A 45,317-nucleotide genomic window follows, 5' to 3' on the forward strand; every position below is an offset into this window, starting at 1 on the left:
TCTCGACAGTTGCGCCTTGGGTGAACATTGGTTTAGCGTAATTAGTGCCGCACTTCTTGGTGCAATGGGCTGGAATTTGCTCACTTGGTATTGGGGGCTGCCCAGTAGTTCTTCCCACGCCCTGATTGGTGGCTTAGTAGGTGCCGCCCTCTTTCAAGCGTCACCGCAAATCATTGATTGGCAGGGGATTGCTCAGTCAGTCCTGATTCCCATGATAGTGTCCCCCTTGGTGGCGATCGCCATTGGTTTGGGCTTCATGGCTCTTGTTGAGCAATGGTTGCAATGGCAGGGGGAGATTCCTGCGGAACGTTGGCAACGACTGCAGATTCTTTCCGCAACGCTGATGGCCGTTGCCCACGGTGCCAATGATGCCCAGAAAACCATGGGCGTGATTACCCTTGCCCTTGTGAGTTGGGGACAACTGTCGCCAGAGGCGGATGTGCCCTTCTGGGTCATCGCTGCCTGTGCCCTCGCAATCGCGATCGGTACCTACGGCGGCGGTGAGCGCATTATCCATACCACAGGTGAGAAAATTTCGCCCTTAGATCCCGTGAGTGGTTGCTTGGCCAACCTCAGTGCTGCTTTGACAGTCGGTGCCGCCAGTCTGGTGGGGTTTCCCGTCAGTACCACACAGGTGGTAGTGGGGGCGATTACGGGTGCGGGGTATCGCCATCAAGGAAAAGTGAACTGGCAAGTGTGGGCACAAATTTTCATGGCGTGGATATTCACATTTCCGGGAGCAACCCTGCTGGCAATCGCTATCTCTTTTTGCCTCACCCAACTTTAAGAGATCTGTGTGGGCTGCATCTTTTGGGCATACTCACGAAAGCGCTCGAGATCCGCTTGCAAGGTACTTTCCACCACACGACCCAAGAAAAGACGATCCATAATTTGTCCCAGCACTCCGGGAATGGCATAGGAAACTGAGAGCTTGACAATGGTGTTGCCGTGGCGATCGTAAAAGCGAATAGCACCGCGATTCGGCAGTCCATCCACTGCTTCCCACTGAATAATTTGGTGCTTCACTTGGCGGCAAATGCGCGATCGCCAGCTAAAGTGCCAGTTTCCCGTGGCCAATGTCCAGCGTGATAGCGTGGGGTCTTCTTCAGTGATGACCACAGATTCAATCCACTTCATCCACAGGGGCATTTTCTCCAAATCTGACCACAGTGCCCAGACGTGATCAATATCCGCTGCCACTTCAATCTGAACTGTATGCTCTAACCAACTCATGGGTGACCTCCTGCCAAAATCGCTTGGGCGGCTTGTCGTCCGGACATCGTGGCACCCTCCATGCTGTCAATGTAGTCCTGCTGCGTATAGCTGCCTGCCAAGTAAAAGTTAGGAACGGGTGTTTTTTGGGGTGGACGGTAAGGATCCATGCCGGGGGCTTCGCGATAGAGGGACTGCGCCAATTTGACGACACTGTACCATGTCATGTTCAGATGGCGCGATGAAGGAAAGAGTTCATGGACTTGGCGCAGCACGTGTTGGGCAATTTCTTCATTGCTGGCTTTGATGAAGGGATCGCCGGGGGTGAGCACCACTTGCAGTAGGGAGCCTTGACCTTCGCGATAGTAGTCCGCTGGGCTAGTGAGAGCCAAATCAGCAAAGCAGGAAAAATCGGCATCAGCGGTATAAAGCAGGTTATCAATGCCCGTTGCTGTCACCTGTTTTTGTTTACTGGGGTCTTGCAGTTCCGTGACCCAACCATCAAACCGCAGTTGCACCGTGGCCACAGGCACTGCCTCAAGCTTAAAGATGTTGTCGAAGGTGGGGTGCGATCGCCATGCCGGGGGAATCAGGCGTTGAATTCCCGGCACATCACAGGCACAGAGATAGGCATCCGCCGTTACTGTTTCTAGTTCTTCGCCAAGGGGAATGACCAACCCTTCCACCTGCCAAGTTCTAGGATCCTCGCCGCGAAAGAGAATTTCCTTTACCCTTCGCCGCAGATGAATCTTAGCTCCCCGCGCTTCAATATAGTTCACCAAGGGCTTCAGCAGATATTCCGCCGGTGATCCCTTGAGCATATTCAAGCGGGAGGCGGTGGTTTTGGCGGCAAACATCATAAAGATCGTCAGCATACAGCGCGCCGACATATGCTCGGTATCAATGAAGCCTAGGGCATAGGAGATAGGGTTCCAGAGGCGCTTGAGGCTATTTTCTGACCCCCCATGGCGGCGAAACCACTCGGCAAAGCTGACCTGATCCAAAGCGCGAATTTGGCGCATTGCCCCCTCATAATCCACAAGACCGCGCACCACAGGACTGGTGCCAAGGGCAATGGTATTGAAGAATTTATCAGTAGCGGAGAGTTGATTGGTGGTGAAGAAGGCCTTCAGACCGTTGAAGGGAGCACCTAAGGGAAAGCGGAAGTCCAATTCCCCCACTTGGCCACCGCGATTAATAAATGTGTGGGTATGTTCCTTGGGCAACAGGTTCGCGATCGCCCCCACCTTTGTCATCAGTGCAAAGAGATTGGTGTAGTTACAGAAGAAAACATGGAGTCCCATCTCAATGTGGTTGCCGTCGGCATCCTGCCAACTGCTGACTTTGCCTCCGACAAAAGGACGGGATTCATAGATTTCAACGTTGTAACCGGCATCCACCAAATCCACTGCGGCGGCTAAGCCGGCTAATCCTGCACCAACAATGACAACCCGCATCGGTGATCCCAGAAAACTTTACAGATTTTAACATTATTTTGCCCCGCGGACGGTCTCCCTCGCGTTAAGAAACTTGGCAGAGACCCTTGCTCTCTAGAACCCTCATCTATGATCAAAGTAACTTGAAGTTGTTGAATCGCTCACGCTCACGGTGTGCTTATGGCTACGCGTCGTGTCCTTCCCTTTCCTCTCTGGCAGTATTTGAATCAACACCTCTTTAGTCCGGGCTTTACCCTCAATCCCAAACGGTTTTGGCGGCAATACTACAATGCCTATCTCGAGCGCTGCTGGCAGAAGGATTGTGCCTCAAAGGAAGAACCCTCCTGTTAATCGTTCCACAGGTTCGCTAAAATAAGATAGCTCACTTTCCCGATCAAGATTAGGGACTTTTGGCTGTCGTTATTTTGGTTACTCTCGCCTGTTGGAAGACAGAACACTATGGTTGCTTCGCCCCCGTCTGCTGATGCTGCACTCAAACGCTCAAAAATTGAAGCTCTCAAAGAACGGAGCCAACATCTACGAGAACCTATTGCCACGGAGCTGCGAGAACCCACAAACTGTTTTAGCGAAGAGGGGGCGCAGATCCTCAAGTTCCACGGCTCCTATCAGCAGGACAATCGCGATAACCGCGTCAAAGGACAGGAAAAAGATTACCAGTTTATGCTGCGTACCCGCAGTCCAGCTGGTTATATTCCACCGCAGCTCTATTTGACGTTGGATCGCTTGGCGGATGAGTACGGCAACCACACACTGCGGGCAACAACACGGCAGGGATTTCAGTTACATGGCATTCTCAAGAAGAACCTGAAGGCTGCCATTGCTGCCATTGTCCGCAGCATGGGATCCACATTAGGTGCCTGCGGCGATTTGAACCGCAATGTTATGGCACCACCCGCCCCCTTTCGCGATCGCCCGGAATATACCCTTGCCTATGAGTATGCCCACCGCATTGCCGATCTGCTGACCCCCCAAACCGGGGCCTACTACGAGATTTGGCTAGATGGTGAAAAGGTCATTTCTGCCGAAGAGCACCCCGATGTCAAGGCGGCACGGCAGCGCAATGGCAATGGCACGATTTTTGCCAACAACGAAGAGCCAATCTACGGCGATCACTATATGCCGCGCAAGTTTAAGTGCTGTGTCACAGTGCCGGGGGATAATTCTGTCGATCTGTTTTCCCAAGATTTGACGCTGGTGGTGATCACCGATGAGCAAGGGAATCTTGAGGGCTTTAATATCTATGCTGGCGGCGGCTTGGGGCGTACCCACAATAAGGAAGAAACCTTTGCCCGCATGGCGGATGAAATTGGCTTTGTCGCAGCGGTAGATGTCTATGATGCGGTGAAGGCAATTGTTGCGACCCAGCGAGACTATGGCGATCGCTATAATCGGCGCCATGCCCGTTTGAAATACCTAATCCACGACTGGGGCGTCGAAAAATTCAAAGCCAAGGTGGAAGAATACTTCGGCAAGCCCCTTCAACCTTTTCGTCCACTGCCGCCGTGGCGATATGAGGACTTTTTGGGCTGGCACCCCCAAGGGGATGGCAAATTCTTTTATGGTCTTGCGATTGCCAATGGCCGCATCCTTGACAAGGGAAATTTTAGGCTCAAGTCCGCTCTCAGGAAAATTGTTGCAGACTTTAACATCCCGCTGCGAGTGACTCCTCACCAAAATCTGCTCCTGTGCGATGTCTCTGTCGATCAACAGGATGCAATCCAGTACATCCTTGCGCAGCACGGGGTTCGTGATGTCAGTGCCATTGATCCCCTTGAACGCTACAGCATGGCCTGCCCAGCATTACCTACCTGTGGCCTAGCGATTACGGAGTCGGAACGGGCAATGCCGGGCGTACTGGAGCGGATCCGTTGCCTGATGGATCGGCTGGGACTGCAGAATGAGCATTTTGTGATTCGAATGACGGGGTGTCCTAATGGCTGTGCTCGCCCCTACTTAGCTGAGCTGGGCTTTGTCGGCATTGTCCCTGGCGCTTATCAGATTTGGCTGGGGGGGAGTCCCGATCAAACGCGCTTGGCGGAGGTCTATATTGAGCGGTTGCCCATTGCCGAACTGGAAACTGCCCTAGAGCCATTGTTGGTTTTTTATCGCAATCGGCGGCAGAGCGGCGAATCCTTTGGGGATTTTTGTCATCGGGTTGGCTTTGCGGCTCTGCGGGAGTTTGCTGCAAATTACGTTCCCACTGCCCCAACAAAGCGCTACCGTGTGGATGTGCGGGCAGATCAATATCAACAACTCAAGGCATTGGCAGCAGCCAAGGGCATGTCTCTGGCGGCGCTGACCCGTGAAGCCATTCAGCGTTACCTTGAGCAATCGCGCTAAAACAAGCAAGGATAGGCTGCCTATCGGCTATAATGAGAAGTTGGCAAAGGGGGCGGCATAGCCAAGTGGTAAGGCAGAGGTCTGCAAAACCTTTATCCCCCGGTTCGAATCCGGGTGCCGCCTTCGTTAAATTGACCCTAGGGTTTCAGTCTGCTGCTCTAGCCAATCCAAGAGCCGATGGATACCCCAGCAGTAGTCAGGATCGCCCCAGAGGCGTTGGCACTGGCGATCGCTGGTAAAGCCCACATGTCCCCCCTGTTCGGTCATCAGCAGGGTGAGGTTAGCGTTGCTCTGGGCAATAGTGAGCAGTTCGGGCACAAGGCTGGGAGCAAAGAGGGGATCATCCGCAGCATAGAGAATCCACAGGGGTACGGTCAGCTGCGGCAGCAGTGGCAGAGGACTACTGGCAGCGTAATAGTCGGCCACACTGGCAAAACCAAGCCGCTCAATGACTAGGGCGGCATCAAAACCTGCAATGGTGTCAATCTTGGCAATGGTTTTGAGATCAAACATTTGAGGATGAAGGCGATGAAGGTGGCAAGCCAAGTGTTGTAGTTGACGGCTGATGGCGCGTTCAAATTGGCGTCCCCAAAAGGTGGTGCTAAGATGGGCAAGGGAACGGTTAGAGTCAAGGTTAGGGCAAATCACAGCCGCACCCCCAATGGCTTTTGCCCCTTGCTGCTGGGCATACCATGCCCCCCAAAGGGCTAACTGCCCCCCCAAGGAATAGCCAACCAACCAATAGGGAGGAGTATAGCCGAGGGCTTGACACTGTTGCGCGATCGCCACAAAGTCTTGTCCTTCGTAAAGGCCATCACTGGTCAAGACCGGAGAAAGTTCAGCACTGCGACCATGGGCACGCCAATCAAAGAGCACCACCTCAAAGCCGCGGGCGATCGCCCAATGGGCAAGGGTATGCAGGTACCATTGATTCTGGAGAGCACCGGTAATTCCATAGGTGGCAATGACCGTTCCGCGGGCTTGGGCAACTCGATACCCCTCGCCGTAGAGGGGCACGCCTGCTGCCCCATGGAAAATATGGCTAGTTTGCGGTTGCCAGGGGTAGAAGCACCCCCAGCGTTGGAGATAGGCGGTAAAGACCGTGTGGATCACACCGGAGTGCAGCGGCGGTGGTGGCCAGTAGGAGAGGGAGTGCATAGACTTGAATGACCCAACGTAGAGAACAGGGTAGGTAAGTTTGGGCGGTTGTGGTGATCATTGTGAGGCATTGGCGATGACACAGAGCGATGATCCGAAGAGGACAGACCCCTACATCCTGGAAACCTGTCTGACGGATGCCCAAGCTAATCGCGTGCTAGATGAAGTTTTTGCGGCAATGGAGGCTGAGCTGAATGAGTCAGAACCCCTGTCAGCAGTTTTAGAAAACCTGTCTCCCCTCCTTGTCCCCTTTGAAGCAACGACTCCGCCGCCGCCAACAACAGAGGAACGTTCCCGCTGGCTACACTGTCCAGAGCCGCGACAGGCGTTTTCTTGGGGCGATCGCTTTCTCATGGGAGTAGGCATTGCTTCTTTTGTTCTAGGGGTTGGCCTCTGGATCAACCTGAATCGCCAACCAGTTGCAGTTACCCCTGAGGCTGTGGTCGCAACAGCCCCCAGCCCAGCTGATGTTGCCTTTGCTGAGTATCTGCAAAACTCCCTGCAACTCCTAAGCCAACAGGCTGCCACGCCAACCCCTGCACCACCCGCCATTGCCGGCAATTCTGTCTCCACCCCCACCGCCTCTACCCCAACAGTTGAGCGCATCTACGTTCCCGTTTACCAAGCTCCCGCAGCACCAACTGTGACCCTGCCCAATTTACCCACGGTTACAGCCCCTACGCCGGCAGCAACACCGGCGCCGCCGCCACCTCCCCCTCCAGCCGCGCCTCCCCAACATACCTTGGTGGGCATACTCGAACTGGGCGATCGCTCGGTGGCTCTCTTTCAAAGCAATGGTCAAACCCTGCGTTTAGGCATCGGCGATACAATTGGCAGCGAGGGCTGGCAACTGGTGCAAATTCAAAACCAGCGAGCCGTGCTGCGCCGTCAAGGGGAAGTGCGCTCTCTCACCGTTGGCCAAAGCTTTTAGAAAAGGGGCAAGCATGAACTTTTTTCGAGATTTGAATGCATTCCTAGAGCAGAAGCTGGAGGACTTTATTCGTGCCAATCCGCAGTTGGAACTCAATCTGTTACTCCTTGAGCTTGAGGATCAAGAACGGGAAACCCAAGAGCGACTCCTGCGCTTACAACAGGAAGTCAATACCTGTGAGCAGCAAATTCTCAGTCTGGTTTCTGAAATTCGTCGTTGGCGCGATCGCATCCAAACGGCAATGGCGGCGCAACGCCCTGACCTTGTGGAATTAGCACGGCAACGGGAGGCCGAATTACGCCGACGCGGCGAGCAATTGTGGACTCAGCGCCTCAATGCCCTCAATCAAATTCCTCTTACCCAGCAACTTCTGCAAAAGATTCGCGATCGCCGTCAGGAAGTGATGAACCGCATTCCTACCGCCAGTGCGCCTCCCCCGCCGCCGCCGCCACCCCCGGGCATGGGCAGTGATCTCAATGATCCCGTTGAAGCCGAGTTTCGCCGCCTGGAATTGCAAACTGCCCTAGAAGAACTCAAACGCTCAATGGCGTTATAGCAGACAAAAGACGTGGGACAATCGAGAGCGCGGTTTCATTCTCTCCTTTAGTCTTCCATGGCAGTTATTCAGATCACCTCCGACGACACTTGGCAAATTCAGGCCGATGGCCATCCCTTGCGGGGCAGCCTGCAAGTACCGGGCGATAAATCTATTTCTCACCGTGCCCTCATGTTAGGAGCCATAGCGGAGGGCACAACCCATATCGAAGGCCTGCTCGTGGGTGAAGATACCTGCAGTACCGCTGCTTGTTTCCGTGCTCTGGGCGCTGAGATTTCGCATCTGAATCCGACAGCAGTAACGGTTCAAGGTTTGGGAATTGGCCACCTGCAAGAGCCGGGGGATGTGCTGAATGCCGGCAATTCTGGTACGACGATGCGACTACTGCTGGGGGTATTGGCAGCACAAACAGGTCGCTTTTTTGCAATCACTGGGGATGCCTCATTGCGATCGCGCCCCATGGCACGGGTCGTTACCCCCCTGTTGCAGATGGGTGCTCAGATTTGGGGGCGTCAACACCATAGCCGTGCCCCCTTAGCGGTTTTGGGGCAGCCCCTAGAGCCAATCACCTACTACAGTCCCATTGCCTCGGCTCAGGTGAAATCAGCGCTGTTGCTTGCCGCTCTCCACACCGAGGGCACCACCATTATTCGCGAACCCCATCGCTCACGGGATCACAGTGAACGTATGCTTCAGGCCTTTGGTGCCTGTTTGAGTGTGGATGAAGCCACCTGTACGGTGAGTCTTGAAGGGCCTGCAGTCTTAAAGGGTCAGAAGGTCATTGTCCCCGGTGACATTAGTTCAGCCGCCTTTTGGTTGGTCGCAGCCTCCATTATCCCTAATTCAGAATTGGTGTTGACCAATGTGGGCGTCAACCCCACCCGCACAGGCATTCTCGATGTGCTTGGGGCAATGGGAGCCGAGATTACCCTTGAAAATGAGCGGCTAGTCACAGGAGAGCCGGTAGCAGATCTGCGGGTGCGATCGGCGACGCTCAAGGGCATCCGTATTGGCGGTGAATTAATTCCTCGTTTGATTGATGAGATTCCAATTTTGGCCGTGGCTGCTGCCTTTGCCGAAGGCGTCACCGAAATTCGAGACGCAGCAGAACTACGGGTCAAGGAGAGCGATCGCCTCAAGGCTGTGGCCACAGAATTGCAAAAAATGGGCGCTAAGGTCACTGAACTCAAAGATGGCCTTGATATTCAGGGGGGCGTGCCCCTCCAAGGAACCCACTTAGAAACCTACGGCGATCATCGCATGGCCATGAGCCTGGCGATCGCCGCCCTCAATGCTCAAGGAACAAGTCACATTCACAACGCTAGGGCAGCAGCCGTTTCCTATCCAGAATTCGTAACAACCCTGCAACAAATAGCTTGACAATGGAAAAATCCCAGTAATTTTTGGGAGCACCTTACTCAATACCAAACGCTGTATGGTAGCATCAAATAAATTGTTTTGGCGTAACAATGCAATACAAAGTTGCGTTGAATTCTTGATACTGTTGTACCAGGTACGTTTTCACCTTTCTTGACAACTACAGGAGAAAATTAGACCCCAGATGATACAGAACAAAAAAATACGGTAGTATAGTTTCACCGCTGTTCTAGGTGCGCCCTTAGGTTTAACCTAGCACAGAAAACTTTCTCTCTGCTCTACCCCTTTGTTATTCGTTCAAAAAAGGTTGTGTTTATTCATTATGGCAACAATTCAAGATTTTATCCACGTTCAGGATCAATGGTCATTAGATGAGTTGGTGGAAATTGCCAACGAACTCTTGCCTCAGCACCTCCCCCAAGAAGACTCAAAAAATCGCGTGTTGGAGGAAGTGAACCCGCGTCTAGTCCGCCATTACACCTCCTGCAAACTAATTGATCGCCCCACCCGCATTGGCCGTGAAGGGCGCTATGGCTATCGCCACCTTGTGCAATTGCTCGTGGTACGGCGACTGTTGATGGAGGGCTATACCGCAGGTGCCATTTACAAGCTGGTGTATCGCATGAGTACCCCAGAACTGCGGGCACTCCTTGAGCAGGGGGTACATCTTCAGTTAAACCCACCGCCCATCAACCCAGCCTTGGCCTTTTTGCAGCAGGTACAAGACCGCTCCGAGCATCGCTATGGGGAACCCATGCGCATCAGTACCAGTGTCAGCCGCCGCGAAGTACCACCTCCGAGCCATTCAACGCAACCAGAGTCTTGGAAACGTATTGAGGTCGTGCCCGGCTTTGAGGTACACATCCGCGATGACTTTAACTTTCCCCAGATTAATCGAGATCAAGAAGCCCTTGTCAAGCAACTGGTGCAATTGCTCTCCACCTATACTCAGCGCTAGCTTAGGCCAGATTTCCCGTGTCGTGCTCAGTCGGCTGGCGATCGCTATAATAGCGCCATGGAAGGATGCCTCAACGATACGGATATTTACACGCTGTGCCAAACCCTTGCTCTTGGTCAGCGCACCGGAGAACTCTACTTCGAAGATGATGCCGGTCATACGTGGCTTCTTTTTTTGAGTCATGGTCACTTGGTTTATATTGCCGATCGCCACAGCCACGGTTTAGAGCGATTACAGGATCTTCTTTATGGGCAGGGCATTCCTTGGCCGAGTCCTGATAGCTTCATCGAAAGCAAAGCCGGTGCCAGTTGGGTGGAATATGAATGCCTATGGTGGCTCCTCAACCACTGCAAGCTCAGCCAGATCCATAGCGTGTGGCGGGCTCTCCTACGGGAAAGTCTCTTTGACGTGGTTAGTCTCAATCGCGCTTGGTTCAAATTTTATAGTGCGAGTCCCCTCACCCCCCAATGGCACAATCTCTCTTTGACAGCACTGCTCAATGACAGCCTGAGTCATCTGCGGGAATGGAAAAAACTGCACCCAGAGTTGCGTTCCCTCGATCAAGTCCTCGAACTGACAGATCTTAAACCCACAGGCAACGATCCAGCGGATCAATGGTTTCGTCAACTTGAACCCTTCGTGCGCGAACCAATTACGCTGCGTCGCCTGAGTCGGCAACTGGGACGAGATGGAGTGACGGTGGGCAAACTCCTGCTGCCCTATCTCCATCAAGGATACTTGCAAGTTAGTTCTTGGGGAACCAATGGCCACACCCGCACATTTCCGCCTCTTTCTTGGCGGCGATCGCCCCGAGTCGTGTGCGTGGATGATGCTGCCACCGTCCGTCAAGTCGTTGAGTCCACACTTCAAGCAGCGGGTTATGAAGCTACGGCGATCGCCCATCCCTTGACAGCCTTGAGTCTTATTTTCCAACTCAACCCTGACCTCATTTTCCTCGACATTGCCATGCCCGAATTGGATGGCTACGAATTCTGTACCCTGCTGCGACACACCCCTCGCTTCCGTTATACGCCGATTATTATGCTGACGAGTCTCGTCGGTTGGAGCGATCGCCTGCGCGCCAAAGTGGCCGGTGCCACTGACTACCTCAGCAAGCCCTTTTCAACTCAAGAATTGTTAACAATTACGCATCGCTATATTGGTGCAGCCCCACCTGTGACCTCCTTAACAGACGAGTCCTTTAGCGACGTGCTAGAACCAAAATCAAGCCTTGAGACTCCCCGTTAACCGCCGCAGGTTGGCTGTCATCAACCTGTGATACTCCTAGGCTTTTAGAATATAAAGCAAACCCTTGATTCTACGTGTAGCCTCCTATGAGTAAAGTCTTAGTTGTTGAAGATAGCCCACCCCAGCGGGAAATGATTAGCGAATTGCTGGCAAAAACAGGCTTTGAAGTAACCGTTGCCACCGATGGTGTGGAGGCAATGGAACAATTGCAGCAGAGCACACCAGATGTGGTTGTCCTCGACATTGTCATGCCCCGCATGAATGGGTATGAAGTCTGTCGCCAAATTAAGGCTGATCCCCGCACCCAATCAATTCCTGTGGTTATCTGTACCTCCAAAAGTGAGGAATTTGATCGCTATTGGGGCATGAAACAGGGCGCTGACGCGTACATTACCAAGCCCTTTGACCCCAAAGAACTCGTTGGCACCATCAAGCAACTCTTGCGAGGTTAAAGATGTTTAGTAGCTCAGACCTACTCGCAACCAATGCCCCCTTTGAAAGTGACAATATCGATGACCTCAAAACTCCAGAGGGGGATTTACATATCCTCTTTACGATCCCCAGCGGTGATCTCCTGGCGCTGCCGGCAATTGGTGTGCGTGAAGTTGTCGCCGTCAATCCCGATCGCATTACCCCAGTGCCCAATACCTCCAATCTGCTACTGGGGATTTTAAACTTGCGGGGGCAGGTGATTTGGGTAGCGGATGCCGGTAAATTTCTTGGGGATGACACCCCCTTGAACACCGATCGCTCTGAGCTATCCATTATTGCCATTGAGGATGATGAGTTAATAGTGGGGCTAGCGGTTCATCAAGTTCGAGGCATGGAGTGGCTCAACAATGACACTATTAAGCCCGCCACGCATGTCAGCGATCAAATGGCTCCCTTTGTACGGGGTGAATGGGTTTTTGATGCCGAGCAGCAGGAGATTGTTAAGCTCTTAGAACCCCTTGCCATTTTACGCAGTGCCCGCTGGGGACTCTAAACTAGAAGAAGTAAAATTTCAATGGACACTCACAGCCAAGTGTCACCATTGAACTTATCAACACCAGTCACTTTAGGAAAATTAACACCCCCGTGACATCTTTCCCAAGGATTGGCGCATACTTTGTAATTAAAGCTTTCTTGATTGAGTCCTTACAATTCCCCCCTGCCCCTTGTCATTGTCCATTCTGGGAGTAAGCCCATGGCATCCAGCAGCACCCAACACACCCAAGAATATCAAAAAGCGGTTGCCGCTTATGTACAAGGCAACTACGAAGAAGCAGCCAGAATCACCGACCAATTAGTGGGCACCCGACCGGGCGATCCCAACCTACGGCTTCTGCGGGGGCATATTTACTGCTGCCAACAACGCTACAGCGAGGCTCAAGAGCAGTACCATGCGGTTCTCAAGGCCACCACCGACCCAGAACTAATTAATCTGGCCAACGAGAGTCTCGCCAGGATTAAAGATCTGATACCCGCTGCTGAACCTAGTAACCATGGGGGCGCAGAACATCACACCACACTGCAAGCAGAACATACCCAACTCCAAAGTGAGAATACCTTTTTGCAGACGACCCCACCCAGTGGGGAACCCCAAGCTGTAAACCCCTTAGAGACATTCAGTCTTGAGCACTTTGATGACTTTGGCAGCGATTTGGGAACGAGCAACCCCTTTGACGAGCCTGAAGTTGGTAGCGTTGAAGAAGAATTCGGCGTCAATTTAGAACAGGGTACCTTTAATCCCTTCGACGAAGATGCGGCAATTCAGGATCCCTTTGCCTTTTCAACCAATACTTTGGAGGATCCGGTTGCCGAAGTGGCAGACATTCCAGAAATCCCCATGGGTGAATTGGTGCAACCCCTAGACCCTGAAGCCATTGGGGATGAGGAGATCACGCTGCTTATGGGAAGTTCTCCTGTGACCCCCTCCGAACCGCTTAGCCCTCATTCTATATTTGATGGTGAGACGCCAGAAAGTACTGCGGATTCTTCTCAGGAGATGCCACCGCCCTTCGGAGAAACATTTGATGATCCCTTTGCCGCTGAAATGGCGATGCCTGAAGAGGGGCTCCTTGCCGGGTCTCCAGCACCTGCAGAAGCAAATATTTCTCAAGAGAGCCTGTTGGAAGCCCCAGCGGTAAACATTTCTGCAGAAAGTCTCTTTGGCGATATTGAGGAATCCCCAGCAGCCAGCACTTCTGAAGAGAATTCCTCTCCAAATCCGACGGCATCCGCTGAGACCAACGTTCCTGAAGTCTCTACCTCTGCTACGGGTATCAGTGATTTGTTGAGCAATGAGACGGCAGAGGCCATTGAGGTGTTGCCACAGCCAGAATTCAGCTCTTCTGGAACTGCCGAGGAGGAAGACGATCTCTTTGGTGACTTCCCAGCTTCCCCTGAAGCTTTTGAGGCTCCAGACATTGTCGCCGAACCCCTGTTTCCTGAGACCTTTGACCCCGCTCCCTTGGACAATGAGCCAACAATCGCCATGTCTGAGTTTTCCAGAGGTGAAACCGTTGCCGCAGACGCGAGGGAGCCAAAGACGCCAGCAACCGCTGCAAGGGAAACCAGCTCTGGTGGTGTTGAACCTGCCGACTTTGATTTAGAAGAGCTCCCCTTTGGCAATGCAGATCTCGCCGGTGCTGGATTTGGGGAGGAAATGACCATTGCCAATCCCCAAGTGCATGGAATGGGTGCTGTTGGATCAGAAGCCACAGGGATGGCCGAGGCTGGCACCAAGACCTTTGCGGTTTTACCGGATGAATTTGATGATCTCAGCCAGCAAAGTCTTGAGAACTTGGCTGATTTTAATGTCGATTTGAGCCAAAGCACCGCCAGCCGCACTGAATCTGTAGCTCCTCCAAAAAGTCAGGATCTCTCAGCCTTTACCGAGCAAGTGCCCGTTGCAGCACCAGTGGCTGCTCCGCCAACCCCTTCTCATAGTCCTAGTTCTGTGGCTGGAACTGTTTCAACCACCCCAACAGCCACCAGTTCCTTTAGCCAAGAAAACATTACCTCCGCAGTAACTACCGCTGTGCTTTCCGCCTTAGCTGCGGGTGCCGTCAGTTTAGGCTTTAGCGCCCCTAGCCCTGCGCCTTTATTCAGTGGTGCTGCGGCTGGTTTCACCGCTGGGGCAGCGGTCTATGCCATGGGGCAGCGTAGCGTCAGCCGCATCAAGCGCTTCTGTACGGATTTGCAGGCACAGTGTAATGCCGTGATGGCCGGTGATATGACGGCGCGGGTGCCGGTCACCAGTAACGATGAACTAGGACTCTTGGCACAAAGCTTTAACCAAATGACGGATGCCATCCAGCAAATTACTGCTGATGCCCAGAAAAAAGCAGAGGAAAACGAACGGCAGCGGGATGATTTGCAGCGCCAAGTGATCCGACTTCTCGATGATGTGGAGGGTGCCGCCCGAGGTGACCTGACCGTCCAAGCTGAAGTGACAGCGGACGTGCTCGGAGCAGTGGCAGACTCATTTAACCTGACGATTCACAACCTACGCACAATTGTGCAACAGGTGAAAATTGCCGCTCAGCAGGTGAGTCGTGGGGCTGCAGAAAACGAAACCTTTGCCCGTAGTCTCTCAGCCGACGCCCTGCGGCAAGCGGAGGAGCTAGCGGTTACCCTGAACTCAGTGCAAATGATGACCAATGCAATTCAGCGGGTGGCCGAAAGTGCTCAAGAAGCCAATGAGGTGGCACGCAATGCCTCGGAAACAGCCCTCCGTGGCGGTGAAGCGGTGGAACGCACAGTGGCGGGTATTTTGCAGATTCGCGAAACGGTGGCAGAGACCACCCGTAAGGTGAAGCGTCTCGCGGAATCTTCCCAAGAGATTGCCAAGATTGTCGGTGTGATTTCGTCAATCGCCAACCGCACGAACCTGCTGGCGCTGAACGCTAGTATTGAGGCAGCACGAGCTGGAGAAGCAGGGCGGGGTTTTGCTGTAGTGGCTGACGAGGTGCGACAGCTAGCCGATCGCTCGGCAAAGGCCTCGAAGGAAATTGAGCAGATTGTGCTGCAAATTCAAAGTGAAACCGGTGCCGTGATGACGGCAATGGAAGAGGGCACCCAACAAGTCATTGAGGGAACCAAGCGAGCCGAACAGGCCAAGCATGCCCTTGAGGACATCATCCAAGTATCGTCGCAAATTGATACCCTTGTGCGCTCGATTACCAATGCCACGGTCGAACAAACAGAATCGGCGCGAGCCATGGCTCAAGTGATGCAGTCCATCGAGTTGACAGCACAGGCCACTTCTCAGGAGGCACAGCGGGTGTCCGACTCGTTGCAAAGTCTCGTGAGTGTGGCGCGCAACTTGCAGGCATCGGTGGAACGGTTCCGCGTTGAAAATACTGAAGATCAAGCCTAAGCAATCCGGGAGGGGGCTATGCAAAGCGATCAACAAAAGCGCATTCTTGGCTACTTCATTGAGGAGGCGCAGGAACACTTGACTACCATTGAAGACAGTTTGATGAATCTCCAGCAGGTAGTCAATGACCCCGAGGCGATAAGTGAAATGTTTCGGGCAGCCCACTCGGTTAAAGGGGGAGCGGCGATGCTTGGGCTTCACAGCATTCAGCACACCGCCCACAAGCTGGAGGATTACTTCAAAATCCTGCGGGAACACCCCGTAACGGTGGACGAGACCCTAGAGCAACTGTTTTTACAAGCCTTTGATGCGCTGCGGGAACTCCTCGATGAATTGCAAGGTCCCTTTGGTTTGACCGAGGAGGCAGCAACAGCAACGCTGAATCGGGTAGAGCCAGTCTTCAATCAACTGCAAGCCCACTTGAGCCAACTGACCCAAGGAGCAGAGGCGGCGCCCCCTGTGGCTGCTCCTTCTCCCCCTGTGGCAGAACCCGTTCAGCCGCCGCTACAACCCGTTGCCGATTCAAGCTACCGCTTAGTCTTTCAAACGGAGGTGCCCGATCGCCTGCGGGCAATGTTGCAACTCTTTAAGCAGCCTGATTCGCCCTCAGTGCGGCAACAATTGGCGGAGGCCTGTTCTAATTTGGGTCAATTGGGGGAAACTTTTGCCCTGCCCCAGTGGGTGGAGCTGCTGGCGATCGCTCAACAGGCAGTTAGTAACACTGCTCAGCCCCTCACGGCGTTGGCACCAGTGGTGATTAAAGAAATTATGGCGGCTCGCGACTTGGTGCTCAATGGTCAAGGCAGTGATATTCGCCCTAGCGATAGTTTAGTGGCGCTTCAGCCCCCTCTAGTGGAGGAAGCTGTAGCTGTTGTTCCCGAAGGGCCAGAACCGGCAGCAGAGGCACCCGTGAGCCCTGAAATACCACCAGCTTCCGCCGAAATTGCCTCCCCGCTTTCTCCGCCAGAAACCAGTCTGCCTGAAGAAGAGATTTCTGAGCCAATGGAGCCTATAACCAGCGCTAGCGAGGGTGTCACTGTTTTTGGTGAGGAGAGCGGCACTGATTTTCAAGAATTGAGCGACATTTTTAGCGATGCAACGGCACTGCCAACGGAGTGGCTGGAGGACACCCTTGAGGAGGATTTGGCCAGTTTAAATCTGGGGGATGAAGCGGCCTTTGATGAGGAGATTTCCGACTTTTTAAACATGACCGCTGCTGAGGAGTTGCCTGAGGCAGAACCCAGCCTTGATGCCATCCTCGATGAAATTGAGGAACTCTCCAGTGAACTGGCGGCGGAGGGAGAGGAACCAGCCCTCAATGATCTCACGCCCCCAGCAATTGCCGAAAGTATGGCTGAGGCGCTTGAGCCCCCCTTGACACCTAACGATTCTGCGGAAGAGAGTGCAGCCGCAGAACCTCCTGAACTCAGCCTAGATACATTCCTTGAGCAATTGACGGAGGAAGCTCCCTCAGAGATGGCGGCACTTGAGGAGGCAGTTGCTTCCCTAGAAGACTTTTGGGGTGAGGTGGAAACCACTGAGGCTCGCGATCTGCTTCCCCTAGAAGAGGATGTTGACATCCCTGCTTTGAGTGACGTCGCTGAGGAGGTGGCTGAGTTTCTCGAAGAGGTGCCGGGTCTCAACGATGTCCTAGAAAACTTGGTCGTGGATAACGCGGCGGAAGAACCCCTCGCGGAGTTGACTCCCCCACCAAGCAGCGATGCCCCATGGTCAGAAACCCTATCCGCCTCGGAGGCGCCAGCGATCGCTGAGCCAAGTATGCCTGAGGTCACAGCGGCAAATATTGCGGAACCAGAAGCAGCCGCAGCGGAATCTATCCTCTCCCCTGAAGCTGTGAGCATGGCCGAACTGGAAGCATTGGTCAATGATGCCACTGCGCCTGCTAGCTCCGAAAGCATCCTAGAGGAATTGGAGGGGTTGCTTAATCAAAGCACAGGTACAACCACACCAGAGGCCGCTACCTTCAACGAATTAGATCAGCTTTTGGAGACGGCAACGCCACCTACGCCGGCCTTTGAGGAACTAGAGCAACTCTTGGGTCAAACCCCACCGCCGCCAACGGCAGCGCCTTCCACCGCCGATGATACTTTTGCCGATTTAGAGAAATTAATTCCCCAACCCGCAGGGGCGAGTGCCAAGGCAACTACCCCTCGTCGAACGGGGGCAGGGGCAAAAGGCGGCTCCTTGGTAGAACAAACCATGCGCGTACCAGTGCGCCACCTCGATGCCCTAAGTAACCTTGTGGGGGAGTTGGTGGTTAACCGCAATAGCCTTGAAGACACCCAAGAACGCCTGCGGCAGTTTCTCGATAACTTGCTCTACCAAGTTCAACAACTCGGAGAAGTCAGCCAACAAATCCAAGACCTCTACGAGCGATCGCTCCTTGAGAGTTCACTGCTGGGGGTAACGACAGCACGGGTAGCCAACGACCAAGGAGAACGGGGAACCCACGCCACGGGTGTCGAGTTTGACGCCTTGGAAATGGATCGCTTTACCGGCTTCCACACCCTTTCTCAAGAAGTGATTGAGCGGATCGTGCGGGTGCGGGAGGCAGCGGCTGACATCGAGTACGTGATTGATGAAGTGGAGCAGGTGGCACGCCAGTTTCGTCAAGTCACTACCCAAGTCCAAGAGGGTCTGAGCCGCTCACGAATGGTGCCCTTCCGTGAAATGTCTTCCCGCTTACCGGGCGCTGTGCGCCGCGTTGCCACTACCATGGGCAAACAGGTGGAACTGAAGATTGAAGGGGAGGATACCCTCATCGACAAGGGCATTCTCGAAAAGCTCTTTGACCCAATGACGCACCTGATCAATAATGCCGTCTATCACGGGATTGAATCCCCAGAAGAGCGGCGACGATTGGGCAAGCCGGAAAAAGGCCTGATTCGCGTGCGAGCCTTCTATCAGGGCAGTCAAGCAATTATCTCTGTCAGTGACGATGGAGCGGGGATTGACCCAGAGCGGGTAAAACGCAAAGCAATCGAGAAAGGTCTCCTGAAGGAGGCTGATGCCCCTAGCTTGTCACGCCAAGAGGTATATGCATTCCTCTTCCAGTCGGGATTTAGCACCAAAGATCAAGCGGATGCCCTTGCCGGTCGCGGTGTGGGTATGGACGTGGTGCGCAAAAATCTTGAGGACATTCGCGGCACGATTAACATTGACTCCACAGTGGGCAAAGGAACTACGTTTACCATCCGCTTGCCGCTGACCCTGAGTATTACCAAAGCCCTCTGCTGCATTGATAACCACTGCCGCATTGCCTTCCCCATTGACGGTGTGGAGGATATGCTGGATATGCCCCAAGAGCGCATCCAAACCCTAGAAGACGGTCAGTGTGTCCTCTCATGGCACGATCGCCTATTGCCTGTGCGTAAACTCGGGGATTTACTCCACTACAGCCGCAACATCAGCCGCAGCAATGTCTATGGTGGGAGTACTCAAGATGATGGCATGGTCTCGATTGTGGTGCTGCGCAGTGGCGATGATCTTGTGGCCATGGAGGTGGATCAGGTCATCGGCGAGCAGGAAATCGTCATTAAACAATTGTCAGGTCCTGTACCAAAGCCGGTGGGTGTTGCCGGGGTAACCGTTCAAGGGGATGGCCGCGCAATGGTGATCGCTGACGTTCTGGAAATTATTGATCTCTCCTTGGGACGTATGGATCGCGACTGGCGCGGGTTTGGCCACACCATCGAAATCACCGAGCCAGAGGAAGCCTCCGAACCCTTAGTGCTGATCGTTGATGACTCGATTACGGTGCGGGAGTTGCTCTCAATGACCTTTACACGAGCAGGTTACCGTGTCGAGCAAGCACGGGATGGTCAAGATGCATGGGAAAAACTGCGCTCTGGCTTGCCCTGTGATTTGATCTTCTGTGACATTGAAATGCCGCGTATGGATGGTCTGGAACTGCTCTCACGGATTCAAAAGGATCCGAAGCTCAACCATCTGCCGATCGCCATGCTGACTTCACGAGGCGCGGATCGCCACCGCAAGATGGCGGCACAACTAGGGGCGCGGGGCTACTTTACGAAGCCCTATCTGGAGGAGCAATTACTGGATGCCGCTGCACGGCTCCTCAAGGGTGAAATCCTTGTGCAGCAGGAGCCGACACCGACCCCATGAGTGAGCGATCGCCAGCCCTAGTAGACTTCCTGGCTCAACTCCCCTTTGAATTGGATGCCTTTCAAGAAGCAGCGATCGCTGCCCTTGATGCCGGTCGCTCTGTGGTGGTCTGTGCTCCTACGGGGTCAGGTAAAACCCTCATTGGCGAGTATGCAATTCACCGTGCCCTGACGCGGCAGCAGCGGGTTTTTTACACCACTCCTCTGAAGGCGCTTTCAAACCAGAAGTGGCGTGACTTTCAGCAGCAGTTTGGCGCGGAGCAGGTCGGCCTCCTGACTGGCGATGTCTCGATTAACCGTGATGCGCCAATTCTAGTGATGACGACGGAAATTTTCCGCAATATGCTCTACGGTACCCCCATTGGTGAAGTGGGTACCTCCCTTGCAGGGGTTGAAGTAGTGGTGCTCGATGAATGCCACTACATGAACGATCGCCAACGGGGCACTGTTTGGGAAGAATCAATTATCTACTGCCCCAAAGAAATTCAACTGGTGGCTCTTTCCGCCACAATTGCCAACGGCGAGCAACTCACTGACTGGATTCAATCTGTCCACGGGGATGCCGAACTCATCTCCTCTGACTGGCGACCGATTCCGCTGCACTTTTACTTTTGCAACGGCAAGGGACTCTTTCCCCTCTTGGATGGCCAACGTAAACGGCTCAACCCCAAGCTCCACGGTCAGACTGAACTGCGGCGACGCGGCAGCAAGCGAGACTTTTTGAGCATCCGCTACGTGGTTGGCCAACTGCAACAGCGGGAAATGTTGCCGGCCATTTACTTTATCTTCAGTCGGCGTGGCTGTGACCAAGCGGTTCAAGAGGTCTTGGGCATGAATCTGCTCACCAAAGCTGAACAGCAAGCACTAGCAGAGCGGGTTGACGCCTTTTTGGCACAACATCAGGACATTGTTGCTCCCGAAATGATTGCCCCCCTCTACCAAGGGATTGCTGCTCACCATGCTGGGGTGCTGCCCGTCGTGAAAACCCTTGTGGAAACCCTCTTTCAAGAAGGCCTGATCAAACTCGTTTTTGCCACGGAAACGCTGGCCGCCGGGATCAATATGCCCGCGCGCACCACGGTTATTTCTACTCTTTCAAAGCGTACTGATAGCGGTCATCGGCTCTTGACAGCCTCAGAATTTCTGCAAATGGCAGGACGAGCTGGCCGTCGGGGCATGGATACCGTGGGTCATGTGGTTACCTTGCAAACCCCCTTTGAGGGTGCCCATGAGGCGGCGTTTTTGGCCACAGCCGCTCCAGATCCCCTGATCAGCCAATTTACCCCCAGCTATGGCATGGTCTTGAACCTACTACAGCGTCACACTCTCGAAGAAGCGCGGGAATTGGTAGAGCGCAGTTTTGGTCAATACTTAGCCACATTGCAGCTCGCACCGCAGCGGCGGGCGATCGCCGAACTGGAAAGGGAATTACAAACCGTGCAACAACGCCTTGCCGGCATTGATCGCCAGCAACTGGCGCAGTATCAAAAGCTGCGGGAACGGCTACGGCAGGATCAACGGCTTCTGAAAATCCTTGAACAGCAGGCGGAGCAGGAACGTGTCCAAGAACTCCTCCCTTTTATGATGGCAGTGCCGCCGGGGACATGGCTTCATATTAAATCCCCACTTGGAGATCATTCCCCCTTAACTGCCGTCCTCTGTCAGCCCGTTGCCGGTTCTGGACAGTTGCCCCACTGGCTGTGCCTTGCGGTCGATGGTCGTTTTCGGGTAGTTGGCATTGATGACATTTTAGGTGTCTATCCCGATCGCCCCCCCTGTGGTCAGCTCCCTCCGCCCCCAGAGGGAATGAAACTGCGCCTAGGGGAAAGTTATCTCTGCAACGAAGCGAACCACTACTTTGGTACCCTCCCCGAGCTCCCGCCGGTCTTACCCGCGCCGCAAGTGGCCGCCCAAGCCGCCAAAATTGCCGACCTCGAAGCGAAACTCAGCCAACTGCAAGCGAGTCTGCCGCAAAATGTTCATTCACTGCTACGTCTCGTTCGTCGCGAAGAACAGCTGCAAACGGAACTGCGCGATCGCCAGCAGAAGCTCCATCAACAGTCCCAACGCCACTGGGAGCAATTTCTTGCTCTGATTGCTGCCCTACAAGACTTTGGTGGCCTCAATGATCTAACTCCCACCCCCCTAGGGGAAATGGCCGCTGCCCTGCGCGGCGAAAATGAACTCTGGTTGGCCCTAGCTTTGGCCTCAGGCGAACTGGATGACTTGCCTCCCCATTTGTTAGCGGCCGCAATTGCTGCCCTTGTCACCGAAACCCCTCGTTCTGATAGTTGGTGCAACTACCCCATTCCCAGTGAAGTGGAAGAGCGCCTTGCTGCACTCAGTCCCATTCGCCGTCGGCTCTTTCAGGTGCAGCGCCGCTATCACATTATCTTTCCGCTATGGTACGAATGGGATCTCATTGGCCTAGTGGAGCAGTGGGCCTTGGGCACACCATGGAATGAATTGTGCGCTGAAACCAATCTCGATGCTGGGGATATTGTGCGATTGCTGCGGCGCACCCTCGATTTTCTTGCCCAGATTCCCCACGCGCCCCACACCAGCCCTCAACTGCGCCAAAGTGCCCAACAGGCGCGCTATCTCCTCGACCGCTTCCCTGTGAATGACTTGCTAGAGGGAGTGGAGCTAGAGACGGCAACCGTATAGTTTTAGTCCTCAAGGGAGTGGCTCAGGCGGGATTTGAACCTGCGACCTTGGGCTTATGAGTCCCCTGCTCTAACCACTGAGCTACTGAGCCGAAATTTTTGCGCAATTCTCATTATAACGCGAATATCTCAAAACTCAAGGCTCCGGCCAGCAGATTCAAATCGAGTTCACCGTACAATAAAGAAAAGAGTGGATCTGTTAGAGGAAAGATAGGCGTTGAGCAAAGCAGAACGCACGGCTCTTGACAATAAGCTATCGCAGCGATTTATTCAGCTTGATCCAGCAGGGTATTTCATTATCTACATTGACCCTGAGCAAGAGTTGATCTGGATGAAACACTATCCCAATGACATTAATGAGAAGGGCTTAGCGGTGGATCCCGATACTGGGGAACCCATTCCCACCAGAGGGAAAGTAACGCGGGAACCAGATCTAGTACTCAGCGGTCGAACAGCAAAGGAGTTGTGTATTGAGCTTTTTGAAAAGGATCGCCAATTAGTGACGATGTTGGACCACGCGGCTTATCTCGGTCGCGAATTGATGCGGGCACAGTTTTGTTTGGATGAAGGGCTTGAGTATATCCAAGATTAGACCACAGTGGCGCTGGGGGGTAGGGGCAGTTTCTTTAATGCTCTGTGCCCTAGTGGGTACAGCCTTAGCAGCGATCGCCACCCCAGACTTCAGCGGAACAGTTGATGTTTTGCCTTTGAATGCCCAATTGGGGGCACAAATTTATCTGCAGCGATGTGGCAGTTGTCACCTTGCAGTACCCCCGGAAACATTGCCCACACAGACATGGCAGGTGCTAATTCAAGATCCCAATCACTACGGTGCGACGCTCGAACCCATTTCCCGTGCTGAGCTGATTCCGCTGTGGAACTATCTGCGCACCTATTCTCGCCCTCTGCCTAATGATGTCCAAATTCCCTTTCGTGTCGGGCGATCGCCCTTCTTTCGTATCCTACATCCCCGCGTTGAGGTACCTCGACCCGTTACCCTCGAGGGCTGTGCTCAGTGTCATCCCAAGGCGACCCTCTTTAATTTTCGGGAGCTAAGCCCGCAATGGCAGGATTCCCCCTAGAATGTTTAGGGATGGCGAATTTTCCACCGCCCCATGTTTGCTAGCTCCTCCAATCGTTATTCCCCGCGTAACCAACACAAAAGGGTGCGCCGTCGCTGGCTCCAGCGGGAGGGGTGGACCCTTGTTTCACTTCTCCTTTGGGGAATTCTGTTTCTTCAATATTGGTTGCAGGGGCGACTGGGGTTACTGATTCACCCCAACTACTTTGGACTAGCGATCGCCACTGGTTTTCTTTTAGTTGCTGTAAGTGGGTGGCAAGGGTGGCGGTTGTGGCGGGGGCAAGTGACGCTTGTGCAGCATGTTACCCTCTTACCGGCCCGCTGTACCCTCAGTCTCCTAATTTTCGCAGCAGTGGTGGGGTTGCTGATGACACCCCGTCCTTTCAATAGTGCCACCGCGATTCATCGCGGTCTGGAGGATGGCTTAACGGTGACGCGCAATAGTCCAGTGGCCTTTCGTCTCAATCAACGGCCTGAGGAGCGCACGCTCATTGACTGGATTCGCACCCTCGATGTCTATCCCGAACCCGATGCCTATAGGGGGTTACCCGCTCGCATTGAGGGATTTGCTGTCCATAGCCCCCAACTGCCGCAGACCTATCTCACCCTTACCCGCTTTGTCATTACCTGTTGTGCAGCGGATGCCTATCCCGTCGGACTGCCGGTGAAATTAGGGCGATCGCGCCAAGCCTATCCCCAAGATCACTGGTTTCGCGTAGAAGGTCGGATGGCCACAGAAATCCTCAACGACCGCCGCCAATTGGTACTAGTTGCTGAGACAATAACGCCGATTCCTGAACCTGCAAATCCCTTCATGTACTAAGGCTACTAAGGCAATGCTCTTTCACTTGATTCACATTCCCTACTGGATTGTCTTGGGTATGGGGGTCTTGCTCTTTTTGACCGTGATCTTTGGCGATGTGGGCAATGAAGAGGTCGAGTTAGAGGGGAATACCGATCCCTTGGAAGTAGAAGTCGATTTGGAGGAGGGCATCTCATTTCTGACGATTTTGCACTGGCTAGGGGTGGGAAGAGCACCGCTCATTCTTTTGCTTGCCTTGGACTTTAGCCTTTTGGGCGTACTGGGCTGGTTCTTTAATGTCCTCTTTTACCTGCTCAGGGGCAGTTGGCCAGGGGTGATGGGGTCTGGGGTGATTGCAATTGCCGCACTGCTGTTGGCGCTCATAACGGGGGGTCTGTGTTCGCGGCCTTTGGGACAGATTTTTGCGCAGTTTAGCGAAGATACCAGTCGCGATCGCCTCTTAGGTTGTAGTGGCCATGTCAGTTCTGCCCATATTCCCCACAGTGGGACAGGTATTGGTCAAATCAGTGTTTTGGATGCCAATCGCAATCGCCTCATTCTGCCCGCCGTTTTGCCTGCTTGGGCAACGATCACCCCGCAGCACGGTCAGGAAATTTTAATTATTGATCGTCAGGAGAACGAGTATGTTGTCGTGGCCAAAGATAGCTTGGACGAAGCGACATGGTTACGCCAGCAGCGGCAATCTCAGATCAACGAGGGCAAAGACACTTGAGGTATTGATTTTTCCATGGGCGGTGAGGGACTCGAACCCCCGACAGCCTCGGTGTAAACGAGATACTCTACCAACTGAGTTAACCGCCCAGACTTTAGATTACTTATCATAGCAAAGTCCAGAACTTAGACAAGAAGGAAAAGGGGGAATTAAGTAAGAGTACTCAGTGACAGTGTCAACATTTGTTACAAACGTTGCTGGGGATCATAAGACTTGTGGAGAACACCCACCAAATGCTGACATTTCCTCGCATTCCTAAGGAGATCGCAGTAGGTTGAGGATCAGTACAGGACAGTGTGTCAATGTGTTGTAACGGTGTCGGGCTGTTATAAAAAATGCCCTGATGAGTACACCAAAAGAATTGTTCTGTAAAGACTGCAAACCCTATCCAAGAGTGCCTATGAAAGTTGGGGTCGTTAAGGAACGCGAAGTGGGTGAACAACGGGTCGCCCTGATTCCCGAAATTGTTGCCAAGCTGGTGCAGCAGGGGTATCACCTCTGCGTGGAGTCAGGCGCAGGAGATATGGCGCACTTCAGCGATGATGACTACCGTGCTGCCGGTGCGGCAATCGGTCACTCCATTGAAGAGGTCTGGGGCGGTGTGGATGTGCTGCTCAAAGTTGGCCCACTACGCGATCGCGAAGTGGAGTGGATTCGCCCCGGTACAACGCTAATGAGTTTTCTCAATCCCCTAGGGAATCCATGGCAAATGCAGCACTTAGCAGAGCGACAGATTACCGCCTTTGCCCTCGAGTGTATTCCGCGCACGAGTCGTGCCCAGAGTATGGATGCCCTCTCCTCCCAAGCGGCGGTAGCAGGCTATGCAGCGGTGTTATTGGCGGCATCCCATTTGCCCCGCTTTTTTCCGATGCTGACGACGGCGGCGGGTACAATTCCCCCGGCCAAGGTATTTGTCATTGGTGCAGGGGTGGCTGGCCTGCAGGCGATCGCCACCGCCCGGCGTTTGGGGGCTGTGGTTGAAGCCTTTGACATTCGTCCGGCGGTCAAGGAAGAAGTGCAAAGCCTCGGTGCCAAATTTGTGGAAGTCAACCTTGAGGAGGATACCGTTGCTGCCGGTGGCTATGCCAAAGAGGTGTCTGAAGTGGCAAAGCACAAAACCCAAGAGGCGATCGCCAGCCATGTCCACAGTGCCGACGTGGTCATTACCACTGCCCAAATTCCCGGCAAGCCGGCCCCTCTTTTGGTGACCGAACGCATGGTGGCCAGTATGAAACCCGGTTCAGTCATTGTCGATTTAGCCGCTGAGCAGGGGGGCAACTGCGCCTGCACAGAACCGGGGCGCTCCATTTGTCATCAGCGGGTCACCATTATTGGCCCAATCAACCTGCCCTCGACAATGGCGGTGCATGCCAGTCAAATGTATGCCAAAAACATTTCAACACTCCTAAAGTACCTTGCCCCCAAGGGGGAATTGGTGTTGAACTTTGGCGATGACATCATTGATGCCGCTTGTGTCACCCATCAAGGACAGGTACGCAACCCACGGGTACTGCAACTGCTGCATCCTGGGCAAACCTTGGCCGCAACGGTTTAGAAATTTCCCTAGAGGGTTGGTTCTATGACAGATCCCATTCTTGTCGGTTTGATTATTTTTGTACTGGCCAGTTTCGTTGGCTTTGAGGTGATTCATAAAGTCCCGCCCACATTGCATACCCCCCTCATGTCTGGCTCCAATGCCATCTCTGGCATTGCGGTGATTGGGGCGCTGCTCTTGGCAGGCAGTGGGCACACAACCCTAACGGTGGTCTTGGGATTGATGGCAACGGTGCTGGCCACGATTAATGTGGTGGGCGGTTTTTTGGTCACGGATCGGATGTTGCAGATGTTTAAGCGGTAGGCACCATGGATTGGCTAACACGCATTGAAGAATTGAGCTATTTGGGCGCTGCGGCGCTCTTTATCCTCGGTTTGAAAAAATTGGGGTCTCCGGCTACGGCACGTCAAGGAAATCGCCTTGCCGCCTTGGGGATGTTAATAGCGATTGTGGTCACACTCCTGGATCGTCAGATTGCTAGTTATACGGGCATCCTAGCGGCCATTGGCCTCGGCAGTGTCATTGGCGCAATTGCTGCTTACAAAGTGGAAATGACGGCCATGCCCCAGATGGTGGGGTTACTCAATGGCTTAGGGGGGGGCGCCTCTGCCTTGGTGAGCATTGGTGAATTTTGCCGCATCGTGGCCGTGGGTGAGCCGCTGACCCCCAGTACGCTGGTCACAATTATTTTGGGGGTGCTGATTGGTGGCATTACCCTTAGCGGTAGCCTTGTTGCTTTTGGTAAACTTCAGGGACTGATTTCGGGGACACCAATCATTTTCCCGATGCAGCAGGCGGTTAACCTCGGCTTGCTGGTGGCCTTTGGGATTGCCAGTGGGCTGGTTTGGTTAGACCCAAGTCAGTTGCCGATTTTCTGGGGCTTGGTGGCGATCGCCACTAGTTTGGGGGTACTCTTTGTCCTGCCCATTGGCGGCGCCGATATGCCCGTAGTTATTTCCCTTTTGAACTCCCTTTCTGGGCTGGCCGCCAGTGCCGCTGGCTTTATTGTGAGCAACAGTATGCTGATTATTGCTGGTGCCTTGGTGGGGGCTTCGGGGCTCATCTTGACGCAGATCATGTGTAAAGCCATGAATCGCTCTTTAGCCAATGTCCTCTTCAGTGGCTTTGGTCGTGCAACCACTGGCAACGCGGAGGTGACTGCCCACGCTACGGCAAAGTCGGTACACACAATTGATCCTGAAGAAAGTGCCATGATGCTCGGCTACGCCAAGTCGGTTGTCATTGTGCCGGGCTATGGGATGGCGGTGGCTCAAGCGCAGCACAGCGTCAAGGAGCTGGCGGATCAACTGGAGCGACTGGGTGTCGATGTTAAATACGCCATTCACCCCGTTGCGGGTCGCATGCCGGGACACATGAATGTGCTGCTTGCGGAAGCCAACGTCCCCTATCCCCAACTCAAGGACATAGAGGAGATCAATCCAGAGTTTGAGAATGTGGATGTGGCGCTGGTGATTGGCGCTAACGATGTGGTGAATCCCGCTGCCCGTACCAACCCCAGTAGCCCCGTCTATGGGATGCCCATTCTCGATGTGGATCGGGCACGGCACACAATTGTGATTAAGCGCAGCCTCAATCCGGGCTTTGCCGGCATTGACAATGAGTTGTTCTACAAAGACAAAACCCTGATGCTCTTTGGCAATGCCAAGGAAGTGCTCAATCAACTCATTACTGAGGTCAAACACCTCTAGGAGCACCTGGCAGCCATACTGCGGTCAAACAGCGGCGCAATTTCCTCAAAGTCAAATTGATCAAGGCGATCGAGAACCCAATGGCAGCGACGCTGGAGCATGTGCAAGGGATAGGTATGCGCTACCCCTAAAACTTTGACACCGGCTTCACGGGCAGATTGAATCCCCACTAGGGTGTCCTCAATCGCTAGACAATCAATAGCCGTAAGATTACCCCCTAGGGCTTGCAAGGCTTCAATTGCACGGAGATAGGGGTCAGGGTAGGGTTTACCCCGTTCCACACTCTCGGCACTGATAATACAGTCCACCGTGAAGTTTCCCCGTTCAAGAGCCAACTCGACATCGGAGCGCAGGGCACCAGTGACAATGGCAATTTTTAATTGCGCAGCACGGAGTTTCTCCAGCAGGGCGATCGCTCCCTCAAAGAAGGGAAACGGTTCGATACTAGCCAAGCGTGCCCGGTAGGCGGCTGCCTTTTTGGCCACCAGTTTATCCAAGTAGGCTGGGGTAACAGCCCGGCCGCGGCGACTGAGGAGGTTGTCTAAGCAGGCGCGATCGCTTCGCCCTAAACAAAAAAGATCATATTCTCCCCGCTGCGGGCGCACATTCTCCTGCAGTAGAATCTCCTCAACGAGGGCAGCATGGATCGCCTCATCGTCAAGGATCACGCCATTGAAATCCAACAAGACTGCCTTCAGGGGCATACCTAACGCGCTAACTCTGGAAATAACTGCTGAATTTGCTTTTGTAGTTGCTCGGCCTCACTCAGGTGCGCCATTTCCACAGGGGGGCGCATTAGGGATTCTCCCACTAAAATGGCTGCGGCGCCCGCTTGCGTGACTCGTTCCACATCGGCGCGCTGATGAATACCGGATTCACTGACCACAAGGATGTTGCGATCGCGCAACTGCGCCCCATAGCTAGCCAACAGCTTTTCAGTAGTGGCTAGATCAACACTAAAGTCTGTCAGATTGCGATTGTTGATGCCCACTAGGCGCACCTCTTCAAGGCCTAAAACCCGCTCCATTTCCTCGGCAGTGTGTACTTCCACCAGTGCCGTCAGTCCCAAGCCTTGGGCAATGCGCAGGAAATAGCGCAAATCGCGATCCGAGAGAATGGCGGCAATCAGGAGCACTGCATCGGCGCCCCGCAGTCTTGCTAGAAACATCTGGTAGGGGTAGATGATAAAATCCTTGCACAGGAGTGGCACCTCCACCACTTGGCGAATTTGGGCGAGGTACTCAAAACTTCCTTGAAAAAATTCACTGTCCGTCAGGACAGACAAACAGGTTGCGCCAGCGGCAACATAGGCTTGGGCGATCGCCACTGGATCAAAATTGGGGCGGATAATTCCTTTGCTAGGAGAAGCTTTCTTGACCTCAGCAATCAGCGCCGGCTGGGTGATGGGGTTTTGCAGCGCGGCGAAAAAGGAACGCACAGGTGGCGCATCGAGCACTTGACGTTGCAAATCCGGCAAGGGCAGCACTTCCCGCAGTTGCTCTACCTCCTGTTCCTTGTGCCAAACGATTTTTTCAAGGATATGGCGGGGGGTATCATCGGCCACCGCTACTTGGTAGTGGAGATTGTGAACCGTCACAACAGGATTGGGGGGACGCCGGCGAATTTGCATGATCAATTTCGTATGCAATGGCAACAGTTGAACACTAAGATAAACCACATTGACTGTAGCAAACTATCCTCCCTGCAGTCTTTATTTACACAATGGGAGTCAAGATGGCCATTGGCGTTTGGGTTTTAGGCGATCAACTGTGGCAGGGGCAAGCAGCCCTGCAAAGCTGTCCAAGCCCTGTGCCCGTCATCCTCATCGAGTCCCAAGGGTGGGCGAAACAGCGCCGCTACCACGCCCAAAAACTGGTGCTCGTCTGGTCGGCGATGCGCCACTTTGCCCAAGAACTTGAAGCGGCCGGTTGGCCAGTGACCTACGCGATCGCCGCCGACTTTGCCACCCCACTGCGGCGGTGGGTTGAAGCGCAGCAAATCCATGAGCTGAGGATCATGCAGCCCAGCGATCGCCCCTTTCGGGATCAGATTGCCAGCCTTGACCTGCCCTGTGCCATCAAGTTGTTGCCCAACAATCACTTCCTCTGGTCAGAAGCAGAGTTTCAGCAGTGGGCCACAGGTCGCAAAACGTTGGTCTTGGAGTATTTCTACCGGGCGGGTCGCCAGCGGTTTCAAATTCTCATGGATGCTAAAACGCCAGTAGGGGGCAAATGGAACTACGATGCCGAAAATCGCCAACCACCGCCTACTCACCTCAAACCACCACCGCCCCTGCACTTTTCTCCCGATCAAATCACGCAAGAAGTAATTGAGACGGTGCGCCAAGGGAACTTTGACACCTACGGCCACATTGAACCCTTTTACTGGGGAGTTACTCGCACGCAAGCCCTGCAGGCGCTGGAAAACTTTATTGAATACCGCTTGCCCCAGTTTGGCCCTTACCAAGACGCCATGGTTATGGGGCAGGAGACCCTTTGGCATAGTTTACTCTCCCCCTATTTGAACTTAGGCCTCCTGCAGCCACAGGAGGTGATCAGTGCTGCTTTAGCTGCCTACCGCGAACGGCAACTCCCCCTGAATAGCGTTGAGGGATTTATTCGCCAAATTCTCGGCTGGCGGGAGTATATGTATGGTCTCTATCACTTCTTTGGTGCCGAGTATGTTCAGCACAACTTCTTTCAGCATTGGCAACCCCTGCCAGCTTTCTTTTGGCAGAGCGATCGCACCCCTATGAACTGTCTGCGCCACGTTCTAGAGCAAATTGAGCGCACTGGCTATGCCCACCACATCCAACGGCTGATGATTCTTGCCAACTTTGCCCTCATTGCTGGTCTGTGTCCCCAAGAGGTGGAAACTTGGTTTCACAGTGTCTTTATTGATGCCTACGATTGGGTCATGCAAACAAATGTTTTAGGAATGGGGTTGTTTGCCGATGGTGGGCTGCTGGCTTCTAAGCCCTACGCCGCCTCGGCCAATTACATTCAGCGCATGAGCAATTATTGCCAAGGGTGTGTCTATGATCCAAAGCAACGGGTGGGCGATCGCGCCTGTCCTTTTAATTTTTTCTATTGGCACTTTCTTGCACGCCACCGCCCAGTTCTTAATTGTCAAAAACGTATGAGTGCAATTCTCAAAAATATTGATAAATTTAGCCCCGCAGAAGTAGCAGCAATTCAACAGCAGGTCGAGCGGTGGTATGCCGCAAATTCATAGACCGAACAAATAAAAACTGTATCCCAGATAACACCCATTTCTTAAATCTCAACCAAGGCTACGGAGCTTGTCATTCTCTGAAAATTTCAGACATTTTGTCGCTGTTGCCAAGAAAACTTAACCAAAAGATAACCAAAAAATAATTTCCTCCTACTCTTAGGTCGAGATAATTTGAGTGAGGTAAAACGAAAGCAAAGTTTTCCCAAAACAATTCAATACTTCTTCTGGGGGATCATCAAAATGAATGAGACAGTCAATGCTCAACTGTCCGCAACCGCTACATTGGCTGATTTGCCCTATTTTTCTTATCAAGTTTCCCCTGAAACCATCTCTGAACAAGTAGCGGATGAATTTCAACGTCACCCTGAGCTGCCCGGGGTGCTGGTGGTGGCCGGCGATCGCGTCATCGGCATGATCTCTAAAGTCAAGTTTTTTGAACGGATGAGTCAACAGTTTGGCCGGGATCTCTACTTGCCGCGCCCAATTAAGTTGATTCCAGAAGTTGCTGCGCCCAAAGTCCCTCCCCTTGTCCTGATGGCACGCACTCCCGTCGAAGAAGCTGTAGAACAGGCCTTAAGTCGGCCTCCAGCCTTTGTTTATGAACCCGTGGTGGTGCGTAAAGGCAAGCAACTCGTACTGGTGGATATGCGGGTAATCCTAATTGCCCAAGCTCAGGTGCTGAGCAAGAAAAATCTCTTCATTCAGCAGCAGCACCTGCACACCCAGCAACTTCTTGAGAAGTTAAAGGTGGAAAAAGAGCGTAACCAAGACTACGCTAAGCGTCTTGAAAGTGAGCTAATGCGCACCCAACAGATGAACGAAATCCTAGAGCGGCAGGAGCGCTCTGTCCGCGAGCAAGCAGAGCGAATTGCTCAACTCAACCAGCGGTTTATCTCCATTAGCCAAGTGCTCTCGCAACGGGGACAAAAAGCCTTTCAAGAAACCTTTATCGGCGTCAACCAAATTACGCAGCATACAGCGGACGTCTATCGCCTCAGCGAACGCCTGAAGAAAGATGTGGAAATTATTGACCAAGCCACCCATCAAATTGCGGAGATTACCCGTCAGGTGAAACACCTTGCGGTACAAGCAGGCCTAATTGCCAGTCGTAGTGGCCAGCAGATGGCGGGGTTTGACTTTATTAGTGAAGCCATTAACAAACTGGCCAACCAAGTGGTTTTTGCTAACCAGCAAGTGGAGGAAATGGCCAATCATTTTCGCCATCACATCCGCGAAGTGGTACAATCCACCGCCTCTGGTGAAAAAATCGCGCGATCGCTCCTCAATCAAGTGGAAGATACGCAGAAAGCCATCCAAGAACTGCAAGTGCTTCTGAATGCTGAAGAAATCACCACAGAGTATGAGGAGATGCCAGCGTCAGCCGTTGCCTAAAGCCGTGGATTTAGGCCATCCCCACAGGGTATCTTGGGGCTAGAAGACCCTTAATTTATAGGATTGAGGATGCCCCAACCCACTGTTATTCTCCACGGCGGCGCCGGCAGTTCGCTCCAGGACAAAGGTAGTCTTATTCCCATCCGCCAATCCCTGCATACAATTGTTGCCCAGGTGGTTCAATCTCTTAAACAAGGAGCAACGGCCATTGAAGCAGTGGTTCTGGGGTGTCGGCTCTTAGAGGATGACCCTCGCTTTAACGCAGGAACAGGTTCTGTGCTGCAATCTGATGGTCAGATTCGCATGAGTGCGTCGCTCATGGATGGGTCGCAACAGCGTCTCAGTGGTGTCATCAATGTCTCACGGGTAAAAAATCCCATTGAGCTTGCCCATTGGTTGCAACAGTGTCCAGATCGCATTCTCTCCGATGTGGGGGCAGCGGAATTAGCTCGTGAATTGCAGCTTCCTGTGTACCAACCCCTCACAGATCAGCGACTTTACGAGTGGCTAGAGGAACGCAAGGGCAATTTCCCAAAATCCATGGCTGGGGTAGTGGCCGAAGAGGCAAGGCGGGGCACGATTGGTGTGGTGGTTTTAGATCAACAGGGACACTTGGCCGTGGGGACTTCCACTGGTGGCAAAGGCTTTGAGCGCATTGGTCGCGTGAGTGATTCCGCAACCCCAGCCGGCACTTATGCCAACAGCTTAGCAGCGGTCAGTTGTACAGGCATTGGGGAAGATATTCTCGACGAAGCGCTGGCCGCGCGGATTGTGGTGCGAGTAACCGACGGCCTGCCCCTAGAGGCAGCCTTTGAAAAATCTTTTCGGGAAGCGGCGACTCGGCAACGGGATTTTGGTGCCATTGGCCTCGATCGGCAGGGGGCGATCGCTTGGGGCAAAACCTGTGATGTCCTCCTTGCCGCCTACTGGGATGGTACAGCCATTGGCGATACCTTGGAATTGCCAGCGGGACTACAGGTGGGCAGTCGAAATCCTTTATCTTAAATGTCAAATTTTTTTATTGCTCGTGCAATGGCATTGAGTGCATCTATAGGGGCAAACGCCTATAATTTTAAGTGTTTTTACATTTGGCCGATGTCCCTTGAGGGAACCCTATGACCAATCCGACCTCGCCTGCCATCCTCAATCCAATTGCTCGTCCTGAAGTTCCCCAAGAACTTGCTGAAAACATCATCCTCACTTCCCTCAACGATGTCTATGACTGGGCGCGGCTATCGAGCCTCTGGCCCCTCATGTATGGCACCGCCTGTTGCTTTATTGAGTTTGCCGCCATGATTGGCTCGCGCTTTGACTTCGACCGCTTTGGCTTGGTGCCCCGCAATAGCCCCCGTCAGGCGGATTTGATCATCACCTCTGGTACCATCACCATGAAGATGGCACCCGCCTTAGTACGTCTTTACGAGCAAATGCCCAATCCCAAGTACGTGATTGCCATGGGGGCTTGCACAATTACGGGGGGAATGTTTAGCTCCGACTCCTATTCCGCCGTTCGCGGTGTGGACAAGCTGATTCCTGTGGATGTGTATTTGCCCGGCTGTCCGCCCCGTCCAGAGGCGATCATGGATGCAATCATCAAGCTGCGCAAGAAAATTGCCAACGAGCATATTAATGAGCGCGGCAATCTTGCCCAAACCCAGCGTCTCTTTACTGCCAAGCACAAAATGAAGCCCGTGCCCCCCATCCTTACAGGGCAATATCTCAATGCCCCCACTCGCCAAGCCCCGCCCCCTGCCCTTGCTGCAGCCATGGGAATGGCAGTTCCTGCCCTTGGGGAACCGGTAAGCGAAACTAGCACTGTTTCAGAGTAATTGAATCATTCTTAGCAAGAGGGAGCAGTCATGGCAGTTTCAACAGAACTTTTGGCACTGGGTGCTTATGTAGCTTTAGCAGGGCTGTATCTGCTGGTGGCGCCAGCAATCGTCTATGTCTATTTGAATGCCCGCTGGTATGTGGCCAGTTCCTTTGAGCGGGCGTTTATGTACTTTCTCGTTACTTTCTTTTTTCCGGGACTGCTGCTTTTAGCGCCTTTTATTAACTTCCGCCCCCAACCACGCTCCCTCAATTCCTAGGGGTTATGCGCCGCATTGATGTTCTCTGGATTGGTATTGGTATTTTCTTGACGGGCGGCTTGGTCTATGGCCTGCTACGAGCTGTGGGGATTGAGCCGCTGCAAGCGGGAATTTGGAGCCAAGCGATTTTGGTTTTAGGGCTGCTCGGATGGGTCTCCACATATCTACTGCGAGTTTTTACGGGACGGATGACCTACCATCAACAACTTAAAGACTATGAGGAGGCGCTGATTAGCGATCGCCTTGCACGGATGTCTCCAGAGGAACTTGCCGCCCTTGAAGCGGAAATTTTGGCGGAATCAAAGGAGATTGCCGATCCTAAATTAGGGGATAATTAGCCCTAGTTTCCCTATGGCTGGATAATGCACTTTCCCCGCTCCTGTGGTTTACTACTTCATCCCACGTCCCTGCCTGGGGGTCACGGCATTGGCGACTTGGGGGCGGCAGCTCGTGAGTTCCTCGAATTTTTGGTTGCCAGTGATCAGCAATATTGGCAAGTATTGCCCTTAGGACCGACGGGTTTTGGCAATTCCCCCTACATGTGCTACTCCGCCATGGCCGGCAACCCACTGCTGATCAGCCTTGATGAACTAGTGAAAGCGGGCTGGCTAACGGAGGCCGACTTGGCAGAACTCGCCCTTGAGAATGGCGATCGCGTTGATTTCGAGGCCGTCATTAGCCAAAAACTGCCCCTACTACGCCTTGCGGCTCAACGTTTCCAGCGCCAAGCCACCCCAGAAGACTGGCAGGCCTTCCGTGAGTTTCAAGACCTTGCCCACTACTGGCTGCCGACCTATGCCCTCTTTATGGCACTTAAAGATCACCACGAGGGACAGCCGTGGTATGAATGGCCCGCCCCTTTGCGGCATCGTCAGCCAACCGCCCTTGCCGCTATGCAAGTCGTTCTTAAAGAACGCATTTTTGAGTACGAGTTTCAGCAATTTCTCTTTTACCAGCAGTGGCATGCCCTCAAGGCATCTGCCAATCAACAGGGGATTCAAATTATCGGGGATATTCCCATCTACGTTGCCCACGACAGTGCCGATGTTTGGGCTTTTCCCCAATTTTTTGAACTCAATCCCGAAACCGGCGCTGCCGCCCTCATGGCCGGTGTGCCCCCCGATTACTTTAGTGCCACGGGTCAACTGTGGGGCAACCCCATTTACAACTGGAAAGCCCTTGCTGCTGATGGCTACTCTTGGTGGATTGAGCGCTTCCGTGCTCTACTTTCCTACATGGACATTATCCGTGTTGATCACTTTCGCGGCTTTCAAAGCTACTGGCAAGTGCCCGAAGGGGAGGAAACAGCCGTCAATGGCAAGTGGCAACCAGGACCCGGTGCCGCCTTCTTTGAAGCGCTACAAGCTGCCCTAGGACGATTGCCAATTTTAGCCGAGGATTTAGGGGAGATTACCCCCGATGTCATTGCCCTGCGAGATCAGTTTCAATTTCCAGGGATGAAAATCCTCCAATTTGCCTTTGGGGGTGGCTCAGACAACCCCTTCTTGCCCTTTAATCAAGAGCGCAACTGTGTGGTGTACACAGGCACCCACGATAATGACACGACTGTGGGTTGGTATCGCAATCTGAGTGACTGGGAACGGCAGCGACTGATTGACTATTTGGGCTATACCCCCAGCGAACCCCACTGGGCGTTGATTCGTATGGCCTTAGGCACCGTTGCTAACCAAGCCATTATTCCTGTTCAAGATTTGCTTGGCCTCGATAGTCATGCCCGCATGAATTTCCCCGGTACTAGCGAAGGCAACTGGGCATGGCGGCTAACTGCTGATCAACTCACACCTGAACTCGCAGCTCGTTTGCGGCATCTGGTGCATCTCTTTGGCCGTCAAGCGCCACCGCGACCCCGGCCTGTGGAAACCGAGGCGGAATCCCTCGGCACTGGGGAGTAGCCCTAAGCTCGCCGCCGACCATCGGGCATAATCGTGCCCCGTAAGTCCACTTCACTGAGGTTCGCACCGCTCATATCCGCAGCGGTCAGGTTCACCCGGGTCAAATCCGCCCGTGACAGGTTAGAGCCTGAGAGGTTGGCATCCCCTAGGTCTGCTCCACTTAAGTTAACACCACTGAGATCCACCGTTGCCAGTAAGCTGCCACTAAAGGTGGCGCGGCTGAGGGTGGCTCCACTGAGGGTGGCACGGCTAAGATTCGCTTCTGAGAGGGTAGCGCGGCTCAGGTTGGCTCCCACCAAGCGGGCACGGCTGAGATTTGCCTCCACGAGATCGGCACGGCTGAAGTTAGCTTCCGCTAACTCCACTTGGCGGAGGTTGGCACCGCTGAGATTAGCGCCCCGCAGCTTTACCCCATTAAAGACTAGGCCACTAAGATTGGCACTGCGTAGATCCGTTTGACTCAAATCCGCATTGTCCAGCAATGCCCCCTGCAAATTTGCCCCTTGGAGATTGGCGCCCCGCAGATTGGTGCCCACCAGTTTGGCATGGCTGAGGTTGGCGCCCCGTAAATTTGCTCCACTGAGATCTGCACGGCTAAGGTTGGTATGACTTAGGTTCGCGCCACTGAGATTGGCACCGCTGAGGGTGACCTCCGATAACTCTAGGGAGGACAGATCTGCCCTTGCCAGTTCGGCACCGACAAGGTTGGCCTTGGCAAGGTTGGCTTCACTGAGTTTGACTTCTGTGAGATCAACGCGGCTAAGATTGGCCCCCGTGAGATTCGCCGCCGTTAAATTTGCACCACTCAGGTTTGCACCGCTGAGGTTAGCGCCACTGAGATTGGCATTGCTGACATCGGCCTGAATCAAATCCACACGGGTCAGGTTCGCCTGTTTTAGATGCGTACCATGCAAATTGGCGCTCTGTAAATTTGCTCCCGAAAGGTTAACGCCGTCGAGCGTCAATCCCCGTAGATCCGCATTGGCCAAATCCACACGGGAGAGGTTTGCCCCCTGCAGCACCGTTCCCCGCAGTGTAGTTTCACTGAGTTCAGCGCGGCTGAGATTCGCTCGCGTCAGGTTCGCCCAACTGAGATCACTGCGGCTCAAGTTTGCCCCAGCAAGGTTGGCGTCCACCAGTTCTGCTTTGATGAGCATGGCATTGACAATTTCTGCGCCACAGAGCACCGCACCGCTGAGATTTGCTCCGCTCAGGTTGACCCACTCCATGTCGGCACGGGAGAGAATAATCCCCCGTAAATCCGCGTTGATAAACTCACCATTTGTCAAACTGGCACGATTGAAGTCCCGTTCACCGCTGGCATAGCGTTTTAACAACTCTTGGGGATTCATCAAAAAAATGGGTCTGAAACCCCGCCCTTGAGGACGGCTTTACACTCTAAGACTAGCTTAATTCGCTAAGGCCATGAGAGGATGATAAAAGACTTGCGCTCGATGCTGGCATGGCGATCAATGGACATTATTCCCATTCTGGATCTGAAAGCCCAATATCAATCCCTGCAAGCAGATATTGATCGCGCAGTTGCCCGTGTATTGGCATCGGGTCAGTTTATTCTAGGACCGGAGGTACAAGCCTTTGAGGAAGAGGTGGCTGCCTATTTGGGGGTGCGCCATGCGGTGGCGGTCAACTCGGGCACAGATGCACTGGTAATTTCCCTGCGTAGTTTGGGGGTGGGGGCTGGAGATGAGGTCATCACTACCCCATTTTCGTTTTTTGCTACCGCAGAGGCAGTGAGTTTGGTAGGTGCTCGCCCTGTGTTTGTGGATGTAGAAGCGGACTCTTTTAACCTGGATCCGGCAAAGATTGAGGCAGCAATTACGCCCCGCACTAAGGCCGTTTTACCTGTGCATTTATTTGGACGACCGGCGGCTATGGGAGCCATTGTTGAAGTTGCTCAAGCCCATGGGTTAGCCATTCTAGAAGATTGTGCCCAGTCCTTTGGTGCCCGCTATTGCCCCCCCTGTGAAAATTGTCAATGTACAAGGGCAACTCAAGAGACCTTAGCGAATCAATTTACAGGGGCGATCGGGAACATGGGTGCCTTTTCCTTCTTTCCGACAAAAAACTTGGGTGCCTATGGTGATGGGGGGTTGATTACCACCAACGATGATGATTTAGCCGAGCGATCGCGAATGCTGCGGGTGCACGGTTCCCGACAACGCTACCACCATGAGATGATTGGCTACAACTCTCGCCTAGACAGCCTTCAGGCAGCCATTTTGCGGGTGAAACTACCCCATATTGAGCGCTGGAATCAAGAACGACGGCGGGTAGCGCAAACTTATAACCAAGCCTTGGCCGGCCTTGAGCGGGTGGTAACCCCGGTCGTCTCGCCGGGACATGTGTTTCATCAATATACGATTCGGGTCCTCAATGGCCAGCGGGATGCGCTTGCGGCTTATTTGAAGGCAGCTGGCATTAGTTCAATGATTTACTACCCAATTCCCCAAGATCACTGTCCAATGTATAGGGGGCAATCTCCACCGAACCCAGTGAGCGATCGCCTAGCCGGCGAGGTTCTCAGCCTGCCCATTTGGCCTGAATTGAGTGATGCCACCATTGAGCATATTGCGGCAACCATTCGCCGGTTTTTTCAGCGGCTGTAGAAAGAATTCCCAAGGTGTTGTCTTGCCTTAACAAATCCTTAAAGTCCCACTCGCTAAGCTAGCTACAGCCCCTCTAGGAAAAGAGCGGTCATGTTGTTTAGGGTTCGGAGAACGATGCCATGAAGGTTGCTGTTTTCAGTGCCAAATCCTACGATCGCGAGTTTTTGAATGCCGCCAATGCCGCCCAAGGCTATCCCCATTACCTAAGCTACTACGATGCGCGCTTGCAGCCTAAAACCGTGGCTCTTGCCAAGGGGCATGAGGCTGTCTGTGGGTTTGTCAATGATGATCTTGGAGCAGAGACCCTAAAACGGCTGGCGGAATTGGGGGTGCGTCTGGTCACCTTGCGCTGCACTGGCTTTAACAATGTGGATTTAGCCACAGCGGCCAGCTTGGGAATCAAGGTTACCCGCGTCAGCACCTATTCTCCCTATTCTGTGGCGGAGCATACTGTGGGGCTAATCCTGATGTTGAATCGTAAACTCCACCGTGCCTACAACCGCGTGCGGGATGACAATTTTTCCCTAGAGGGACTGATGGGGTTTGACCTCTATGGGTGTACTGTCGGTATTATTGGCACCGGTAAAATTGGCAACATTGTTGGCCAGATTATGCATGGTTTTGGCTGCCACGTGTACGGCTATGATCCCTACCCCAATGAAATCTTTAGTGCAGTGGGTGCCTACACAACCCTAGAAACGCTGCTAGCGGCATCCGACATTATCACGCTCCACTGTCCCCTTGTTCCTGAAAATGAACATCTAATCAATGCCACCACAATTGCGCAAATGAAAAAGGGGGTAATGCTAATCAATACCAGTCGCGGCAAACTGGTGGACACTAAAGCTGTGATTGAGGGCATTAAAAGTGGCCAAATTGGTTATTTAGGAATTGATGTCTATGAAGAGGAAGGCTCCCTCTTTTTTCAAGATCTCTCAGACAAAATTATTCAAGATGATACCTTCCAACTCCTGCAATCTTTCCCCAATGTGGTCATTACTGCTCACCAAGCCTTTTTTACCCGCAATGCCCTCACTGACATTGCCCGTACCACAATTGAAAATTTGACCTGTTTTGAGCAAGGTCTGTCTCTACTGAACGAAGTCAAGTAAGCTCAGGGCGTAGGCTGAATGGCTATCCCCATAACGTTTCTGGCAAACAGATCCGCTATAGTAGCGATTGCGTTTATTTCAGGAAAAGATTATGGGGCGTGCAGAAAAAGTCATTTTGGCCTATTCGGGCGGGGTAGATACTTCCGTGTGTATTCCCTATCTCAAACACGAATGGGGAGTTAAGGAAGTCATTACCCTTGCCGCTGATTTGGGACAGGGGGATGAACTGGAACCGATGCGGCAAAAAGCCCTTGACGCAGGTGCCAGTGCGGCGTTGGTGGTCGATGCCAAAGCTGAGTTCATCCGTGACTACGCTTTTCCGGCGATTCAGGCCAACGCCCTTTACGAAAATCGCTATCCCCTTTCGACGGCGCTTGCTCGCCCCTTGATTGCCAAGCTTCTGGTGAATGCTGCTGCCGAGTATGGTGCTGACGCAGTTGCCCACGGCTGTACAGGGAAAGGCAATGATCAAGTCCGCTTTGACGTGGCGATTGCGGCCCTAAATCCCAACCTCAAGGTCTTGGCACCCGCTCGTGAATGGGGCATGAGCCGTGAAGAAACCATTGCCTACGGTGAACGCTTTGGCATTCCCGCCCCGGTGAAAAAATCTTCCCCCTACAGCATTGACCGCAATCTTTTGGGACGCAGTATTGAGGCAGGTTCCCTTGAGGATCCGTGGATTGAACCCCCGCAGGAAATCTATTTGATGACCCAAGCTATTGAAAACACGCCCAACTCCCCGGAGTATGTGGATATTGGCTTTGAAGCAGGCACTCCCGTCAGCCTCGATGGTCGCTCCCTTGATCCTGTAACCTTGGTCAGTGAACTCAATGAGCGGGTGGGGCGCCATGGATTTGGTCGGATTGACATGATCGAAAATCGCCTTGTGGGCATTAAATCCCGAGAAATATACGAAGCCCCTGCGCTTTTGGTGCTCATTGACGCTCATCGCGATTTGGAGAGTTTGACCCTGACTGCCGATGTTACCCAGTACAAGCGGGGGATTGAAGAGACCTATAGCCGCTTGGTCTATAACGGCCTCTGGTACAGCCCTCTCAAGGAAGCCCTTGATGCTTTTATTCAACAAACTCAAAAACGCGTCACCGGTACAGTGCGCGTCAAGCTCTTTAAGGGAACCGCACAGGTGGTGGGGCGGCAATCCCCCTACTCTCTCTATAGCCCCGATTTAGCGACCTATGGCGCTGAGGATCAGTTTGATCACAAGGCGGCTGAGGGCTTTATCTACGTGTGGGGGCTACCCACCCGTGTCTGGGCAGAAAAACTGCGCCAAGGCTAATCGGGTGCTTCAACAATACACCACTCGTGGAGTTCGTAATGGACGCATTGGTATTGAACGAGGGGATCGCGGGCAACAATTTCCTCGGCCGCCTTGCGGGAATCCGCCTGAAACAGCAACATGCCACCCCCGCGCTCAGCCCAGTATCCCGTGCGGGCTTGATGCCCTGCAGCAATCAGGGAGCGGACATAGGCGCGATGGGCGGGGACATATTGATCAAAGGTTGCCTTATCCACAATGCCGCGTTCAATTTTGACAAACCATGGCATGGGTGTTTGGCTCCTGCGGATTTGAATCAACACCTAGAATAGCTATAGCACTGTGCCCTCGTCACTTTTTTGTTGTGCCTTGATTGCGAGCAGCTATGAGCAAAGCCATTACCCTTGAAACTTTGTTGAGTCAATTTGCCCGTGGGGTGCGGAATTTCCGTGGAGTCAATTTGGCGGGCAGTGTGTTTCCTTTAGTGCAACTCAGCCATGTGGATCTTGCGGGCGCTAACCTTCAGGGGATTAATTGGAGCGGTGCAGATCTAATCAAGGCAAATCTTGCCAATGCCAATCTGCAGGGAGCAAACCTAATTGGTGCCGATTTGAGCGGTGCTAATCTTACGGATGCCAACTTGCAAGAGGCGCTGCTCAGTGGCGCTATCTTAGTGGGTGCGTATCTCTCGCGAGCGAATCTACAGCGGGCTGTGCTCAGTGGCGCTATCCTTAAAGGAGCTGTCCTCCGTGACAGTAACCTGAACGAAATCAATGTAGTAGGAGCAGATCTCTCGGAAGCGGATTTAAGGGGAGCGATCGCTCGCCGTCGCGATCTAGAGGAAGCTAAACTGTCAGGGGCAACCCTGCCCAACGGTGAGGTGGTCCTCGACGCAGAGAACCTAGAAGAGATTCCTGTGGCTTCGACAGGGGAGTGCACAGCGGCAATGGCAACCGCCACTGAAACCACAGTTCTGGAGTGGACCAACGAGCAAGTCATTGAAAAGCTAATTTTGCAACAACATCCTTTCCCCTCCTCCTGTCAAAGTGCTGACTTAAAGGTGGTTCATCTTGGCAATCATTGCTATCAACTGCGAACGGCAAATGAAACCGTGGTTGCGATGGTGGAGGGGGCGAGTGTTGCAGAGGAAACTGTAACTGTTTTTTCAGAAGCTCCCTTTGCGGATTTGGTGGCCAGTGTGCTCCAAGCCCATTCCTTTTTGCCGACGCAATACATTCGTGAGCCTGTACCCGCATGGCAGTACGAACAAATGGCGATTCCTGCGGGTAGTGAAGTTCGTTTCGGAACTGCACGACAACTTTGGAAAACTTGGTGGCTTCTTCTGAAATCCACAACCACAGGGCAAGAGTCAAGCCAGCTACAGCTATTGGTGGACAAGGGTTGGCAACCCATTCGCGATATTGCTTTTTCACCCGCGGCCAGTGGCGGTGTGATTATCAAAACCGCTGCGGGCGATCGCCACTATGCTGCGGATGCATCACTCATTTGGCTAGAAAGTCTCCAGTCTGCATCCCCCCCAACCACGACCCAAGTGCCAACTGCCACAGCACCTCTGTGGAACGGACTCCTAAAATTTGAAAATAATTGCTTAATAGTTCAGACGGCAGCAGGACCTCTCTATGTACGGGGCGAAAATTTGACAGTTACCTTTGGCGGTCAGGCGATCGATCTTAACCAGCTCTAATGGTCGTCATTCAACCCTTTGATTTTAGTCGCTGGCCGATTGCCGTCAGTGATTTACCTGCCGATACATACCTTGTGGGCGGAGCAGTGCGGGATGCCCTCCTCGGTCGAACAACGTTGTACCCCGACTTGGATTTTATTGTGCCGGCGGAGGCGATCGCCCTGACGAAAAAGCTGGCGGATAAGTACAGGGCTGGCTTAGTGGTGTTGGATCGAGAGCGGCAGATTGCCCGCCTAGTCTTTGCCAATGCAACTGTGGATATTGCCCAGCGACACGGAGAAACGCTGCTAACGGATTTGAGCGATCGCGATTTTCGCCTCAATGCTATTGCCTATGACATTCACCACCACCACATTGTCGATCCCCTCGGTGGTCTGTTGGATTTACAACGCCGCCAAATTCACTATGTGGCGCCCGAAAATCTGGCTGCTGATCCCCTGCGACTCCTGCGCGCCTATCGCCAAGCTGCCCAACTCCAATTCACGATTACGCCGGAAACACGGCAGGTCATCCAAAGCCTTGCTCCCCAACTGCGGCAAGTGGCGGCTGAACGGGTACGGGTAGAACTCAGTTACCTCCTTAGTGCCGTTGAAGGTGCAGCCCATGTAACCCTTGCCTTTCGCGATGGGGTATTGCCGGTGTGGTTGCCTGCGGTAACCGAGGAGCGGATTACCCACTACCATGCCCTTGAGTCCACCCTGGCAAATTTCCCCTTCCCTGCTCTTTGGCCGGCGCTGACGAAATCCATTGCGGCAACCACTGCCCCCGGTGAACCCCAGCGGCGCACCCTAGCGACTTTGGCCAAACTCACCTGCCTTGTCAATGCCAGCGATCGCCAAGCTGCCGCGGAACTGACCGCCCTCACCTACACCACCGATGAAATTCGCATTGTACAAGTCCTGTGCCGCCTGCTCGCCCAATGGCTAGTCCCCCTCAAACAGCCCCTCAACCGTGAGCAAGCTTTTTATCTATTCCGAACCGCAGGGAGCTATTTTCCAGCCTTTGTTGCCCTTGCTCTTAGCCGCGGCGTGCCCAAGAACCATCTGGCACCGCTGGTGAAAGCTTGGTTAGACCCCAGTGACCCCGTTGCCTATCCCCCCCAATTGCTGCGGGGCGCTGACCTAGTGGAACAGTTTCATGTCTTGCCAGGACCGCGTGTGGGTGAATTGTTACGAGCGGTGGAAGCAGCGCAAGCGCGGGGAGAAATTGGCGATCGCCCCCAAGCCTTAGCCTATGTGGCACAGCTTCTAAATTCTTCAGCGCAACCAGGGCAGCGTTAGGATCTCGTCAAAAAAATCTCTTGCCAAAGGATGTCATAGGTCTTTTGGGTTGCCGCATCGAGGGGCAGCAATACCTCACTTTGGGCAAAAGCGGCGGGAGCAGCAAGGGGAATATAGCGGTGAAAGAGAGTATCCGTTAGATTGCCCAGCAAAGGGGAGGGAGCATCACTAAATTGACTAAGTTGCTCAGCCACCTCTGGCTGCCACCAGTAGTTTAACCAATCCAAGGCTGCGGGATCCGGTTCTTGGCCACAGACCCACAAATCCGCCCACAGCGCTGTCCCACTGGCAGGGAATATTGCGGCATAGGTTTGCGGATCCTGCTTCAGCAGCGGCAGCACATCCGTTGACCAACCCACTGCCAATTGCGTACTCCCTAGCATCAGTGGTTGTAAGT

Annotated in this window: 40 protein-coding genes and 3 tRNA genes; 33 read left to right on the forward strand and 10 right to left on the reverse strand. The window is 53.4% G+C overall.

All coding sequences use genetic code 11. The annotated features are described in order from the left end of the window. A partial coding sequence (locus P3X23_RS05820) for an inorganic phosphate transporter (RefSeq protein ID WP_300874107.1) occupies nucleotides 1–787 on the forward strand: 787 nt, incomplete at its 5' end. Here the strand turns inward: P3X23_RS05820 and P3X23_RS05825 are convergent. Both P3X23_RS05825 and zds read right to left on the reverse strand, forming a co-directional pair. Further along, the gene (locus P3X23_RS05825; protein ID WP_300874110.1) at nucleotides 784–1,233 is read right to left on the reverse strand and encodes an SRPBCC family protein; all 450 of its coding nucleotides are present in this window, start codon (nucleotides 1,231–1,233) and stop codon (nucleotides 784–786) included. The genes P3X23_RS05820 and P3X23_RS05825 overlap by 4 nt on opposite strands. After that, nucleotides 1,230–2,669, reverse strand: a complete 1,440-nt coding sequence (gene zds / locus P3X23_RS05830; protein ID WP_300874112.1) for a 9,9'-di-cis-zeta-carotene desaturase — start codon at nucleotides 2,667–2,669, stop codon at nucleotides 1,230–1,232. The genes P3X23_RS05825 and zds overlap by 4 nt, the downstream gene beginning before the upstream one ends. A gap of 159 nt (nucleotides 2,670–2,828) precedes the next feature. On the opposite strand from zds, the gene P3X23_RS05835 reads away from it, so the two are divergent. The 3 genes from P3X23_RS05835 (at nucleotide 2,829) to P3X23_RS05845 (ending at nucleotide 5,132) form a co-directional block, all read left to right on the forward strand. Next, entirely contained in the window at nucleotides 2,829–2,999 is a 171-nt protein-coding gene (locus tag P3X23_RS05835) for a hypothetical protein (RefSeq protein ID WP_298613009.1), read from the forward strand. A 108-nt stretch (nucleotides 3,000–3,107) separates the two neighbouring features. Further along, nucleotides 3,108–5,009: a sulfite reductase, ferredoxin dependent gene (sir, locus tag P3X23_RS05840; RefSeq protein ID WP_300874115.1), complete on the forward strand. Its 1,902-nt coding sequence runs from the start codon at nucleotides 3,108–3,110 to the stop codon at nucleotides 5,007–5,009. A 51-nt stretch (nucleotides 5,010–5,060) separates the two neighbouring features. After that, nucleotides 5,061–5,132: transfer RNA gene (locus P3X23_RS05845), tRNA-Cys, on the forward strand. 3 nt (nucleotides 5,133–5,135) lie between these two features. Here the strand turns inward: P3X23_RS05845 and P3X23_RS05850 are convergent. After that, nucleotides 5,136–6,167, reverse strand: a complete 1,032-nt coding sequence (locus tag P3X23_RS05850) for an alpha/beta fold hydrolase (protein ID WP_300874117.1) — start codon at nucleotides 6,165–6,167, stop codon at nucleotides 5,136–5,138. Between the two features lie 76 nt (nucleotides 6,168–6,243). Between P3X23_RS05850 and P3X23_RS05855 the strand changes: the two genes are divergently transcribed. From P3X23_RS05855 to P3X23_RS05900, 10 genes are all read left to right on the forward strand, one after another. Next, on the forward strand, nucleotides 6,244–7,098 hold the full coding sequence (locus tag P3X23_RS05855) for a hypothetical protein (protein ID WP_300874120.1): 855 nt from the start codon (nucleotides 6,244–6,246) through the stop codon (nucleotides 7,096–7,098). Between the two features lie 13 nt (nucleotides 7,099–7,111). Further along, nucleotides 7,112–7,654, forward strand: a complete 543-nt coding sequence (locus P3X23_RS05860; protein ID WP_300874122.1) for a TIGR04376 family protein — start codon at nucleotides 7,112–7,114, stop codon at nucleotides 7,652–7,654. 57 nt (nucleotides 7,655–7,711) lie between these two features. After that, nucleotides 7,712–9,034, forward strand: coding sequence for a 3-phosphoshikimate 1-carboxyvinyltransferase (gene aroA / locus P3X23_RS05865; RefSeq protein WP_300874125.1), 1,323 nt, complete (start codon nucleotides 7,712–7,714; stop codon nucleotides 9,032–9,034). Nucleotides 9,035–9,353: 319 nt separating this feature from the next. After that, nucleotides 9,354–9,989: a MerR family transcriptional regulator gene (locus P3X23_RS05870; protein ID WP_300874127.1), complete on the forward strand. Its 636-nt coding sequence runs from the start codon at nucleotides 9,354–9,356 to the stop codon at nucleotides 9,987–9,989. A 57-nt stretch (nucleotides 9,990–10,046) separates the two neighbouring features. Then, entirely contained in the window at nucleotides 10,047–11,237 is a 1,191-nt protein-coding gene (locus P3X23_RS05875; RefSeq protein WP_300874130.1) for a response regulator, read from the forward strand. 86 nt (nucleotides 11,238–11,323) lie between these two features. After that, nucleotides 11,324–11,689, forward strand: a complete 366-nt coding sequence (locus P3X23_RS05880; RefSeq protein ID WP_300874132.1) for a response regulator — start codon at nucleotides 11,324–11,326, stop codon at nucleotides 11,687–11,689. Nucleotides 11,690–11,691: 2 nt separating this feature from the next. Next, the gene (locus tag P3X23_RS05885; RefSeq protein ID WP_300874135.1) at nucleotides 11,692–12,222 is read left to right on the forward strand and encodes a chemotaxis protein CheW; all 531 of its coding nucleotides are present in this window, start codon (nucleotides 11,692–11,694) and stop codon (nucleotides 12,220–12,222) included. A 201-nt stretch (nucleotides 12,223–12,423) separates the two neighbouring features. Continuing rightward, nucleotides 12,424–15,600, forward strand: a complete 3,177-nt coding sequence (locus P3X23_RS05890; protein ID WP_300874136.1) for a methyl-accepting chemotaxis protein — start codon at nucleotides 12,424–12,426, stop codon at nucleotides 15,598–15,600. 18 nt (nucleotides 15,601–15,618) lie between these two features. After that, nucleotides 15,619–19,746 (forward strand): response regulator, encoded by a 4,128-nt coding sequence (locus tag P3X23_RS05895; protein WP_300874139.1) that lies wholly within the window; start codon nucleotides 15,619–15,621, stop codon nucleotides 19,744–19,746. Next, entirely contained in the window at nucleotides 19,743–22,412 is a 2,670-nt protein-coding gene (locus P3X23_RS05900; protein WP_300874141.1) for a DEAD/DEAH box helicase, read from the forward strand. The genes P3X23_RS05895 and P3X23_RS05900 overlap by 4 nt, the downstream gene beginning before the upstream one ends. A gap of 18 nt (nucleotides 22,413–22,430) precedes the next feature. On the opposite strand, the gene P3X23_RS05905 is transcribed toward P3X23_RS05900, so the two are convergent. Continuing rightward, nucleotides 22,431–22,503 (reverse strand) — tRNA-Met (locus tag P3X23_RS05905). A 125-nt stretch (nucleotides 22,504–22,628) separates the two neighbouring features. On the opposite strand from P3X23_RS05905, the gene P3X23_RS05910 reads away from it, so the two are divergent. The 4 genes from P3X23_RS05910 (at nucleotide 22,629) to P3X23_RS05925 (ending at nucleotide 25,027) form a co-directional block, all read left to right on the forward strand. Further along, on the forward strand, nucleotides 22,629–23,003 hold the full coding sequence (locus tag P3X23_RS05910) for a DUF4346 domain-containing protein (RefSeq protein ID WP_300874144.1): 375 nt from the start codon (nucleotides 22,629–22,631) through the stop codon (nucleotides 23,001–23,003). Then, nucleotides 22,975–23,493 (forward strand): cytochrome C, encoded by a 519-nt coding sequence (locus tag P3X23_RS05915; protein WP_300874146.1) that lies wholly within the window; start codon nucleotides 22,975–22,977, stop codon nucleotides 23,491–23,493. The genes P3X23_RS05910 and P3X23_RS05915 overlap by 29 nt, the downstream gene beginning before the upstream one ends. A gap of 84 nt (nucleotides 23,494–23,577) precedes the next feature. Continuing rightward, the gene (locus P3X23_RS05920) at nucleotides 23,578–24,315 is read left to right on the forward strand and encodes a TIGR03943 family protein (RefSeq protein WP_300874149.1); all 738 of its coding nucleotides are present in this window, start codon (nucleotides 23,578–23,580) and stop codon (nucleotides 24,313–24,315) included. Nucleotides 24,316–24,328: 13 nt separating this feature from the next. Beyond that, complete coding sequence (locus P3X23_RS05925) at nucleotides 24,329–25,027, forward strand: OB-fold-containig protein (protein WP_300874151.1); 699 nt, start codon at nucleotides 24,329–24,331, stop codon at nucleotides 25,025–25,027. A gap of 16 nt (nucleotides 25,028–25,043) precedes the next feature. Here P3X23_RS05925 and P3X23_RS05930 read toward each other — a convergent pair. Beyond that, a tRNA-Val gene (locus tag P3X23_RS05930) sits at nucleotides 25,044–25,116 on the reverse strand. A gap of 311 nt (nucleotides 25,117–25,427) precedes the next feature. Between P3X23_RS05930 and P3X23_RS05935 the strand changes: the two genes are divergently transcribed. Genes P3X23_RS05935 through P3X23_RS05945 form a run of 3 tightly spaced genes read left to right on the forward strand, consistent with a single transcriptional unit; the run spans nucleotide 25,428 to nucleotide 28,291 of the window. Next, nucleotides 25,428–26,582 carry a Re/Si-specific NAD(P)(+) transhydrogenase subunit alpha gene (locus P3X23_RS05935; protein WP_300874154.1) on the forward strand — a complete coding sequence of 385 codons (1,155 nt, stop codon included), beginning with the start codon at nucleotides 25,428–25,430 and terminating at the stop codon, nucleotides 26,580–26,582. A 24-nt stretch (nucleotides 26,583–26,606) separates the two neighbouring features. After that, nucleotides 26,607–26,885, forward strand: a complete 279-nt coding sequence (locus tag P3X23_RS05940; RefSeq protein ID WP_300874157.1) for an NAD(P) transhydrogenase subunit alpha — start codon at nucleotides 26,607–26,609, stop codon at nucleotides 26,883–26,885. Nucleotides 26,886–26,890: 5 nt separating this feature from the next. Further along, nucleotides 26,891–28,291, forward strand: a complete 1,401-nt coding sequence (locus P3X23_RS05945; protein WP_300874159.1) for an NAD(P)(+) transhydrogenase (Re/Si-specific) subunit beta — start codon at nucleotides 26,891–26,893, stop codon at nucleotides 28,289–28,291. Here P3X23_RS05945 and P3X23_RS05950 read toward each other — a convergent pair. Continuing rightward, the gene (locus P3X23_RS05950; RefSeq protein ID WP_300874162.1) at nucleotides 28,288–28,995 is read right to left on the reverse strand and encodes an HAD family phosphatase; all 708 of its coding nucleotides are present in this window, start codon (nucleotides 28,993–28,995) and stop codon (nucleotides 28,288–28,290) included. The genes P3X23_RS05945 and P3X23_RS05950 overlap by 4 nt on opposite strands. Before the next feature lie 2 nt (nucleotides 28,996–28,997). Then, nucleotides 28,998–29,921 carry an indole-3-glycerol phosphate synthase TrpC gene (trpC, locus tag P3X23_RS05955; protein ID WP_300874164.1) on the reverse strand — a complete coding sequence of 308 codons (924 nt, stop codon included), beginning with the start codon at nucleotides 29,919–29,921 and terminating at the stop codon, nucleotides 28,998–29,000. A gap of 104 nt (nucleotides 29,922–30,025) precedes the next feature. On the opposite strand from trpC, the gene P3X23_RS05960 reads away from it, so the two are divergent. From P3X23_RS05960 to malQ, 7 genes are all read left to right on the forward strand, one after another. After that, nucleotides 30,026–31,525 carry a cryptochrome/photolyase family protein gene (locus P3X23_RS05960; protein WP_300874167.1) on the forward strand — a complete coding sequence of 500 codons (1,500 nt, stop codon included), beginning with the start codon at nucleotides 30,026–30,028 and terminating at the stop codon, nucleotides 31,523–31,525. Between the two features lie 240 nt (nucleotides 31,526–31,765). Further along, complete coding sequence (locus P3X23_RS05965; RefSeq protein ID WP_300874170.1) at nucleotides 31,766–32,917, forward strand: methyl-accepting chemotaxis protein; 1,152 nt, start codon at nucleotides 31,766–31,768, stop codon at nucleotides 32,915–32,917. A gap of 69 nt (nucleotides 32,918–32,986) precedes the next feature. Continuing rightward, the gene (locus tag P3X23_RS05970) at nucleotides 32,987–33,922 is read left to right on the forward strand and encodes an isoaspartyl peptidase/L-asparaginase (RefSeq protein ID WP_300874173.1); all 936 of its coding nucleotides are present in this window, start codon (nucleotides 32,987–32,989) and stop codon (nucleotides 33,920–33,922) included. 110 nt (nucleotides 33,923–34,032) lie between these two features. Continuing rightward, entirely contained in the window at nucleotides 34,033–34,746 is a 714-nt protein-coding gene (gene ndhK, locus P3X23_RS05975) for a photosynthetic/respiratory NAD(P)H-quinone oxidoreductase subunit K (protein ID WP_300874175.1), read from the forward strand. Nucleotides 34,747–34,776: 30 nt separating this feature from the next. After that, the gene (ndhL, locus tag P3X23_RS05980) at nucleotides 34,777–35,007 is read left to right on the forward strand and encodes a photosynthetic/respiratory NAD(P)H-quinone oxidoreductase subunit L (RefSeq protein ID WP_300874177.1); all 231 of its coding nucleotides are present in this window, start codon (nucleotides 34,777–34,779) and stop codon (nucleotides 35,005–35,007) included. 5 nt (nucleotides 35,008–35,012) lie between these two features. Further along, complete coding sequence (locus tag P3X23_RS05985; RefSeq protein WP_300874179.1) at nucleotides 35,013–35,345, forward strand: DUF3007 family protein; 333 nt, start codon at nucleotides 35,013–35,015, stop codon at nucleotides 35,343–35,345. Between the two features lie 24 nt (nucleotides 35,346–35,369). Then, nucleotides 35,370–36,920, forward strand: coding sequence for a 4-alpha-glucanotransferase (malQ, locus tag P3X23_RS05990; RefSeq protein ID WP_300874181.1), 1,551 nt, complete (start codon nucleotides 35,370–35,372; stop codon nucleotides 36,918–36,920). 2 nt (nucleotides 36,921–36,922) lie between these two features. Here the strand turns inward: malQ and P3X23_RS05995 are convergent, their stop codons facing one another. Then, entirely contained in the window at nucleotides 36,923–38,272 is a 1,350-nt protein-coding gene (locus P3X23_RS05995; protein WP_300874199.1) for a pentapeptide repeat-containing protein, read from the reverse strand. 120 nt (nucleotides 38,273–38,392) lie between these two features. On the opposite strand from P3X23_RS05995, the gene P3X23_RS06000 reads away from it, so the two are divergent. The 3 genes from P3X23_RS06000 (at nucleotide 38,393) to P3X23_RS06010 (ending at nucleotide 41,956) form a co-directional block, all read left to right on the forward strand. Continuing rightward, nucleotides 38,393–39,547, forward strand: coding sequence for a DegT/DnrJ/EryC1/StrS family aminotransferase (locus P3X23_RS06000; protein WP_367186537.1), 1,155 nt, complete (start codon nucleotides 38,393–38,395; stop codon nucleotides 39,545–39,547). A 119-nt stretch (nucleotides 39,548–39,666) separates the two neighbouring features. Continuing rightward, nucleotides 39,667–40,659, forward strand: coding sequence for a 2-hydroxyacid dehydrogenase (locus P3X23_RS06005; protein WP_300874185.1), 993 nt, complete (start codon nucleotides 39,667–39,669; stop codon nucleotides 40,657–40,659). A 91-nt stretch (nucleotides 40,660–40,750) separates the two neighbouring features. Beyond that, on the forward strand, nucleotides 40,751–41,956 hold the full coding sequence (locus P3X23_RS06010; protein ID WP_300874187.1) for an argininosuccinate synthase: 1,206 nt from the start codon (nucleotides 40,751–40,753) through the stop codon (nucleotides 41,954–41,956). Here the strand turns inward: P3X23_RS06010 and P3X23_RS06015 are convergent. Next, entirely contained in the window at nucleotides 41,953–42,225 is a 273-nt protein-coding gene (locus tag P3X23_RS06015; protein WP_300874189.1) for a YciI family protein, read from the reverse strand. The two genes, P3X23_RS06010 and P3X23_RS06015, sit on opposite strands and share 4 nt — an antisense overlap. A 95-nt stretch (nucleotides 42,226–42,320) precedes the next feature. On the opposite strand from P3X23_RS06015, the gene P3X23_RS06020 reads away from it, so the two are divergent. Next, the gene (locus tag P3X23_RS06020; RefSeq protein ID WP_300874191.1) at nucleotides 42,321–43,640 is read left to right on the forward strand and encodes a pentapeptide repeat-containing protein; all 1,320 of its coding nucleotides are present in this window, start codon (nucleotides 42,321–42,323) and stop codon (nucleotides 43,638–43,640) included. After that, the gene (locus P3X23_RS06025; RefSeq protein ID WP_300874193.1) at nucleotides 43,640–44,920 is read left to right on the forward strand and encodes a CCA tRNA nucleotidyltransferase; all 1,281 of its coding nucleotides are present in this window, start codon (nucleotides 43,640–43,642) and stop codon (nucleotides 44,918–44,920) included. Before P3X23_RS06020 ends, P3X23_RS06025 begins: the two co-directional genes overlap by 1 nt. Here the strand turns inward: P3X23_RS06025 and P3X23_RS06030 are convergent. After that, nucleotides 44,917–45,317: ABC transporter substrate-binding protein (locus P3X23_RS06030; RefSeq protein ID WP_300874196.1), on the reverse strand; the 401-nt coding region annotated here is incomplete at its 5' end. The genes P3X23_RS06025 and P3X23_RS06030 overlap by 4 nt on opposite strands.

The organism is Thermosynechococcus sp. Uc (genome assembly GCF_029335995.1).
Lineage (GTDB): Bacteria > Cyanobacteriota > Cyanobacteriia > Thermosynechococcales > Thermosynechococcaceae > Thermosynechococcus.

Bases quoted from the DNA above. Each gene is read 5' to 3' on its own strand.
- P3X23_RS05825 (WP_300874110.1), bottom strand. From the start codon at position 1,233: ATGAGTTGGTTAGAGCATACAGTTCAGATTGAAGTGGCAGCGGATATT.
- zds (WP_300874112.1), bottom strand. From the start codon at position 2,669: ATGCGGGTTGTCATTGTTGGTGCAGGATTAGCCGGCTTAGCCGCCGCA.
- P3X23_RS05835 (WP_298613009.1), top strand. From the start codon at position 2,829: ATGGCTACGCGTCGTGTCCTTCCCTTTCCTCTCTGGCAGTATTTGAAT.
- sir (WP_300874115.1), top strand. From the start codon at position 3,108: ATGGTTGCTTCGCCCCCGTCTGCTGATGCTGCACTCAAACGCTCAAAA.
- P3X23_RS05850 (WP_300874117.1), bottom strand. From the start codon at position 6,167: ATGCACTCCCTCTCCTACTGGCCACCACCGCCGCTGCACTCCGGTGTG.
- P3X23_RS05855 (WP_300874120.1), top strand. From the start codon at position 6,244: ATGACACAGAGCGATGATCCGAAGAGGACAGACCCCTACATCCTGGAA.
- P3X23_RS05860 (WP_300874122.1), top strand. From the start codon at position 7,112: ATGAACTTTTTTCGAGATTTGAATGCATTCCTAGAGCAGAAGCTGGAG.
- aroA (WP_300874125.1), top strand. From the start codon at position 7,712: ATGGCAGTTATTCAGATCACCTCCGACGACACTTGGCAAATTCAGGCC.
- P3X23_RS05870 (WP_300874127.1), top strand. From the start codon at position 9,354: ATGGCAACAATTCAAGATTTTATCCACGTTCAGGATCAATGGTCATTA.
- P3X23_RS05875 (WP_300874130.1), top strand. From the start codon at position 10,047: ATGGAAGGATGCCTCAACGATACGGATATTTACACGCTGTGCCAAACC.
- P3X23_RS05880 (WP_300874132.1), top strand. From the start codon at position 11,324: ATGAGTAAAGTCTTAGTTGTTGAAGATAGCCCACCCCAGCGGGAAATG.
- P3X23_RS05885 (WP_300874135.1), top strand. From the start codon at position 11,692: ATGTTTAGTAGCTCAGACCTACTCGCAACCAATGCCCCCTTTGAAAGT.
- P3X23_RS05890 (WP_300874136.1), top strand. From the start codon at position 12,424: ATGGCATCCAGCAGCACCCAACACACCCAAGAATATCAAAAAGCGGTT.
- P3X23_RS05895 (WP_300874139.1), top strand. From the start codon at position 15,619: ATGCAAAGCGATCAACAAAAGCGCATTCTTGGCTACTTCATTGAGGAG.
- P3X23_RS05900 (WP_300874141.1), top strand. From the start codon at position 19,743: ATGAGTGAGCGATCGCCAGCCCTAGTAGACTTCCTGGCTCAACTCCCC.
- P3X23_RS05915 (WP_300874146.1), top strand. From the start codon at position 22,975: ATGAAGGGCTTGAGTATATCCAAGATTAGACCACAGTGGCGCTGGGGG.
- P3X23_RS05925 (WP_300874151.1), top strand. From the start codon at position 24,329: ATGCTCTTTCACTTGATTCACATTCCCTACTGGATTGTCTTGGGTATG.
- P3X23_RS05935 (WP_300874154.1), top strand. From the start codon at position 25,428: ATGAAAGTTGGGGTCGTTAAGGAACGCGAAGTGGGTGAACAACGGGTC.
- P3X23_RS05940 (WP_300874157.1), top strand. From the start codon at position 26,607: ATGACAGATCCCATTCTTGTCGGTTTGATTATTTTTGTACTGGCCAGT.
- P3X23_RS05945 (WP_300874159.1), top strand. From the start codon at position 26,891: ATGGATTGGCTAACACGCATTGAAGAATTGAGCTATTTGGGCGCTGCG.
- P3X23_RS05950 (WP_300874162.1), bottom strand. From the start codon at position 28,995: ATGCCCCTGAAGGCAGTCTTGTTGGATTTCAATGGCGTGATCCTTGAC.
- trpC (WP_300874164.1), bottom strand. From the start codon at position 29,921: ATGCAAATTCGCCGGCGTCCCCCCAATCCTGTTGTGACGGTTCACAAT.
- P3X23_RS05960 (WP_300874167.1), top strand. From the start codon at position 30,026: ATGGCCATTGGCGTTTGGGTTTTAGGCGATCAACTGTGGCAGGGGCAA.
- P3X23_RS05965 (WP_300874170.1), top strand. From the start codon at position 31,766: ATGAATGAGACAGTCAATGCTCAACTGTCCGCAACCGCTACATTGGCT.
- P3X23_RS05970 (WP_300874173.1), top strand. From the start codon at position 32,987: ATGCCCCAACCCACTGTTATTCTCCACGGCGGCGCCGGCAGTTCGCTC.
- ndhK (WP_300874175.1), top strand. From the start codon at position 34,033: ATGACCAATCCGACCTCGCCTGCCATCCTCAATCCAATTGCTCGTCCT.
- ndhL (WP_300874177.1), top strand. From the start codon at position 34,777: ATGGCAGTTTCAACAGAACTTTTGGCACTGGGTGCTTATGTAGCTTTA.
- P3X23_RS05985 (WP_300874179.1), top strand. From the start codon at position 35,013: ATGCGCCGCATTGATGTTCTCTGGATTGGTATTGGTATTTTCTTGACG.
- malQ (WP_300874181.1), top strand. From the start codon at position 35,370: ATGCACTTTCCCCGCTCCTGTGGTTTACTACTTCATCCCACGTCCCTG.
- P3X23_RS05995 (WP_300874199.1), bottom strand. From the start codon at position 38,272: ATGAATCCCCAAGAGTTGTTAAAACGCTATGCCAGCGGTGAACGGGAC.
- P3X23_RS06000 (WP_367186537.1), top strand. From the start codon at position 38,393: ATGGACATTATTCCCATTCTGGATCTGAAAGCCCAATATCAATCCCTG.
- P3X23_RS06005 (WP_300874185.1), top strand. From the start codon at position 39,667: ATGAAGGTTGCTGTTTTCAGTGCCAAATCCTACGATCGCGAGTTTTTG.
- P3X23_RS06010 (WP_300874187.1), top strand. From the start codon at position 40,751: ATGGGGCGTGCAGAAAAAGTCATTTTGGCCTATTCGGGCGGGGTAGAT.
- P3X23_RS06015 (WP_300874189.1), bottom strand. From the start codon at position 42,225: ATGCCATGGTTTGTCAAAATTGAACGCGGCATTGTGGATAAGGCAACC.
- P3X23_RS06020 (WP_300874191.1), top strand. From the start codon at position 42,321: ATGAGCAAAGCCATTACCCTTGAAACTTTGTTGAGTCAATTTGCCCGT.
- P3X23_RS06025 (WP_300874193.1), top strand. From the start codon at position 43,640: ATGGTCGTCATTCAACCCTTTGATTTTAGTCGCTGGCCGATTGCCGTC.